Genomic DNA, 57,671 nt, shown 5'->3' with positions numbered 1-57,671 from the left:
GTGCTAAAACAGAATCAAACTCACCACTCTCATTCTCTAAAACTTCAATGCATTCCTCGTATATTTGTTCTGCCTCTTCCCACTCTCCAATATCTTTAAGTATTCCAGCCAATAAATTATTAATATGTTCTACTTTAATACTTTTCTTTCCATGATATCTTTCTGCTATAGATATACATTGCGTTATTCTTTCCTTTGCCTCATCTAACTGAATGTGTACTCGTAATATTAACGCTACCTTATATAACAAATCAATAATTACTTCCTCATCTATCTTATATTCCTCTATATTTTGTACAATTGAATATGCATGTGGCACTAACACTACAACATTTTCCCACTTTTTAGTTTCTTCCAATGTATTAGGTAATATCGAATTCATTAGAGCCACATCTATATAAATATATTTTTCTATTTCTTCAACTTCTTTTAATTCATCCTTAACCGATGCTTGTATTAAGCAATGTACAGATATATATTTATCACTAATGTTCAAAAGTGAATACATTTTTAATATCTTTATAGCTTTATTATATAATAAAATATCTATATTTTTCTCTAATCGTTCATTTAATAATATCAAATTATCTTTAATGAAATTAATAGGTATTCCATTTGAATCTAAAAAAGAAAGTAAATTAATTATTTCTATGCTTATTAATGAATCCTTCCTTATTTGGTCTAGACTAATTTTCCATACAATCTTCAATTCATTACTATATTCATCTGGAATATAATTTTCATCAAATAAATCAAGTTTATATGTATTATATAATTTTACATAATCATTTAATGAAATATCATTTACTTCCATATAAGCAGCAGCTTGTACTAATGCCAAAGGTAACTTTCCTAACAATATTGCTAAATTTCTACTGTTTTTTTCATCTTTTTGTTTAGTTATTTCTAACAAAAAATTAGTTGCCTCATCTTCAGTAAATTCCTCTAATATTATTGGTTCATTTTTAATCCAATTTAAATTTTTTGTAGTCACTACAATTTTTCCGTTATATGAAATAGGAATATATTTAATAATCTCTGCTGAATCATTGGCGTTATCAAATACAATAATCCACTTTTCATTATTATTTAGCCAATATATTACATTTCTAATTGTCTGCTGAATATCTTCTTCATTCACATTAATGTTCAAATCTTTTGCTAACATTAAATAATCATTTACAATATTTTCCCTTCTATCTGCTCTTATAAAATATATTAAATCATAATCTGATTTGTACTTCTCTAGATATTGGATTGTCAACTGTGTTTTCCCCACTCCTGACATTCCTTTAATTACTACCATATTTTGATTGTTAAATCTATTATTTATTTCTTCTATCTTATTTTTTCTACCATAGAAATTATCTGTTTTAGCAATAGGAACATAATGTAATTTAGTTAAGCCTCCTCTATCTCCGAAGTTGTATTTCTCAGTATCTACAACAGGAATCCTCTTTATATCTATATTATTTTTCTTTAAATAATCTTGTATCTTATATATACTTATTGCTTTTAGTGGTGATTTTCTAGGACTATTTTCTTCTTTTACTATTATTCCAACTATATACCCATTTATGATAAGGGGTGATCCTGAGCATCCTTCAAATGCCCCATTCCAATTTTGATCTAAATATTCCCCATCTAAATGAATATCATATTTTTTATTTTCAGTTTTCTCATTTTGGTAAACATTACCCCTTATTAATTCTTTTTCAAATATATTTCCTGTCCCCTGGAAAGCTTCAAAACAAGTGTAACTTCTCCACTTCATATCTTCAGATATCTTAAGTGCATTAATTTCTAAAAATCCACTCATATCAGTGGATACATTCAATTTTAAAATTGCTACATCACTTTCTTCATCACAATCAATTACAGTAGCTTCTTCACTCTTCATGCCTAATGTATCAAAAAATATTTTAATCTTAACGTTTTGTTCGTTATATTTTTTAATAACATGATATGCAGTTAAAAGTATATTTTTATTTATCAAAAACGCTGTCCCCAAATCTCCATCACAATCAATTCTCACAACTAATTTGCTTAGTTTAATATCAATATCCATTATTTCCCCCATCATATAACAATATCAGTTATATTACATTTTTTATTTGGAATATTACTTTCATTGGTGTAACAAATCTCATAATTATATTTTTCTTTCAACGATTTATTATTTATAAAATTTTTTATAGCTTTAGTATTATAATTTGATATTATCAACTTATGTACATCAGGATTACTAGAAATAATTCTTGCAATAGTTTTGTTCCCTGGATGATCAAATTTAAATCCATTTGTTGAAATTATAAACTTTTTACATTTAATCATATTCAGTAGTCTGACACTAGTATTACCATCACTACCATGATGTGATATTTTCACAGCATCAAAACAGATCTTTTCATTAGTATTGTTTCTATAACAATTTAATCCTTCTTCAATTATACTTGGATGAGAGTCAGCTAAAAATAAAATTTTTTTATCATAAAATTCTAGTATAAATGATATCGAACTACCATTAACTCTATCTTTATCTTCAATAAAATTTTCTTCACTGGCTAATTCTTCTATATCTTTTATTGATAATGAACAATCCTTCAACTCTGCTTTTCTAGTTACTTGGTTAGAATTTACCATTAGCAATTCGAATGCATCATCATATTCACTACTCTCTTTCAATTTATCCTTAATCCCCATCGCTAATAGTTGTTCCTTCCATACATCAATCAAATCATCTAATTTTCTTTGTGTTGGAGATAATATTATTATCTTAACCTCATTATTAATTATAATTTCACTTAATTTCCCAGAATCTGATTTCATGATTAAATTTTCATTCCATTTATATCCATGTTCTTTAATTAATTTACTTAATGTTAACCCCTGCTCACAACTAATATCATTTGATGAACTCACATATAATTCTTTGGGATATCTTTTAGAACATATTGATTTTAAAATAATTTTTTCTCTATCATTTAATTGTACTTTTTCAGCATCAATCTTAAAGTGTTTGACACTATTGAACCAAATCTCTTCAATATCAATTATATTGTTTTTTTTCCAGTTACCATTTTCCTTGAAAAACGGAATTCCGCCTGATATATGATCTGCATCTAAATGAGTAAAGACTAGCAAATTTATACACTCATTTTTATCTTTTAGATCTTTTAATCTATCTTTAGTGATATTATTATACGTACTTACGAATCCCATATCAATCATTATATTTGTTTTATTATTTCCTTTGCATGATACTAAAATACTTTCTCCATATGATGCTGGAAATAATTCTATATTTATTTCATTCATAGCGTACCCCCTTTAAACTAATATAATAATTTTTATTTAATCAATAATAATATTTCAACTCCCCATTATAGAAATAATCAATATCATAAATTTTATGGTTTATTCTCAAAATAAAAAAGACAAAGTATTTATTTCCAAATACCCTATCTTCATTATACTTTAAAACTTACAAAATTACTTTATTTTTACATAACAGCCTTAATAAAATTTATGAATAAACAAAATAAAACATAGAGTAATATAAAAATATTGTTCTTATTACTCTATGTCTTATATATTTTATACCATCAACTTTTAAACAAACTTTATTGCTTATCGCAAATACATACTTGTGACAATGCTAGTTATAATCATTATGACAATATTAATTATACTTTATGCCAATATTAATTATAACTCACAATATATTTTCTAATTCCTCGAAAATTATTCAACAGTTACAGATTTTGCAAGGTTTCTTGGCTTGTCTACATCACAGCCTTTTTGAACCGAAATGTAATATGCTAATAATTGTAATGGAATCACTGTAATAACAGGTAATAATATATCCTTGATCTTTGGAATATACATTGCTGAATTAACAGTTTGTTCAATTGCTTCATTTCCTTCAACTGCAAATCCAAGAACTTTAGCTCCTCTAGTTGTTACTTCTTTTATATTACTAACCATTTTTTCAAATAAATCACTTTGAGTAGCTAATGCAATAACAATTGTACCTTCTTCGATTAAAGCAATTGTTCCATGCTTTAATTCTCCACCTGCATAAGCTTCTGAGTGAATATATGAAATTTCTTTTACTTTTAAAGAACCTTCCATAGCCACTGCATAATCTAAACCTCTTCCTAAGAAGAACATGTCCTTATGAGCATAAGTTTTAGTTGCAAACTTTTGGATAACTTCTTTATGCTTTAACATTTCTTCAGCTAATTCTGGTAATTTAAGCATATCAGTTTTGATTGCTTCAATTTCTTCAGCTGGAGTAGTATTTAAGTTTTCAGCAAAGAATAATCCTATCATATACATTGTTAATAATTGAGTTGTATAAGCTTTAGTTGATGCAACTGCAACTTCTGGTCCAGCCCAAGTATAGATAACGTCATCAGCTTCTCTTGAAACTGAGCTTCCAACAACATTTGTAACTGCTATAACTCTAGCGCCTTGTGCTTTAGCTTCTCTTAATGCTGCTAAAGTATCTGCTGTTTCTCCTGATTGACTCATAACTATCATTAAAGTCTTATCATTTATTATAGGATTTCTATATCTGAATTCAGATGCAATATCTACTTCTACTGGTATTCTAGCAAGTTGTTCTATTGCGTATTTTCCTACAACTCCTGCATGATATGCAGTACCACATGCTACTATATAAATTCTATTTATATTTTCAATTTGTTCTTTTGTAATACTTATTTGGTCTAAAGTAATTGGACTACCTGGAACAACTCTAGCTGATAAAGTATCTTTAAATGCCTTTGGTTGTTCGTGTATTTCCTTGATCATAAAGTGTTCATATCCGCCTTTTTCTGCTGCATCAGCATTCCATGTTACATGGTGAACATCTTTATTAACTTTTTCTTTTTCTGCATCATATATTTCTATACCATCTTTAGTAATTACTAAAAATTCTTTATCGTTAAGATAGTATACATCTCTTGTATAATTTAATATTGCTGGAACGTCTGACGCAATAAAGAATTCTCCATCTCCTAAACCTGCAATTAATGGACTATCTTTTCTAACAGCGATAATTTTATCTGGCTCATCAATAGAAACAACACCTAAGGCATAGCTTCCTTCAAGTTTAGTAGTAGCCATCATTACTGCATCTAATAAATCACCTTTGTAGAAATAATCAATAAGGTTTGGAATAACTTCTGTATCTGTTTCTGATACAAATGTATATCCTTTTGTTTTTAACCATTCTCTTAAGTGTAAGTAGTTTTCAATGATACCATTGTGAACTATACTTATTGTATCTTTGTTATTGTTGTGAGGATGTGAATTTACATCTGATGGTTCACCGTGAGTTGCCCATCTAGTATGTCCTATTCCCATGTTTCCTGCTAAAGGTTCCTTCTCTAATTTTTCCTCTAAATTAGCAAGTCTTCCTTTACACTTACTTACAGTTAATTTTCCAGCTTCATCTAAGACAGCAATACCAGCTGAGTCATAACCTCTATACTCTAGTTTGCTTAATCCATTGATTAATACTGAAGACGCTTGTTTCTTTCCGATATAACCTACTATACCACACATAATTTTATTACCTGCCTTTCAACATTTATTTAATTGTTTAAGGCTTTTAGGTACCTCCAAGAGTCTGTTCCAAAAATCACTTCTTGGTTTTCTCTTGGTTTTCGGTAGTACCATACCGCAGGGCATCCGCCGAATTTTCGATACTCCCTGTCCTCGTCAACTTAAGTGAGACTCCAAATCTATGATTTGGCCCATCGAACTTACCCAGCGCAGTCGGGCAAGTGATAAGTGAGAATCTAAATCTTTGATTTAGTTCTTCGAACTTAGTTAATTAGCTTTAGCTAATTAACCCCCTTATAAAAGGTCTTCAGTCCAACTTATTCAGCAAAGCGTTTGTGAGTTGAGTTCCCTTTAAAAAGATTGTTGTTTAATAGATTTAATCTCTTCAACCTATCCACCTGAATCTTTTCCGCTAAAAACCCGTCCTACTTAATTCGCACTAAACTGAATATCACACCTAAGTTCTGGCGCTTTTCTTTAATTTTTAAAAGCCTACACTGTATTATATTATGGAATATTAATTTTGACAAATAATTTTTTATTAAATTTTTCTTAATATTATTTTTAATTCAATTTAAATAATAGATGTCCAAATACTCCTTTTATCATTAATTATTATAAAATTCTTCAAAAAATGCTATACGCCTCACAATCGTGAGGCGTATAGATTATTATTTTAATCCATTAATAAAGTCATCATATCTTCCACGATCTAAGAAATTTTTAACAGTGATTATAGTTGCATCACTTGATGCTGATTTTATTGCTCTTTCAACTAAGCTTTCTTGTGTAAATACTACATTTGCTGATTTTGGAATCTCATCAACTGGTGAATGTTCTACTGCGATATTAGTGATTCCTGCATCTTTTAATGCTTTTTTAAGTATAGATTCTCCCATTGCAGATGATCCCATACCTGCATCACATGCAAATACTATTAATCTTATATCTGATTTAGAAATTTCAGCTTTTGGAGCTGCTTGTCCTTTACTTTCAGCCTTCATTGATTTAACTTTTGATTGTGCTTCTTCTAAATCTTCTTCTGTTTCTGGGTTTCTCTTAATTATTACTGCTGCTACTAGGAAAGAAGCAACTGCTGATACTGCAACCCCTGCTAGTACTGGTAATAGACCACCTTTTGGAGCCATTGCCATAAGTGCAAATATACTTCCTGGTGAAGGTGAAGCTACTAAACCTGCATGTAAAGCTACAAATGTAAAGTCACCTGCTAATCCCCCTGCAATAACTGCTAATATTAATGCTGGTTTCATTAATACATATGGGAAATATATTTCATGTATCCCACCTAAGAAGTGGATTATTATTGCTCCAGGAGCTGATTGTTTTGCTGTACCTTTGCTGTATAACATAAATGCTAATAGTATTCCAAGTCCTGGACCTGGGTTTGGTTCAAGTAAGAAGAAAATTGATTTACCTGCTTCTTGTACTTGTTGTATTGCAAGTGGTGAGAATACACCATGGTTCATTGCATTGTTTAAAAATAAGATTTTAGCTGGTTCTACTATAAAAGCTATTAGTGGTAATGCTCCCATATTAGTGATTGCTTGTGCTGCACTACCAAGCCCTGTTGATATACCTGAAACTACTGGTTCAATAACTGAATAAGCTAGTAGTGATACTCCACCACCTATTATTCCTGATGAAAAGTTATTAACTAGCATTTCAAAACCTGTTGGAACTTTTCCATCAATTAACTTGTCAAACTTTTTGATTACATATCCACCAAGTGGCCCCATAATCATTGCACCAAGGAACATTGGAATTGAAGCTCCTACTATAACCCCTGCTGTTGCTATTGCACCAACAACTCCACCTCTTTTACCGTATACAATATTTCCACCTCTATAACCTATAAGCAGTGGCAAAAGGTACGTTATCATCGGTCCAACTAACTTTGCAAAATATTCATTTGGAAGCCATCCTGTAGGAATAAATAATGCTGTTATTAATCCCCAAGCTATAAATGCTCCGATATTTGGAATTACCATACTACTTAAAAAATTACCAAACTTTTGAATCTTTTCTTTGCCAGTTGATTTATTTCTTGTTTCTGCGATTTGCATATATGATTCCTCCTAATTAATTTGTTTTTAATATTCTCTACATTTATTATGATAAGGTATACAATACACTAATTCAATTTATACAAGTTCAATCTTAGGATACGTTTTCAATGTCAAAATTGAAGTAAAAAACTCCTTCAATTTTACCATAATTTTCGAATTTATTTTTAGTAATACTAAGGCTTAAGCCTTATAAACCTATAAATTTCTACAATCTCTTCACATGAGCAAAAAAGGCAGCTACTTAAAGTAACATTAACCTTACATTACCTAAGTGCCAGCCTTATTTTTCCCTAAACTACTTGTTATATTCCGCTTTTAAATCTTCATATTTCTTTACAATATCAGCTAATATAGCGTCATCTTCTGATATTCCAGTAATATCACTCACTGCTTTTTCAATTCCATTAGCCTTAATATTGTTTTGAATTCCTTGTGCTTTTTCGTCGTCTTCACAATCAAATAAGAATCCTGCTGCGATACCAGTTACAATATTACCTGCTTCAATATTTAGCTCATAGCAAAGCTTTAATGGTGTAACTAATCTATCATTAGCTGATAATTTTCTCACTGGATCACGGCCAACACGGCTTAATTCATCTTGAAGATATGCATTTTCAAATCTGCCTATTATTTTTTTAGAATACTTGTTTAATTCCTCAATATTTATTCCATGTTTAATGCTTAAGGCTTTTATTCCTTCATTATGGAAACCTATAGCTGTATTTCTTATAAATTCATCCTTTGTTACTGCTTCATGAATAAATTTGTATCCTTTAAGACACCCAATATATGCAATTGTTGCATGGGCACCATTTAATAAAAATAACTTTCTTTCAAGGTATGGCCCTAGCTTGTCTACATATTCTGCACCTTTTATTTCTGAGTTAATTTTTATCTTGTCTTTTTCTATATCCCATTCATAAAAATCTTCTACTGCAACATCAATTGGCAGCTCTTTTTCAATATTTACATTTGGTACAATTCTGTCAACTGCACTATTAGGAAACCCAACTTTTTCTTGCAAGTATTCAGTTAATTCTGCACTTGCCCCATCAAAAATAGCCTTTTTAAGAATATCAGTTGCAAATAGTGCATTTTCACATGCAATTATATCGAGTTCTTTTTTATTAACCTGTACTCTCGCTTCCAAAAGGTCTTTTAAAACCTTACCAGTACTAGTCAAGTTATTAGCACCTATAGATGTTGTTATTAAATCTGCTTCTGACACTGCCTTTTTTAGTGCTTCAATATCGTTTAAATGAATTGCACTAACATTTTTAACTTCTTCTTTACTTTCTGAATTACTTAAAGTAATAACTGTGTAATTTTTATACTTATTAATAGCATCCACTAAGAAATCAGAAATATCAACGAAAGTAACTTCATATCCTGATTTATATTGTAAATACCCAATAAAACCTCTACCTATATTACCAGCACCAAAATGAACTGCTTTCATATTACATTTCCCCCTCTTCAATAATTGCAATAATTTCTTCCTCAGACGTTGCCTTTCTAAGTCTTTCAACATTTTCTTCATATTGAACAGTTAATGCAATCTTAGATAATATCTCCATATGATCATCTCCAAGTCCTGCTATACCGATAACTATATATGCAGTATTCCCTTCACCAAAGTCTACGCCATTTGGATATTGGAATATAACTATACCTGATTTTTTAATTTGTTTTTTATATTCATTCATTCCATGAGGAATAGCTACTCCATTCCCCATAAATGTACTCACTTCATTTTCTCTTGCTTTCATACCTTCTATATAATTATCATTAACATAGCCATTTTTCACTAATAGCTTTCCTGCATTTTCTATAGCTTCAAATTTAGATACCGTATCTGCGTTTAGTACTATGTTTTGTTTTGTTAATATTTCCATGTTAAATATCCTCCTCTATGTTTACAATGTTTATTAAATAATCTCTAATGTCTTTTATATTTCCTAGTTTTAAAATATCAATAAACTCTTCACTTTCAATCAAAGCTACACTTACTTTACCTAACAATTGCAAAATGTAATGACTTTCTGAATTTCTTGCAAGCATTACTAAGAATGTATTTACCTCTTCATTGGAAAATCCTACACTTGCCATACGAAGTGGTTCTTGTAATCTATATACTCCTATTAGTGGAGTAGTTAATTCATCGCTCCTAGTGTGTATTAATGCCACATTTGTACCTGGCACCACTACGTTTCCTTTTTCCTCCCTTTGGAAAATAAGATCTCTTACTACCTTTTTATCTTTTACAAATCCTTTTTCTGAAATATCATCACAAATATAGTTAATTAACTCTGGAAAAGTACTAACCTCAGCTTTTTCCAATTGAAAATTCTTAACTATAGAATCTGCAATGCTATACTCATCACTTGAAATTTCATTTTCATTGTCCATACCTTGCATATCATTAAACTTATTTTGATTATTTACTTTTAAATTAAAGATAAAGTTACTCACCTTTTCAATATTTTCTTGTGTCATAAATGGAGAAACTTCAATAACATTATTGTTCTCCTTTGATGTCATAGGAATTGTGGATAATATCAAATCATACTTCTTTTCAGAAATTGCATCATTCAAATCGTATATTGATCCAATATTTATGCTTTCAATATCAGGGAAAAGTGATTTTATCTTATTGCTTAAAATCTTTGATGTACCTATACCACCTGAACATATAATAAGCACTTTCATTTTTCTTAAAATCAATTGTTGTCTTTGAATTGCAACATCAATGTGCATAGTTATATAACCCACTTCTTCTCTTGGAATTTTAAGATTATATCTAGAAAAAATTAATTTGCACTTATTATTAATTATCTTAAATAATTCTGAATAATGTTCTTCTATTTCATTTATTAAAGGATTTATAACTTTTAAACCAAGATTTAACATGTAAAAGCTTTGTTTAAAATGTCTAGCCAAATCTCCTATTAACTGCTCATCAATTGATAATTCCAAATTAACTTTTTTTGATACATCTGATACAAGTTCCATAACTGCATCTTCATAGTTTATCCCTGTCTCTCCATCCTTTGGATATAAATACTTATAATCACTTAAGTACAAATATAGATAAACCAACTCATCTTCTGGTAATACGATAGCTTTCTTTTTTAAAATCTCATTTAAAAGTAATATTCTTTGATAATCCTCCAAATTTGTAATGTCTTCTTTAACCTTTTGAGGCAATACTATACTTTCAGAATTCTCCTTCTTTTTAATTGATAATAATACCTGAATAAATAAGCTTAGGTATTTTACATCGTTTACTTTTAAATCTTCAAAATCGATTTCATTTAATACCTCTTTTGCCAATTCAACGATTTTTTTACCAAAAGTTATTTCAAAAAATGTTTTTACTCCAGCATCAAATTTTGTATTAGAAAAATAAGCTAATAAATCATCAAAAGATTTAAACTCAAATAATAGATCTACAAAAGCCATCCTTTTATTCCATTCAGAACCTTCAATAGATATACCATGACTTCTTTTCCTTAATAAACACAAATTTTTAGTAACAAGAATTTTTTCTATACTGTCTAAATCTAAACTGATACTTCCCATTACTACATTAAACTTATGACTTAAATAAGAAGCTTTAAGTGGCTCCTTGCTTACCAAAAGCTCACAAGCAATGATTATTTGTCTTTGCTCCTTTGTGAATAACCATTGTATTGGAACTGAATTTAATGATGTCTTTATTTCTTGTATATTTTCTTTTTTTCCTGAAATACTTAAATTCATTTCTTCATCATTAAATATTTTTACATTATATTTTTTTAAATCCGCATTAAGAGAAGAAATTTCTCTTAGTATTGTTCTAGCACTTATATTTAATTGCTTTTGAAGATTTTCTATATTTATAGAAGCTTCGTCCAATACCTTGTTTAGCAAAAACTGCTGTCTAGGCGTTAAGTCTTTCATATTAAATCACCTAACTATCTATTTATTTTTTAGTAATTACTATACTATAATCATATTTTATATTTTCTATCAATTCAATTTGAACAACTTCAAATTTAGGATACGTTTTCACTGTCAAATTTAAAATAACAAAAATTATTAATATAATTCATTGTTCTAGTTTCATTTATTTGTTTCTAGTTATTAAAAGTCTTAAGTTTTACTTACATAATTTATTCTTCCGTAATTTCCACTATTTTAAGCATTACTTATATTGACTTTTTTAGATTTTTTAATATATAATGTTATTAAATTTTATATTAGCGATGATTAGGAGTATTAGTAATATTCATATCTTAAGAGAGCTGTTGCTTGGTGAAAAACAGTGTTATGTTATTATGAACTTGCCTAGGAGCTTACTTGTTAAAAGCAAGTACGGGTAAATCCGTTAAAATATTAAGTGAGAAGAATTAATTTTATTTTTTCTTCTAATTAAGAGTGGTACCACGGAATATATGCTTTCGTCTCTTTATATAGAGATGGAAGCTTTTTTATTTGTAATTAAATATTTAGGAGGCTTAATAATGGCAAATTACGGAACTAAAATTGATGAAAAATGGCAAAAATACTGGGAAGAGAATGAAACTTACAAGTTTAATCCTGAAAGTTCAGATAAAAAACTTTATACTCTTGAAATGTTCTCTTATCCATCAGGTGCCCAATTACATGCTGGTCACTGGTTTAACTATGGACCAACTGATTCATGGGCAAGACTTAAGAGAATGCAAGGGTATAATGTATTCCAACCAATGGGCTTTGATGCTTTTGGATTACCAGCTGAAAACTATGCAATAAAAACTGGTATTCATCCACAAGATTCTACATTGAAAAATATAGAAACTATGGAAAAGCAATTAAAATCAATGGGTGCTATGTTTAACTGGGAAAATGAAGTAGTTACTTGTCTTCCTGATTACTATAAATGGACTCAATGGTTATTCTTAAAACTATATGAAAAAGGATTAGCTTACAGAAAAAATGCTCCTGTAAACTGGTGTCCATCTTGTAACACAGTTTTAGCTAACGAACAAGTTGTTGATGGTGCCTGTGAGAGATGTAGCACCGAAGTTAAAAAGAAAGACTTAACTCAATGGTTCTTTAAAATAACTGATTATGCTGATGAATTACTTGATCAATTAGATGATTTAGATTGGCCAGAAAAGACTAAATCAATGCAAAAACATTGGATTGGAAGATCTTACGGTGCACAAGTTACTTTCAAGGTTAAGGATTCAGATTTACAATTTGATGTATTTACTACAAGAGCTGATACTTTAAATGGTGTAACTTATGTTGTTTTAGCTCCTGAAAATAAATTAGTTGATCAATTAACATTACCAGAATATAAAGAAGCTGTTGAAAACTATAAAGAAGAAGCTGCAAAACAATCTGATATAGAAAGACAATCTTCTTCAAAAGAAAAATCAGGAGTATTCACTGGTTCTTATGCTATAAATCCTATTAACGGAAAGGTAGTTCCTATTTGGATTGCTGATTATGTATTAGCTACTTATGGTACTGGATGCGTTATGGCAGTTCCTGCTCATGATGAAAGAGACTTTGCTTTTGCAACAAGATTCAATTTACCAATTGAAAGAGTTATAACTGACAAAGAAAATACAAACCCAGAACTTCCTTACTGTGAATATGGCGTTCTTGTTAACTCAGGAAAATTTGATGGTCTAACAACTGAAGAAGGTAAAAAAGCTATAATTGCTGAATTAGAAAAAGATGCACTAGGAGAAATGAAGGTTAACTTCAGATTAAGAGACTGGTTAGTTTCAAGACAAAGATATTGGGGTGCTCCAATTCCAGTTATTTATTGTGACGACTGTGGAATAGTTCCAGTACCTGAAAAGGATCTTCCAGTTGAACTTCCTTATAATGTTGAATTTACTCCAGATGGTAAATCACCATTAGGTAAGTCTGAAGACTTTATCAACACAACTTGTCCTCATTGTGGAAAACCTGCAAAGAGAGAAGCTGATACTTTAGATACTTTCGTTTGTTCTTCTTGGTATTACTTAAGATATGCAGACAATAAAAATACTGATGCACCTTTTGATCCAGAAAAAATCAATAAGATTCTTCCTGTAGATAAATACGTTGGTGGACCAGAACATGCTTGTATGCATTTATTATATGCAAGATTCATCACAAAAGCTTTAAGAGACATGGGCTACTTAAACTTTGATGAACCATTCTCAAGTTTAACTCACCAAGGTTTAATCTTAGGACCAGATGGGCTTAAAATGAGTAAATCAAAAGGAAATACAATTTCTCCTGATGATTATATTAAAGAATATGGTGCTGATGTATTTAGAATGTATTTAATGTTTGGATTTGGATACACTGAAGGTGGAGCATGGAGTGATGACGGAATCAAATCTGTTGGTAAATTCGTAGACAGAATTGAAAGAACTTTAGAAGCTTGCAGAAATGTAATTAACTCAAATGAAAATACTAAAGCTTCTGTAGATTCATCAGAAAAAGAATTAAACTTCTGGAAGCATACTGCTATAAAAGGAGTTACAGAAGATGCAGATAAAATGCAATTTAACACTGCAATTGCAAGACTTATGGAACTTACAAATGCTATTAACAAATATCTTCAAGAAGAAACTAAAAATCCAGCCTTCTTAAAAGATACTATAGCTGATTTCGTAAAACTACTTGCACCATTTGCACCTCACTTTGCTGAAGAACAATGGAGCTTACTTGGAAATACTTCAACAGTATTTAATGAAAGATTGCCAGAATTTGATCCTTCTGCTTTAGTTAAAGATGAAGTTGAAATTGCTATTCAAATTAACGGTAAAATAAAAGCTAAAATCATGGTAGCTTCAAACTTAGATGAAGAAGGCATAAAAGCAGCTTCTTTAGAAAATGAAACTATTAAAGAAAATACTGACGGTAAAACTATAGTTAAAGTAATTGTAATCAAAGGAAGACTTGTTAATATAGTTGTAAAATAATAAAAGTTCCTCCATTAATGATATTTTTTCATTTAATGGAGGAATTTCTATTTTAATTATGTATTTATATTAAAGTTTCAACTTTATATATGTACTTTATATTTTACCTGAAATTTCATTTAATTCTTCAGATAATGAAGTTATTTCTTGTATAGCAGCACTAACTTCTTGAGTTGCTGCAGCTTGCTCTTGACTTGATACCAAAGAGCTTTGACTTTTTTGATTTGATTCTTCTACTTTACTTATTATGTCATGAGTGAGATTATTAATTTTAGAAATAGTATTTTTTGATTGTTCAGATAAATTTCTGATTTCATTAGCAACAACCCCAAAGCCTTTACCAAAATCCCCTGCTCTTGCTGCTTCTATAGATGCATTTAACCCAAGCATTTTAGTTTGATTAGCTATTTGATGTATAAAATTACTAACCTCATTAATTTGTTCTGATAATAATGTTATTTCTTTAATATTATCACTTAGCTTTTGCTCATTCACATGTATTTCTGATGCTGATGCTGCTAATTCTTCAACTGTAGCTGCCATATTTGAAAGACTGTTTTTTAATCTAATGGACATATTCCTAAGGCTTAGTTCAGTTTCCTTAGGTCTAGTTACCATTACAACTCCATCTGCTTCCTTTGTCTTTTCATTAAAATAAGGATATACTAATACTCTAAGAGGTTTCCCATAATCATAAGTATCAATATCTACAACCTTACTTTTCCCAGTTCTTATACATTCATTAACATTTGGGTCTTCTACTATGCTGAAACCTGGCTGAACTTCAGGTATATCAAATTTTTCAGTTGCGAATTTTTCAGTTATTTTTTCCTTATCTGTTATTGTTAAATAAGCTCCGTCTGGAAACAGTTCATCTACAATTGGAGCAAAGTGTTTAAATGCATTATTTAAATCATGCATTATTGGATTTAACATATAAAATACACCAACACTCTCATTATCATCATTAATAATAGGAATAGCTGTTATTTTTAATCTGATTCCATATACTTCTTCAGAGTATTCTTCAGTTACAGTCTTTTTTTCATGATTAGCTTTTAATATTACATTATTCGTATCTACTTTTTTACCTGTTTCAAAGGCTTTAATATTAAACGAACTTGAAGAAATCTGCCAAGTTATATTTTCTCCTTCTAGAATCCCAAATATCCCTTTACTCATTTCATTGGCAATTTGCAATTCTGCCAGATTCTTTATAGTGTTTAACATATTGATATGAATCATTATCTTTTCCTCCCAATAAACAAAAAAATTGTGAAAATATAATTAGAAAAATATATTGTACTAAAAATAGATTGCAATATATTAGTTTATTTTTATATTATTCATTCAATAACAAGAAAGATGTTAATTATAAGAATCTTTAACATCTTTCTTTATTATTTCTATTTTAATCACATTACTCGTATTGTATGATAGCCTTCATGTACAGCAGTAAGAATCTTTCTTGGGGCTTCTGCATCTCCTATAACAGTTAAATCTTGAACCTTTCCTTCTAATTCATTTTCTAATTCATTATTTGGAGAATAACCAGCTGCAATAATAACTGTATCACATTCAAGTATATTATCTTGTCCATCTTTTGTATAATTAATTCCATTTGGAGTTATTTTTGTTACCTTTGCATTGCCTACAATTCCAATATTTCTTTCCTTAATCATTGTTCTCAAGGCTTGATCATTATTTAAGCAATGATCTGCAATTGCTAAAATGTCTCCAAGCATTTCAACTATTGTTACTTCTTCGGCAGTCTCTTTCATATATGCTGCTGTTTCACAGCCTACAAGTCCACCACCAATAACAACAACTTTTTTACCTGGCTTTTTAATTCCTAATAAATAATCACTTGAAGGTGCTGCTGTTTCTATTCCTTCAATTGGAGGCATAAATGCTCTTGAACCAGTAGCGAGTACCACCTTGTCATACTTACCAGCCGCAACAGCATCTGCTGTTGCTTCTTTATTCAAGACAACCTTAACTCCTAATTTTAATACTTGACGTTCCATGTATGTAATTAATCTTAACACATCATGTTTAAAGGTAGGTAAACCTGCTGCCCATAGATTACCACCTAATTTAGATGATTTTTCCCATAACTCTACTTCAAAGCCACGTTTAGCAGCAGTAATAGCAGCTGACATTCCACCAGGGCCACCACCAATAACCAATACAGATTTTTTTGCTTCATTCTTTTCTGAAAGATTGTAATCATCTTCTGCATAGCATAGTGGATTTACAGCACAATAATAATGCTTTCCTGAAAAACCTGCAAGCAAGCATTCATTACATCCAATACAAGGCGCAATATCCATTGTGTTTCCTGCTTTAACTTTATTAGCCCAAGCTGGATCTGCTAGCATTTGATGTCCTAGTACAATATAATCTGTCTTTCCTTCTGTAACAGCTTTTTCAGCTTTTTCAGGATCAAACATTTTTCCTTGTCCAAGAACTGGTAACCCTACTGTTTTCTTAACGGCTTCAACAACATCCATTTGATGTTCTTCTTTTTCATATACTGTAGAGATTGCTTTATGCCAAGCTTCATAGCAGCCAACATCAACATGAAGAGCATCTACATTTGCAGCCTCAAGTATTTTAGCCATTTCTAATCCTTCTTCTAATTCACGTCCGCCTTCAACACGATGAACAGGTGTAAATTTTACAAGTATAGGAAATTTCGGACCAACATTTTTACGAATTGCCTCAATACATTCTAAAGTAAATCTCATACGATTTCTTAACTCTCCACCATATTCATCTGTACGAGTATTCCACTGTCTTGAATGGAATTGATCCAATAAATATCCACCATATGCGTGTAATTCTACTGCATCTGCCCCAGCCATTTTAGCAAGACTAGCTGAAAAACCTAATTTTTCTACAATGTCATGAATCTCTTCTTTTGAAAATGGCTTACATTTTAAATTTGGAAACCAAAAAGCACTACATTCACTTGCTGAATAAGGTGGAGTAAATGGATCTGTAAACTGTTGACGTCCAAGGCCTGGTGAAATTTGAACACATACCTTACTTCCATAATGATGACAACGCTCTATTAACATATTCAAACGCTCAACATGATGAAAATTGCTTAGTTCAGTACAAGGACGTGGTTCATATTTAGTTGTAACAACGTTTGCACCGGTGATAATAAGACCTGTTCCACCTTTAGCACGTTCTTCAAAGTAACGAATTCCTTCTGTACAATACGATCCATCTGCCTCTCCTGTAGTTCCCATAGGTCCCATAACAATACGATTTTTAAGTTTCATACTACCAATTTGTGTTTTCTCAAATAATTTTAACATAAAAATACACCTTCCCCTTACCTTGGTTCTATATTATATTACCACAGTAATATAATATCAATTTGGTAAACAATAGTCAATATGGATTTATTTTATAAAATATGCTATCATATATTTGATTTTGTTTAATCCTTAAGCCAAGCAAAAAATAATAAGTCATTATTGTATATAGTATTTTATTTAGGCTTATTTACAAATTTGGAGGCAATTATGAAAAATAAAACTACTAAAAATTTTATAATAGAAACAGCCAATAAATTATTCCTTGAAAAAGGTTATCAAAACGTTACAGTTTTAGATATCTGCGAAGCTTGTGATATTTCTAAAACTACTTTTTATTATCATCTAAAATCAAAAGAAGATATTATTTTGCATTTTTATGATTCATTAACACATAACATAAGCCAACATCTTATTTCTATCTTTTCTATGGATAATTACTGGGAGCAGTTAATGGTATGCTTTGAATCTCTTGTAGCTGAAGCTTATAAATATGGAACTGATTTTTTCAGCCAAATGATGATTAGCAACTTAAAAGAAGACTTTGGCAGTTATGATCTTAGAGAAGAATTAACTAATATTGCAGTATTAATAATAAAAAAAGGTCAGGAAGCTAATCAGATAAGAAATAAAAGTGATGCTGAAGATTTATATAAAGCCTCTGCTTATGTATTTCTAGGACATGAAGTAACCTGGTGTATTAAAAAAGGTAATTTTGATTGGAAAACAGAAATTCGCAAATCATTAGAAAATATTTATGATGTATCGCCCGAATTCAGAAAAAAATAAGAAGCTAACGTTAAAATTTCTTTTAACGTTAGCTTCTTATTTTTCGAATCTAATCATCTGCATTTAATATCTCTTTAAATTCCATTAATATTCTCTTAACCAAATCTTCATCTAATGGCTTATATTGATCAATATAACCTGATGAATCCAAAGATTCATATGCCTTTTTGCTCATAGCAATCCAGTTTTCTGGAACATACACCCATACTATATCTTCATATTTACAGCTTAATAAAAAATGCTCTATTCCACAAAACGCATACTCTTCAATTTCATGTAACTTCATAAAAAACTTATAATCTTCAACTACATTTGAATTTAATTTATATTTATATATATCTACATAAAAAAAATCAAATTTATCAGGCTTTGCTTTGAAAGCATCTTGATTTAATATTTTTATCTTTTCATTTGGCTTAAAATTTTGATTATATAATTTAATTACTTCTTCACTTATTTCATATACTATTACTTCCTGAACATCGCACCTTTTAGCAATTTCCTGAACCACATATCCTATTCCAAGTCCTACTATACCAACTTTTCCATATGCACAATGAATCGCACCATAAGCACTTTCTATTTCTTTTGGAGTAAGCTGCATTAGCTTATTGTCATCTTTGTATAATTCAATGACATCTATGTTATAATCTTCTTTATTTTCATACATATATCCATGTAAATTTTGCTTTTTTATGATATTTTTTGTTATTGTATAATTACCACAAGTTCCCGAACCAATTAGCTTATTATACCGTTTCATCTCTTGGAACACAAAATTTTTATTATATGGTTTCATAGTAATTCCCCTTCTAGAAATATTTAAATCAAAAGTTTTATTGTACAATTTACATTTATATATTTAATAAACCATACTATAATAGCATATTATTTACAATAATATAACCACTAATATTAACTTTTTATTTTGACATATATATGCTATACTTACGTTAATGATTGAAATATCATTAATATTTTTTTAAAGTAGGTGTTTATATGAAAAATGTTACTATAAGTCAAGAGGCTTATGATGAATTTAAATCTTTCTTAGAAGAAAATAAAATCACTGATTTTAATATTAGAATAAATTTTGCAGGTTTCGCATGCAGCGGTCCTATTTTTAATATATCTGTTTCTGAAGCAACTGATGCTGATGAAGTTGAAAAAATCAATGATATTACATTTATGTATGAAAAAAGCTTAACAGATCAATTTGGTGGTTTCATTATACTTTCTTCTGAAGAAAATGAAGGTAATGGATTAAGCTTGAAACCAGTTATCCAACCTGAAAGTGGATGCGGTGGTTCTTGTGCTGGATGTCACTAAACCTTAAGTGAAAATCCAAATTTTATATTTGGATATTTGAACTTACTCAGCGACCAAAGGGAGTCGAGTTTCCTTAATCAAATAGTGTAGAATAAATGCTAGAATATCTATCATTTATTCTACATTTTTTATTTCCTCATTTTGTGCTTCTATTTTCCATTGCACATTGATATAATCATTACTTATTTCATATATATTTTGTAACATATCTACCCAATAATGCTCTTTTATAACTAGCTTTTCTTTTTCTTCACCTTTTATTCCCTTTAACTTCTCTTCATTAAATTTATTAAAACTTTCATATATTCTTGACGAAATCTCATACATATATTTAAAAGATTCTAAATCTTCCCCTTCTAATTGCAATTTATTTCTTTCATTTTTCATTTCCCTATTTAAAGTAGATAGCATATATTCTTTTATTTTTCCATGTATATCATTTTCTACTATCTTATTTGTTTTTATATTTTTAGAAAATATAAATTTAGAATTTTGCGTGTATTGCCCGTATTGCTGCCATAATTCCATTATTTCACTAGACATTCCATCATAGTTTTTATAAAGCTTTAACATCTCTTCATTCTTTATACTTCCAGCTTCAATACTCTTTGCTAATATATCCATATTTTTTTCATTTCTCTGTTTGAAATCTTCTATATTAAGATAGGCTTGTTGGTCTACCTTATATTTATAATCATTTAATTTTATTATGGAATATATATTTACTATTACACTTACTATAAGAACTACGGAGATTATCATAACATAATCTATGTTTTTAAATCCTTTTACCAAGAAGTATCCCTCCTGCCTTACAATTCATTTTAACATATAAGCTTATATTTGCATATTTAAAGTTAATTTTAATTAATTATACTTTTCTAATTAAAGTAACATATTCTGATAAAATAGTTATTATTTGATGTAGTTTATTTAATAAACTACATTAACTTACCTAGCCCAATCATGTATAGCTTCATTAATCATTTTTAATCCTATATTTCCTTCTACAATTTCTCTTTCTTCGGTATTTATTCTTTTTATCTCACCATAAGAATTTTTTAAAGACAAATCTTCATTTCCTGAAATTACCCATATTGTGTTCTTATTTATAGGTTTAACCTTTAATTCTTTTTCACCAACACCATCTGTAAAATAAATCAATACTGACTTTCTTAAATTATTATCTGCAATATATTGAAATACTGGTGAAAATTCTGTTGCCCCGTTATCTTTAACTCTTTTTCTTATATCTTTTTCACCTGTAAGTTTATATATACTCCGTATTTCATTGTCACATTCAATAATTGTTACTTTACTTTTTGATATTGATGCTATAGACAATATCTCTATAAGTATTTTATGTATATCCTCTTCCTTCATGCTTGCACTTATATCAATAGCTACAATAAGTTCTGTTTCATTTTTAGGAAGTCTTCCTCTTAAATCTAGCCTATCTGGCTGTCTTCTATCTTTTCTTGTTATTGTCTTTTTATATCCTGCTTTTACAGCTGGCAGAATATTTCTAAGTACCTCTTGCCAAGATATTTCTGGCTTTTTCTCATAAGCTAAAATTATATTTTCTAATCCCTTTGGAGTATCTTTGCTATATGCACTTAATGCTGTCTTTTTAGTTAAGCTTTTAATATCCTCTTCACTTAACTCTATTTCATCCCATAGCTCATGCGCTTTTGTAATGTCTAATTCATATTTTATATCATCGTCCTTGGTGATTTTATTTTCTTTAATCCTTGATTTAATTGATTTATATATTTTTTCTGCATACTCTTCAATACTTTTGTTTTCTTCAAGAAATATTTTATACTCCATATTTACGCCTGCAAGTTTCTTGCTAAAACCAGGAAGATCTTTTATGTATTGATTAACTGAAATATCAAGAGCAACACTTATGGCTTCTTTATTAACTTTATTTTTAAGCTTTTTTTCCCTTTCAAAATGTGAATTCATTATATGATATATTTCATGTTTAAACAGTGCACCCATTTCTTTTCTAGTGCAGTTTAAAAAGAAAAATGGATTAAAATACATATTAAAGCCTTCACGTTTAGGAATAGTAGCAATTGGCACTGTCAAACTAAGATCTATACCACGTTTTACTCTAAGCATAAATTGTCCAAAAAATATATCCTGAGTTTGCAGTAAATATAATATTACATCTTGAACTAGTTCAAAAAAGCGATTTTTATAATCACCATTAGAAATTAATTTTTCTTCTAATGAATACGCCTCTTTTAAAAGCTGCTGTCTTCTTTCTTCAAAATCCATATATGCTGCTCCTTTCTTTATTTTTAACTACTTTAAATTATACACTAATTTGGCTTTATCATTAATTACAACTTAAATATATTGAAGAATGCTTCTAAAAATTCGTCTTTGTCTAACAATTTTTCATATATTCCATCTTTAGAATCTCTTTTTACTTCTTTCATTATTCCAAGTCTTAGATCCCTAGGATACAAATCTAATAAATTAGAAAACAACTCCAAATTTCTATCTTCAGGCTTATTTTCTATATATCTAAATGAATTTTTAGCCAATATGTATAATCTCGAATGACTTTCTTTTTTGACCTTTTCCTTCAATTCAAAATCTAAAATCTCATTAGCAAAAATGTCTTCAACACTTATTAATGGCTTTTTTAAGTTTATTAAGAAACTTCCAAAATCATTCGCAATATTTATTCCTACATTCCCTTTTACAGCATTTAAAAATATGTCAAAGGAATACTTTTCTTTATTTTTTAAATATACATCATAAGCTTTAGAAATTCTTTCCCAGCTTCTTGGTGTAGGTTTAATTGTTTCATCTGAATTAGGCATATGTAGATATTCTGGAAAAGTAGATAAAAATTCTATAATATGTTCATTTATATTTCCATCTTGACTCATTCCCCACTTAATCCATTCCTTAATATCCGAATCAAGCTTTACCCATACAAATCTATCTTCTTGGGCTGGATCCATATCTACTACATCATATCTACTATTATAAAAACCATCATTCTTATTTGATGGATTCATAGCTGCAATAACCTTAACCCTTTCATCTAATATATAACCGTTAATTTCTCTGTTTAAAATCAAATTCATAAGCTCTTGAGCTACTGCATGATCACATCTATTTAATTCATCTATAAATAAGATTACATTTCTATTTTCATCTTCTTTTAATGCTTTTTTAATTTCAATAAGCTTATTGTGAGTTGCATAGACAGTTGCTCCATTTTCAACTACAGGCAGCCCACCTATTTCTCCTTCTTTTAATAAATTAGCATCTATTGTAACTAAATAATCCCCATTGCTTTTAGCTATATATTTAACTAATGAAGTCTTTCCAATTCCACTTTCTCCTATAATTAAAGGTACATCATTTGATGCAACAATTAAATCTACAGTCTTTAAACATTCTGAATAATTCAAACTTTTCACCTCTAAATCTATTATTTAATTAATAATGAATAATTTAAGTGCATAATCATTCACCGCTTATGATAGTTTATAATCTACAAGCAGTTTTTTAGCCTTTTTACTTCCATATTGATTAACGAAATTAATCTTATCCATTTCTAAAATTTCTAATTCTAAAAAATCTTCAATATACTTTTTATCAATATTTTCCTCTTTAATCTTTTCTCCAACTATTTCAACTACTAGTTCTACATCTATACTCTCAAAAATATACTTAACTACATTTATGTTTTCTCCAATAAATGCTTTTACTTCATCTAGATCATAATTAGAAATATAATTTATTGCCTCACCATTTGCTTTTATAGCTTCTACTTTTACTTTCAAAGTTGGATTTTTTATAAACTTAATGGCTGCATAATAATTTCTAATAGCCGTAAGTTGAACTTCCTCTGATGGATTTTCTATATACTTAATTGCATCATAATCCTTTGCTACTGCTAAAAGTTGAAGTTTTTCACTTGGATTTTTTACAAATTGTATAGCCCATCCTTTTGTCTTTACAGCTTCTTCAACTATTTCTTCACTTGGATTCTTTATTAACTCTAAAGAATTCCACAAACTTCTAACACACATAACTCCAATTTCAGCATCAACCTTATCAATATATTTAACACTTAAAGGAGTGCTTTTAATTGCTTGCTTAATTACTTCTTTACTTGGATTTTTAATAAATCTAATATTGTTTCCATTATTTTTTACTATAAACAATTCTAATTCTTCATCCCTATCAGAAATCTCTTGAATAAATTCAGGATTATTTTTCAATCTTGTTAGCATTTCATCTCTATTCATATATTATCTCCTTTGCAACAAATCAATAATTAGTTATTGATTATTCATTAACTAATATGCATAAAGCTATGTTTGATATCTTTATCAAACATAGCCCCTCTTAATCTCTATATTTTTCAACTTCTCTTTTTACAGAAAATAACAAACTATTTAATTCCCACACTTCTCCTTCTTCTATTAGTTTGTTTAAGGTTTTTTGATACCTAGCTGCTTCAGTTTCTTTTCCTAAAGAAATTAACGTCAATAATAAATTCATTATATTAGAAATCAAACTAGACTTAACCTCAAACAACTTTTGAGCATCTTTAATTTCATCTTTAATTTGAAGCATTTCTTCATCTAATCTAAAAGCCGCATCAGCTGATCTCTTAAGCTTTTCCTGTAATTCGTCAGGAATATGCTGCTTATACTTATAATTTAACGAATGTTCTATTGTAGCCCAGAAATTCATAGCTAACGTTCTTATTTGAAATTCAGCTAAAATTTCAACCAAACCCTCTGCCATATTTACAGGGTACTTAATTATCATATGATAACTTCTATATCCACTTTCTTTAACATTTCTCACGTAGTCTTTTTCATAAAGAATCTGCATATCCTTACGGCTTCTAAGAATTTCTACAACAGTATCTATATCATCAACAAACTGGCACATTATTCTTATGCCTGCAATATCCTCAAGCTCATACCTGATTCTATCTATAGGAATTTCAAATTTATTAGCCTTCTCCAGCATACTTGATACTTCTTTTACTCTTCCTGTCACAAATTCTATAGGTGAATACTCACTCTTTTTTCTATATTCTTTTCTAATTGATTTTAATTTAACCTTTAGCTCTTCTACAGCTTGCTCATAAGGCATTAAAAAAATCTTCCAGTCATTTATTGCCATAATACCACCCTTTAACAAAGCATAATCCCCAAAATGTAGGTAGAATCTTTAATATAATCACTGCTTTTATAAACTCATCATAATTTCTAAGCTTCATACCTTTTCATTATAACAAAAACTTTAAATTATGTGTATTTAATTTTATTATATTGGTTATTTATTGTATCAATTACATTACAATTACTAAAAATTAAATTTATTCATTAAGTTGAAAATTTTTTCATAACCTATTTATGTACACATTTAATATGGTATAATTAGTTCATAATATTAATTTTTTGTTAATGTACTTTAATGAGGTGACTAAATTATGAACGATACCGACGTACTAAATCATCTATTTGACAAACAGATAATTTGTCCTGTTTGCAATTCACATTTTAAGGCTAAGACTGTAAAATCTAAGTCACCAAGAGTTATTTCAAAGGATTCAGATTTTTTTATAAGATATTCTGGAGTAAATCCATACTTTTATGATGTTATTTTATGTAATTCTTGTGGTTATGCTGCTATGAGATCCGATTTTGATAATATTAAAACATATAAAAAAGAACTTGTTTTAAGCAATGTAACACCAAAGTGGAAACCAAGAGAATATCCTGATATTCTAGATGAAAATTTAGCAATAGAACGTTATAAATTAGCTTTATTAAATGCTCTGCTTCTTAATCTTGCAGATAGCACAAAGGGCATGCTTTCATTAAAAATCGCTTGGATGTATAGACTTTTAAATAACACAGACCAAGAAAAAGTATTTTTAGCTCAAGGTCTTGAAGGCTTTAATAATGCTTATATATATGAAGTTTTCCCTATTTATGGATTACAAAGGGATTCTTTAATGTATCTGCTAGGTGACTTAAATAGAAGATTAGGAAATTATCCAGAAGCATTACAATGGTTTTCAAAAACTATTGTTAGTGTTAACTCTTCATATAAAGTTAAGGAAATGGCTCGTACTGGTAGAGACTTAATCAAAACTGAAAGTCTTTAGAAATATATTTTTTATTTATAATAGGGGGAATATAGCATGGGAATTTTTAAAAACAATAAAAAAACAAAGGATGAGATGCCACAAATTTCTCAAATCGAAACAAATAACAATGTAGTTAAACACGATTTAAGTAGCAATAAGATTAACGAGTTAAAAAATACTTCTGCTAGTATAAATAGCTCTATAAAAGAGATTTCAGCATCAGCATCAAACTTAGTATCCTCAACCGAATCTCAAACAAAGGAACTTCGTAATGCCAAAAATATGTTATCTAATTTCAGTTCAAATATGGAAGACTTAGCAATCAACATCACTAATGTTCACATAAAGGTCTTAGATACAGATCATTTGGCCGATACAGGTTTAAGTACAATTGGACACTTGGATACATCACTTACTGAACTTCAAGATGCCTTCACAGTTTCAACTTCAACAGTAAATGCCTTAGTATCAAAGCTAGAATCAGTTAATAGCATAACTGATTCCATAAGTCAAATAGCAACTCAAACAAATCTTTTATCCTTGAATGCTGCTATAGAAGCTGCTAGAGCTGGTGAAGCTGGTAAAGGTTTTTCGGTTGTTGCTGGAGAAGTTAGAAAACTTGCTGAAAATTCAAAACTTGCTGTTCAAAGTATAACTAATATACTTGAAGAAATTAAAGTTGATATTTTAAAAGCATCTAACGCTATGAATTCTGGTAATTCAGCTTTAACTACTCAATATAACTCTTTAGAAGAAGCAAAAAGCAGCTTCTCTGACATAAAATCTTCTATCGAAGAAGCTACTGATGAAATCAACACATGTATAGTGCATTTAACTACCGCCTCTGAAGCAAAAGATAATGTTATCTCTTCTGTTGAAAACATTAGTAATTTATTCTTAGAACATGAAGCTCTATCTCAAGAAATTGCTTCTCATCTTCACGATCAGGAAATTGCTATTAAAAATATAGATAAAGCAATATCAGACTTGTAATTACATAAAATAATGCTATGCACAAACAAAAAGCTTAACTACTCAAAATCATTATAAATAAGCTCTCTAAGTTTAAATACTTAGAGAGCTTATTTATAATATTCTTTTAGGATTAAAATCAAGATAATCTGCTGAAGTTAGTATATATTCAACATTTTCAAAATAGCCATTCAACAATTTTCCTAGTAACACAGGCCCATGTAAATGTCCATATATGACCTTTTCTACTTTATATTCTTTTATTATCTTTGTAAATTCAGACTCTTCAAATTTTTCATTTGTAGGAGGATAATGAAGCATAACTATAAACTTTTCAAAACCTTGCTTCTTAGCCGCTTCTAAAGAAAGCCTTAACCTTATCTGCTCTCTATTATATATTTTTTCATCTTTTATAGTATATTTATCTCCCCCTGGGCATATCCACCCCCGAGTTCCACATATAGCGTAATCCTCATAAACATAAAAGTTATTTTGAAGAAACTTAGTATTTTCGTACAACTTATTTAACTTAGAAATACTTCCCCACCAATAATCATGATTGCCTTTACTAATTATCTTTTTTCCTGGTAGTTCAGCTATCCAATCTAGGTCATATTTACTGTCTTCTGCTTTTAAAGACCAAGAAATGTCTCCAGCTATAAGCACCATATCCTCTTCTTTTATTTTACTAAGCCAATTTTCTTTTATTTTATTGCAGTGATCCTTCCACTTATCCCCAAAAATATCCATTGGCTTTTCAACATTGAATCCTAAATGCAAATCTGAAATAGTATAAAGTGCCATTTATTTATCACCTTTCCATAGCGCATATGAAAGAAAATAACAGTAAAATTGAATTCTATGCCTTATAACTCAATTTATTTCTTGTTATTTTCCAGAATTACTTCATATTATCGCTTCTTATCTATATCTGTAATAAATGCTATTACATGTGCTACAGCTTCATATAGCTCTGTAGGAATTTCATTTCCAACATCTACATTACATAATAAATCAGTTAATTCTTTATTATATGCTATTGGTACATTATTTTCCTCAGCCTTTTCAATAATTTTATCTGCAATATGTCCCATTCCTGATGCTGTAACTATTGGAGCGTCGCTATTAAATTCATATTTTAATGCCACTGCCTTTTTTCTCTGATTCATCTTCTTGCACACTCCCCTTTTGACAGTTAACAATGTACAATTAACAGTTTTCGATGAAATTGCTCTGCAATTTCTAAAATATACTTAAAAATTTCAAAGAGACTTTTCCATTTAACTCTTAATTCTTAACTATAAACTAATCAAAGTTCTTATTTGTAGGAAAGTTCCGTATTGTAGGAAAGTTCCGTATTGTAGCATAGCTACTCTTTTATAAGTGTAACTCTTAACTAATTTAATTATACTTTAATATCAATTGTAGAAATAGTCAAATCATTAAAGAAATTTCTACAACTTACTAAATCAACTGGCTTTTCCCTGGCTGATACAGTTACATTAACTAATAGTCCTAAGGAAGACAAACCATTAACTAATTTAGATTTATTATTGTTTAAGACTGACATAAAATTATTCTCACATTTTAAGTTTACATCAATCCTATTCTCTTTCATAGTTAAATATCCATCAACATCTCCTAAATTTATTGTCTTTACACTAACAACCATTTTAGTATTAGTAGAATCTATCTTTTTACCATCTTTTCTATTATCCTTTATTATAAGTTGACATGGATATTCTGTATTTTCTGCTTTTATAGGCATATTTAAATAATAATATTCATTACTTATAGAGTTAAAAACCTTAAAATCATTTATATTCGATTTTATCAAATTCATTACCTTATCGCTTACATCTTTTAATTCTGTTTGATTTATTAAATTTTTAACTATATCTCTTACATTATCAATCTTATTTTTCATATCTACCTTTATTGCTTCTGCAGGTTCTAAATTTCCTTTTGCCAAAGTTTCAAAATTTAGTTTTCCAAATGTATCTTTTGCTACATTGGCTTCTTTTATAATATTCGAAGAAACTTCTTTAGGTTGAATATTATTTTTATCACTAACTATATTTTCCTGTGCAACAGGCTTTTCTGCTATTTTATTATTAAAGGCTTCTTTAAATGCTTTAAATTCCTGATCTGTAAGTTTAACTTCTTTACCATCTATGCTACTTAACAAACCTTCCAATTTTGTTTTATTGGTTGATTCTATAAGACGTTCAGCTTGAGTCTTTGCTGTATCTATATTTGTATTTGTCAAACTATTTCCCATTGTGTCTTTTATTAATTTAACAATTTCTTTATTCTCTAGCTTCTCATTCAATGAAGCTGAAAGATTTATTTTTTCATTTTTAACTTGATTATTTTCTTTTCCAGCATTTTTTTGAACAATATCTAGTTCGCTATCTTCACTTCTTGCCAAAGTTTTAAGTACATCTAAAACATTTATTTTCTTTGACAATGGATCATTTTCATTATAAGCTTTTGATGCAAATGCAGTAGTGTTATCTGTATAATTTTTCAATATATTGGCTTCCTTATTTACTAATTTACTATCCATTATACTTTCAAAGTTATTCTTAGACACATTATTTTCAATATCAAGCTCGTTTAATGAATTTCTTATTTTAAATAAAATTTGCTCTATTGACTCTCCACCCTTAAATAACTTATTAAAGCTAGATATATTTTCCTCTGAAAAATCTAAATTATTCTCTACAAATGCAAGTATATCTTCTTGAGTCATAGTTTTAAACTCATTAAAAAATTTTGTCAACATTTCTTTAACAGCTTGACCCTGATCACTATTAATTGGAATATCCTTACTTTGAAGATATGTTTGAATAAAAGAATCTATTTCTCTTGGATTAGCAGACATTTTTTCATTAAATTGAAATAGGCCTCTAATTTGATTAATATTATCTCTAGTTAAAGAAATATTATGTTTAACCATTTTCTTTAATATATCAATATCTTCTTTTGAAAGTCCTTCTTTTTCAATAACTTCTTGGAAGTTTTCATCTCCAATAGTTTCATCTTCTGTAGCCCCATCAACTAATTTTAAATTTAGCTTTCCATTTTGAAATCCTTCTACTTGGAATTTAACTAACTTAATATCATCTAAATTTACATTGCCCTCAAGTTCTGCAATAAATTGCCATCCATCAGCAAGCTTTATAGTAACATCTTTTCCATCACCTTTTTCAACGATTCTTCCTGTAAATCGCTCCCCTACTTCAAAAGTTAATTTGCTAGAAACTTTTTTTGTATTTACATTATATCCATTATTAATATTCCAAATTCCTGGCATAATATCTTCTCCCCTACAACGTACACTTCAATTTATTCTAATATACTTATCGTATAAATGAACCATAAATGAACTATAAATTAACTAAAAAGCACAATTAATTTCGTTTTATATTTAACTTTTTTTATATAATTGAAAGTTATTTCTATATATATTATTATTTGTTATAAAAAATCCTATAACCACTTAATTATATCTCGCTTCAAAATTTTGACCTTATCTATTTACTCATGAAAAAAGTACCACCTAAGTGGCACTCCATAATTATCTATATCCATTTTTCTTATCTATTGCTTCATCTTTAATTTCTGTTCTCATACTGCTGAGAGCTTCTTCTCTTCTTTGATTTTTTTCCTTTAAAGTCTCTTTCATTTTAGGATCATCTGTTTTTTCAATCATTTCATCTGCTAATTCACAATTTAAGATAGTTTTATCAATGTTATATTGAATTCTATCTACATTATCTGTCCTATCATCTGGTTTACTCTTCATTTTCATCTCTCCTCTGTTAATAATATTGTTAACCAGTTAATATATAAAAATATTATATTAACGCCATCATCTTATATTATGTTCAAAATTGAGATTTATTATGTGCAAGTACCTAATGTAAAATACCTACAAATAATTAATGGAACAGAAATAATTGCTTCACTAGAGCAATATAGTTAATAACAAACCATAATATCATTTTTAATTTTTTTATGATTTAAACATAAAAAAGCCGTAGTACAACGTACTACGACAATTATGGCAGGGGCAGTAGGATTTGAACCCACAACCAATGGTTTTGGAGACCACTACTCTACCGTTGAGCCATACCCCTAAGGACATTAATCATTATATAACAGATCTATAAATAAAGCAACAATTTTTTTCATTAAAAATGCATTTTTCTACATACTCTTTTCTTTATTATAAATATAGAGGATAAACCTATTGAGATTTATCCTCTATATTTAAACTAATAAATTATGCAAATTGTTATTAAACTGTATTATTCTTAATTAAGTTATAAATAATCACAGCTGCCTCTCCATTGCTTATGATATGGCTTCCATTAAAGTTTCCATTATTATCAGCCTTCATGATATTTAATCCATAACAAATTGCTGCATATCCTTTATAATTTTCTTCCACATTATCTTTAAAAGTATTAATGAATATTTGCGGATGAATTGCTACTTGCTCATGTCCTAAATACCTTACAATATATTTTGCTGCTTCTTGCTTTGAAACAAATGCTTGTGGAGACTTTTCTTCTTTCTTTATAACACCATTTTGAATTAACATATCGTAGAATTCATCATCATTATAGTTATTTTTCATTGGTGAATAAAGATATTTTAGAAAATTAACTTGCGTTATACTTGTATTTGGGTTAAATTTATCCCCTTCAATATAATAGCCATTTTCCAAAAGTTCTTTTACTATCTTTTCAGACCAATGTCCATTTATATCAGTATATTCTGGTAATTTATTTTCCTTATATGCTTGTCCAGTATGATCTAATCTCTTACCACTTACAGGATCAATAATATAATTTTCTTCTGAATTCTTAAAATTATAAACTAATGCTGTTTTTGCTTTATCTACCATAGCATATTGCATTCCAAAAGTTTTTAATTCCTTAAATTTGTTGAATGCAGCTTCTTTAGTCATTCCTTGGTTAATGCTTGGGAATGTAACATTATCATACCAATTGTTATTATATCCTATAACCTTTCCTTTAGTTTTATCAACTTGAACATATAATGAATTACCTGTAAATTCAATTCCATTTACTTGACGAACATAATTGAATGATGCAATATTGCCTTCATCTACTACTGAAATTTTATAAATTATATTTTCGGCTTCTTTATATTTTGTTTGAGCAAATTTGTTAGGAGTTATTTGAGTTAAAAATTTTTCAGCTATATTTTTTGCATTTTCTTTTGAAACAGCATTACCTGAAATATTGTCATATTCATAACAGTGTAAAGCTATTACCTCTCCAGAATTAGCATCTACTTCTCCATAAGCATTATCAAATGAAATATTCCAAACATATTTATTATTTATATAATTCTTATTTAATGTAGCATCTTTAAGCTTCTTATCAGAAGTTATTATATCAGAAGTACTTCTTAGAATACTTTCAGCCTTTTCCTTTGAAATAAAGTTTGAAGCATTTTTAACAGCCTCTGTTTCCTCTTTAGTTAATTCTTCATTCATCTTCGCCATAGTGTTTTGTGTAGCTGCTCCAACAGCAGACTCCTGTTTATCTTTATATACTCTATCATCACTATAAAGTTTTATTATTTCTCCTGTCTTTGCATCAATAGCTTGACTCTTATTGTCAAATATAGAGTATGCTGCGAATACATTCATTTTTTTTTGTTTATAATCATAGTATGAATAATATTTTAAGTTAATACCAAGCTTATCTATATATGCTTTTTCAGCATCTGCTTGAGTAATAGCTTTATCTAAACTAGGATATTCCATACCTTTTATTTCTGGATTGTTTTGATTAAAAGAAGTAACTTCTCCAGTATACTTATTTACGCCTATCCTCACAGTAACAAAGTTAACTGGAACTTCATTCACAAACTTTTGATAAACAAAATTATATTCTTGAGCTGAATAATTGTTAGAATCATCAGCAACCTGTTTCATTTGTGCTGCATATGCTGAAACTGTCTTATTCAAAAATTCATCTGCAGCAATTTTTGCAGTATCTTTTGAAACTTTAGCTAAACCTTTTTTATCAGTATCTCCATCATATTTGTTGTATTCATATAAGACACCATTTTCACCAATTGAAGCCGATACAGATCCGTGATTTCCTTCCTTCTCTGCCCAATTAAGACTCCAAATCCTCACCTTCCCCTCAATGGTATCACGTTCACTAGAATAATGTGTGAAGTCGCTATACTTATCTGGGACTTTTATAATATTTTTTGCGTTTAAAATTGCCTGTTCTAAACCTTTACTATCTTCCTCCGCTCCAAAGGCTGGTACAAATATAGTGAATAAAAATAAACAAGCCATTATTATCCTTGTAAAAAATCCTCTTTTCTTCATATTTACACACCTTCCTTTCACTATCTCCTTATCTATATTTTACATTATTAATATTAGAATGTCTTGAGATTATTAAATAATTTAAATCCCTTTTCAATATTAATACGATTCAATGAAAGCAAATTTTGCATTTTATATTTATTTATTTTTCTGATCAATTTCAACATTTAAAGCTTTGAACTCTTATTGAATAAATTATAATTTTTATAACAAATCAAAAAAGATTAATATTTGCTGAAAGCAAATATTAATCTTTTTTATTTAAATTTTTCCTTAACTCTATGTATTTTTCTAAGGATATATTTCCATAATCCTTTAAAGCTTTTATAAGCTCATCTTCATTTAGTATTCCTAAAAGCTCCATATCTTCATTAAGTATATAAAAACTATTGAATTTATTTTTATCAACTAAAGTTAATACATTCACTAATCCCTTTTTATAATACACAGAAATAGTCTTATTTTCTATGTAATTATGCTTTTTCAATTTTCTTCCCTTGCTAATCATATCTCCCATTATTATATACATAGTTTTTTCTCTTTCTAAAAAAGTAGTATATGTTATTAATACAACAGCAAGAAATAAACTTATATTCTCCTTATGTAAAAACAGGGTTATACAAAACATTATAAACAGTATTCCCGAAAAAATAAAACTTAAAATTTCTGTGATTTTCTTTGATTTTTTATATAAGAATTTCTTTGATAATAATATTTCACATATTCTTGAACCATCTAAAGGATATGCAGGAAGCAGATTAAAAATACCTAAACATAAATTAATCATTATGCTAGCTTGTATAAATTCAAAATCATAATAATTATATATTAAATACATGATCACAGTAATAAAAATGTTAAATAAAGGACCAGCCAAATATACTATTAATTTATTCTTTTCAGTTAGCTCATCAATATTATTTAATTCAGCGTTTAACCCAAATACATTAATATTTAAATTATTAAAACTACACCCAAACTTATTTGCAGTTAATATGTGTGCTACCTCGTGAAGCATTACCCATAAAAAACTTATTAAAGCATAACTTTTTAAATCAATAACCCATACTAATATTGATAACTCCAAAATCAATACTATATACCATTTCTTCATTTCTAACCCCTATAATATTGCTAGAACAAAGTATTTTTTCTATTTTTAATTATTTTTATCATCATTCTTTAAATTCTCCATAAAATTTGCTGCTTTAGCTTTTAAATTTTCTATTTTTAAATCATCTGCTGTAAACTCGCCTATTTTTATATCTTTTCCTTTTAATTTACCTATGTACATTTCATTAAAAGCATCTATAGTTCCATTATAATTAAAGTCCTGCTCTATAGTTCCCTTGCATTTAATATATAATTCTTTAACTTGAGTTGATGGAATATACTTTAGACCAACAAAAAATAATAATAAAATTGTAGCACCCGTTAATTCCGTAATTGCTCTTTTAATTAAGTTCTCTAAAATTTTATCCTTTGATTTCAAATTAGCACCATATCTTGAGCTAATAAAAGCATCAACTTTTTTATCCTTAATAGAAATCTTATTATTTTCACCCTTTACAGTTTTATTAATGTTCTTATAATAACTTTCATAAGCTGATCTATAACTGCTCATTACATACTCCCTTAAATTTATTATCATTAAATTATATTTAAAGTATACTTAAATTATGAGCATAAATTTGCAACAAAAAAAGTGGCTAAGCCACTTTCTTAAAATATTTCATATAGTTTATTATTTTAGAAATGAATCTTCTTCCTTCTCATTCCAACATTTATTACTAAGCCTACAGACATTACTGTAGTAAGAAGAGAGCTTCCTCCATAACTTATGAGCGGAAGAGTAATTCCTGTAATCGGCATTAATCCTATTGTCATTCCTATATTTTGAGATATTGCAAATAAGAAATAAGAAACCATACCAACACATATAACAGAACCAAATATATCTTTTGAAGTTCTTCCTATTGAAATCATCTTAAAAATTAAAAATCCATACATGACTAATAATAAAATTGCTCCTGCAAAGCCCCATTGATCAGCTATTGCAGCAAATATAAAATCTGTTCTAACCTCAGGAACATTTTGTGCTGAATAACTCGTAGTTCCATCGTTTTTCAAAGATGGCCTACTTCCTAAAAGTCCACCTGAACCAATTGCAATTTCAGATTGAGTTAAGTGATAAGTATTAGCATTATCTGCTTCTGGATTTAAGAAGCCTGCAAATCTTGCTTTTTGATATGGTTCTATAAGCCCTGAATTCCAAACTATTACAATTAAAAGAATTAAAGCAGTTAATCCACCACCAATGATCCTCAAATCTAATCCCATAACAAAAAATATTCCAAGAACTATAAAGAAACACACCATACTCATTCCCATATCTGGTTGAGTCACAATGAATAAGACTGGTACAACAGCATAGAAAGCTAATATAAAGAAGTTTTTAACATCATTTATTTTCCCCTCCATCTCCTCAAGGCATTTTCCTAACATTAAAATAATTCCTATTTTAGCAACTTCAGCTGGTTGAAGTTGAAACGATCCAAAACCAATCCATCCTCTTGCACCATTAACAACCATACCTATTCCAGGAATTTTCGCTGCTATTAAAAGCACAACTGAGCCCCAATAAAAAATTGGTACATAATCAAATATTATTTTGTAGTCAATTGCTATTAAAAAATACAACCCAATTAGAGCTAGCCCAAAAGCTATAAGCTGCTTTTTTACAAATAACATACCATTATCTAAACCTTTTGTACAAAGATATATGTTTAATGTGCCATATAAAATCAAAAGAATTAAAGAAATTAATGCAGTCTTATCAATTTCTTTAATTAATCTTGGATCCAATTTAAATTGTTTAAACACTCCTTCACCTCCAAATTAAATATCTATGTTATACACTAACTTATTATTCTTATTTTTAAATTAAAAATAAATTCAGCACAATTTTAATTTAAAATTATTATAGAAAAGCCGTTGCCTTTCCCTACTTAAATGTTAACTGTTAATTTATAATTGTTAACTGAATTAATTATACCTTATTATTACTACATTCTCCATAATAATTATGCTCATCTTGTTAATCATAATAATTTTGTAATAATTAAATAAAACTATCCATAAAGCTTCACAATATGCTTTAACGGACAGTTTTAATACTTAATTTTATTAAATTAACTTTTATCTATGGATATTCTTAATAGGAATATTAGCTATTAAAGCAGAAGTATTTTCTCCCTCTTCATCATCAGTCCTGTTTACAGAAATTTCAACATCTTCCACTTCTATATCTATGTACTTAGAAATTACTTCTAATATTTCTTCTCTTATTTTTTCTATAATATTAGGCGCTATTTCACCTCTGTCATGAATAAGGATTAATTTTAATCTATCTTTTGCAACTTCCTTAGGCGTTGGTTTATTATTCAAACTTTTAAAAAAACCCATTATTTCTCCCTCCATTAATTGCGCTTAAATAGCTTTTTTAATGCTCCAAAGAACCCTTGATTGTCATCTATTTGTAAATTCATTAAAGGAACTTCTTCACCTGTAATTCTTCTTGCAATATTTCTAAATGCTTGTCCAGCATATGCTCCCTCTTCTAATACAATAGGTTCTCCTTTATTCGTTGAAACAGTTACGTTTTTATCGTCTGGCACAACTCCTAACAATTCTATTGAAAGAGTTTCTATAATATCAGCTACATCAAGCATATCACCATTTTTAGTCATTTCATAATTCAATCTATTGATTATTACAGAATGATCTTCTAAGCCTTTTGCATCTAGTTTTCCAATTACTCTATCAGCGTCTCTAACAGATGTAATTTCAGGATTAACAACTATAATTGCTTTATCTGCTCCAACAACTGCATTTTCAAAACCTTGCTCAATACCTGCTGGAGAATCTATTAAAACATAATCAAATTCTTCTTTTAATTCATTTACAATTTTAAGCATATCTTGTGATCTTATATCATCTTTATCCTTTGTTTGAGCTGTAGGTAGAAGACAAAGGTTTGGCAATCTTTTATCCTTTATAAGACCTTGTTTTAATCTACATCTTCCTTCTATAACATCTATTATCGTATAAACTATTCTATTTTCCAATCCTAGTAATACATCTAAATTTCTAAGTCCTGTATCACCATCTATAACAACTACCTTTTTGCCAATTGAAGCTAAAGCAGTTCCTATATTAGCAGTAGTTGTTGTTTTACCAACACCGCCTTTACCTGAAGTTATTACAATAGATACTCCCATTTACAAATCCCTCCGACATTTTAATATATATATTTGTTTGGTAAATATGGTTCAACAATTATTGCCCCATCCTTAATCTTTGCTAGTTCTGGATATCTTGGCTTTTCAACATCATCTGGAGACATTGCTATTACATTTGCAATTGTTAAAATTTCTGGCTGTAATAAGAATGCAGCAATAACTGCTTTTGAATTTCCATTTGTTCCTGCACTTACCTTCCCTCTTATTCTGCCTAAAACAATTACATTTCCTGATGCATAAACTTCTGCACCACTATTTATATCTCCAATAATAACTATATTACCTTGGTACCTAATAGATTGTCCACCTCTAACTGTTTTCCTTATAAATTTTGTCTTTCCTTCTGTTACTCCGGAAAACACCTTTACTTCCTTTTGTGTTTCTTTATTTGCTTCTTTTTCTATATCTTCAAGCACAATATCTTTTAATTCTATTTCACTTAATAAAGTTTCCTTTAAAGCTTCCACTTCTTTTTTATTAATTGAATTTAAATCTATTGCTAAAATTAAAGTTGTCCCTTTATAGAAATGCTTTCCTTTAGAAAGTTTCTTTATCAACGCTTGAAGCATATCTTCAAAGCAGGCAAATTTATTCATATTAATAGTTGTATTTATTCCGTCTTTATTCCCTTTTATTAAAATACCATCATTGTTAAACATTCCCTACCTCCAATAACTTTGCAGGTTAAAACAGCTGTATTCTTCAAAATAGCAGCCTCCTTACGATTATATCATTATAACGGCATTTTTTGTATATATCTTTCAATAATTTTCGATTTTATTTTATTGAAAGCTATTAATATGAGCCTAATTATATAAATGCATAAATTCTTGAATCATATCAATTAACACTATATTAATAAATTAAAAGTCGAGAGCACTTACAGAGTGAATAAATAATAACTAAAGATAAAAAATATATAAATACTATAAATATCCCTAAGAAATTTTGTCCTCAACTCTTAATTCTTAATTGATTTAAACTCTTACTTCAACATAATCTGCTATTTCAATACTATCTTCTCCAACTTCACAATCAACTGCAATTATATTTACTCCTAACTTCTTTGCTCTTCTTAAAGCATCTCCAAATTCCTTATGGGTTTCATCATTAGGTTCAAAATATGAGACGCCCTTCATTTGTATTACAAATACAATGTAAGCTTCATAATCTTCTTTTATGCAATCGCAAAGCTCATTAATATGTTTAACGCCTCTTTCTGTCGGAGCATCTGGAAATCTTACCGCATTATTTTCTTCTAAGGTTACCCCTTTTACTTCAATAAAAATCTTCTTTTCTTTTGTTTCCACATAAAAGTCAAATCTAGATTTTTTATATGTTTTTTCAGGCTTTATCAACGTAACATCCTTAAATAAATTACCTTTTAGTAACCACTCATGAACTACTTTATTAGGAATTTGAGAATCTATATTTATTATTCTGTCACCTTTAATAACACCTATAAGAGAAAATTTTGTTTTTCTTTTTGGATTATCATTTTCCTGCAAAAATACAGTGACACCTGAAATTAACAATTCTTTACATCTCCCAGTATTTTTTACATGACAAATTTCTATTTTTCCATTAACTTCAACATGTGCAATAAATCTATTTGGTCTTTCTATAAATTTTCCTTTTATAATATTTTCATATTTCATTTATTTTTCCTCACAAATCAAGTTATTTAGGATTAATAACTTCTATAATTTTGCTTAATTTAATTTTATTTATACTTCACTTACTAATTTAATGTACCATAAAGAAAATAGCAATCATAGATTTTTATACTCAAATACCAATAAAAAAATATCTCTCTTAGTTTTATAATCAATTTCCAGATTATACACTAAGAGAGATACTTGCTTAAGTGCCACTCACCACTTTATATTTACTTTTTACCAATAGGACAATCTAAAACATATTTTTGGAAGGTCGGAGATTTAGCAGCATAATTTGGATCCTTTAATAATTGATCCTTAAAATATGCTTCATAAACAGCTCTAACTGCTGGTGCAATGCTACTTCCATGTCCTCCATCAAATACTACTGCAACTACAGCTATCTCTGGATCATCCGCTGGAGCATAACTTACGTAAGTCGCATAAGGAGATCTTCCTCTTTCCCTTTGATCTTCGGAAGCATCGGCTGTACCAGTTTTACCTGCTGTTGTTATTGGGAAGCCATCAAATGCAGCTTTTGCAGTACCATCTTCACCATTATTAACAGCCATCATACCTTTTTTAATTGCCTCTGAAGTGCTTTTTGAAAAAGATACTGTATTTAATACTTCAGGTTTAAATTCCTGAACTACATTTCCTTGATTATCTGTAATCTTATCAACTAAATGAAGTTTATATCTAGTTCCTCCATTAGCAAGGGTTGATATATATGATACTAATTGTAATGGAGTGAAAGTGTTCATCCCTTGACCAATTGCTGCATAGACTATTTGAGCTGGTGATTTTATTTGCCCTACTTGGTCATTGATTGTAAACTGTGCTATTGCTTCAGCAACAGCAGAAGCTTGAGCTTCTAAATTTACTTTTCTTCCAGATGCTTCTTCATCTGCAACTCTTTGTTTATAGATATCAGAGTTATCCATTATTGTTTTAACATCTTTTTTGATATCTTTTGCAAATTCATCATGGGTTGCTATTTTAGCAGACTTTACTCCAACTTTATTTAAACTATCTGCTACTTTATCTTTTATAGATTGCTTAGCATTCTTAACTACTTCTTTATCATTATCTGAAACCCTTATATCAAATTTTATAAAAGATTTACCATTATATTCACCTTTATCTTCTAAGGCTTCAACTAAATTATACTTGGAAAAGGCAATAATATTTTCTTTCCATGACTGAAAATTATATACTTGCCCAAACTTTTCACCTATTTCTATTCCAGTTGAAGCTTCTTGATTACTCTTTGGATCACGTCCTAATCCAAACTGCCAAGCATATTTAGCAAGAGCATCTGATGCCTCAGTATAATTGGAAGGTCCACCTGCATTCATATATAGCCTATATCCAGTTTCATAAAAATAATAGTTAATAGATTCTGCTATTGCTCTGGTTAAAGTTGTAGGTCCGGTTGCATTTTCCAATCCTCCTGGGTGAAATTCTGGACCAAAAATTTCTGGATGTTCTTTATATTGACCTTTATCATCTATTACTGTATCAGGATTATTAACTCCTGACTCAAGTCCAGCTAATGCTGTTAGAGGCTTAAAAGTTGACCCTGGTGGAATCTTTGCCATAGTAGCATAATTATACATTGGACTTGGATACAATTCATTACGATCTGACCTGCTATGACCATCTGAATTTAAAGGAAATAAATCATTTACCGTTTTATTTAATCCCATTCTTTGAATAAGTTCTTGCCCAAAAGTATTTAAATCCGGATTAAAATACTGACTATTTTGTTCATCTGTAAGTTGTCCTTGAACAGCAAATAAGTTTGGATTAAAGCTAGGATAGCTTACCAATGATAAAATTCTTCCTGTTTTAACCTCAACTGCAACCAATGCCCCTCTTGTTGCATTTAAATATCTGTACCTCGTAGTAGGATCTGGCGTATTTACTATATTCTTTATACCATCTGCAAAAGCTTGTTCTGATGCATATTGAATACCGCTATCTATTGTAAGATGAACATCCTTCCCCGGATAAGATTCAAGTTTAAATAATTCCTGAGTCTTCGCACCTTGTGAATTAACTTTTATAGTTGTTCCACCTTTTACTCCTTTTAGCTGTTCTTCAAAAGCTGATTCTATTCCACTTATACCAATTAAATCTGATGAAATATCATAGCCTTTAAGTTCATATTTTTCTTTTTGACTATCTGTAACTGATGATACATATCCTAAAACTGAAGCAGCTAAATTATTATTTGGATATTCTCTTATTGGTGTAAGACTAACATCTATTCCTGGTAAATCATATTTTTTTTGAAGCACTATAAGAGAAGTATCCCTTTTAATATTCTCTGCAATAGTTACTGCCCTATATCCTTTAAAACTCTGCATTTTTATAGCATCCTTTATAAGCATATATCTTCTAATATCATTTAATGAATATCCATTTGCCAAAATTAAATCTGTTAGCTCTTTACCTGTCATAGGTGTGTATATCTTAGTTTTTTCTTTTGACTTATAGTCTGAATCTATAAGCTCAATTAAATTATATGACTTAACTAAATCATAAAAAGCTTCTTCTGGTGTTACTTTTAAAAGAGCTTGGTCTAATTGAGTATTTTGAGCATCCGATAACTCTTCAACACCCTTAAACATAGTCTTTCTTAATATATCATTTATTCCTCTATCCTTTTTAAATCTTAATTCTTCTAAATCTTGGGTATCTTTTTGACCACTTTTATACTGAAAATATATCTTATTATTACTATCAATTTTTAAAGCCAAAGTATCCTGAATTTTTTCTCCATTTTCATCTAAAATTTTAAAAAGTTCTTTCATAGTTGAATATAGTTGTTTATCTGCATCATCAGTTTTTGTGTAAGTAATTGTATATGTTTGTTTATTAGTTGCTAGTACATTTCCTTTTTGGTCATAAATCTTACCTCTTGGCGCCTTCTCAGCTACAAACCTTGTTGATGTAACATCAGCTCTTTCTTTATACTCCTCATAGCTATATATCTGTAAATATAACAATCTAAAACTAATAATGCTAAATATTATGCACATAATAATGGATAAAACAGTATATCTAGAACGCTTTTTTTTCTTTTTTATTGTTGGTTTATTTACTATCATTTAAACCTCCATCTTCGTTTTGAATATTCATCATCATAAATATTCATAACTACTCTATAAGCAAAAAACATTATTACACTATTATAAACCGCCATAATAACACTTTTTGATAATTGTATTTTGACATTTACTATATAAAATATAATAAATACCCCCATAAATTTTATCAATGTAAGCATAAAAGCAGAAATTACAGGAATTAATCTCTTATTTTTAACTATTCCAGCTCCAATTTTAGCTGCAAGAAGACATAACAATAAATTCAGCAAAGAATTTACTCCAAAACCATTAAAAAAGAATATATCTTGAAGTATTCCGCTAACAACACCTGCAAATACAGCTTTTTCTTTTCCATTTATCATAGAATAAGCAATAGCTGCTACAAACAATAAACTTGGACAAGCACCATTTATTGAGAAAAAGGGCATTAAAGAGTTATCTAATATAAGTAAAACAATAGAAACTAAAACAATAATAAATTTCTCCATTTGTTTCCCTCTAATTATATTTAATTTCTCTCGTATCTTTTGGAGAGACAATAAATAATTCTTCTAATTTATTAAAATCTACATATGGCTTTACAATTGCATTCTTCATTACTTTTACCTTATCTTCTTCTACTTCAATTACTTCACCAATTCTAATTTCCTTTGGATAAAGCATCCCTACCCCAGAAGTCATTATTACATCGCCTTCTTTAACTTCTGAATCTATTGGAAGATCGTATACTTTAGCTAAGTTTCTATTTTTACTATCTTTGAATCCCTTTATGTATCCTGTAGCATCTCTTGTACTTTCAACCATAACACTTACTGCTATATTTTCATTAACCAATGGTTGTATTATGCTCCAATTACTTCCTACACTCGTTACCTGACCAACTAAACCTTGAGCTGCTATAACAATCATACCTTTTTGTACATTGTCGTTTTTACCTTTATTAACTACATAACCATCTAAAAAGCTTCCGCCACTATGTGATATAATATCACATGCAATATAATTGTAATTATTTCTTTCTTCTGTAAAGTTTAAAACTTGTCTTAATCTATCATTTTCTTCTTTTAAATCTGAATAAGAACTTAATTTACTTTCAAGCTCTTGGTTTTTCTTTATTAACTCTTTGTTTTGTGCTTTTACTTCTGAGAAGTTTAAGAAAAAATCAAGTGTTTCTTTTACTTTATTAGTCCCATTATAAACTATACTTTGCAAAGGATTTAGAGTACTACCGGCACCATTTTCAATAATACTTCTATTTTCTTTCTTGACTGTATAAACTATTAACCCCAAAAAGCCAACTGACAGTACTATAATAGTTACTGCCAGTTTATTCCTAAGAAGCTTCATTTATTAACCTCTTTGATCTCTACTTATTTTATCAAAGTCTTCTAGTGCCTTTCCTGCTCCAAGTACTACACAATCAAGAGGTGCCTCTGCAATATGTACAGGCATGTTTGTTTCTTTGTTTATTAATACATCTAACCCTCTTAAGTAAGCTCCACCACCAGCAAGCATTATTCCTTTTTCCATAATATCTGCTGAAAGCTCAGGTGGTGTTTTTTCTAATGTAGTTTTAATTGATTCTATAATAGCAAATACAGGTTCTTTTAATGCTTCTCTAACTTGAGTTTCTGTAATTTCAACTATTTTTGGAAGTCCTGAAATTAAATCTCTTCCCTTTATTTCCATTATCTTTTCTTCTTCACCAGTTGGATAAGCTGATCCAATTTCCATTTTTACTTGTTCAGCAGTTCTTTCTCCAATCATTAAATTAAATTCTTTCTTTATATAAGAAATTATTGATTGATCTAATTCATCTCCCGCTTTTCTAATAGATTTACTTGTTACTATACCACCTAAAGAAATAACAGCTACTTCTGTAGTACCACCTCCGATATCTACAATCATGCTACCTGTTGGTTCACTAACTGGAAGTCCTGCTCCAATCGCTGCTGCCATTGGTTCTTCCATCAATATAACATCTCTTGCGCCAGAAAGCTTTGTCGCTTCTTCTATAGCTCTCTTTTCAACTTCAGTTATTCCTGAAGGATAGCAAACAATTATTCTTGGATTTTTAAATGCATTTTTAGTTGATACTTTTTCTATTAAATTTTTTAACATTGTTTGTGCTATATCAAAGTCTGCAATTACACCATCTCTAAGTGGTCTTATTGCTACTATATTACCTGGAGTTCTACCGATCATAAGTTTAGCTTCTGATCCAACTGCTAATGTCTTCTTTGTGATAGTATTAACTGCAACAACTGATGGTTCTCTTAAAACAATCCCTTTACCTCTTACATATACAAGGGTATTTGCAGTTCCTAAATCTATCCCCATATCTTTACCTGATCCAAAAAATCCCATTTATTTTTTCCCCTTCCGCATTTTATATTAGCCCTCTTTCTTTAAGGCTAATAAATTTATTATTTCCTATTATAATATGGTCTACTAATTTAATTCCTATTATATTACCACATTCTTTAATTCTTAATGTAATATTTATGTCTTCTTTACTAGGCGTAGGATCGCCTGATGGATGATTATGGCATATAATTATGGATGCACTATTTCTATCTATTGCCTGCTTAAATATTTCTCTTGGATGAACAATTGAAGAATTTAAACTACCTTTGAAAACATCTTTAGTGCCAATAATTATATTTTTTGTACTTAGTAATACTACCTTCAAAACTTCCTGATTAAGCTCACTCATCTCTCCAATAAGGAGTTCTGCTAAGTCTTTAGGAGAATTAATTTTAATAGCTTTTTTCATTGCTTTTAAAGTTTTAAATCTTTTAAACAACTCCGATAAGGCTAAAATCTGAGAAGCCTTCCCTTCTTTTATACCTTTTATAGATGTTATATTATCAAAATTCGCACTAAAAATACCATCTAAGCCATCTAACTCTGATAGGAGTCTTTCGCTTAATTGAAGTACATTTTCACCTTGAATTCCTGTTCTGAGTATTATTGCTAATAATTCAGAATTACTTAAACTCTCAGCTCCATAAGCTAATAATTTTTCTTTAGGTCTTTCATTTTGTGGTATATCCTTAATCCTAAGGCTACTGTTCATGATTTTTTACCTCCACATATATGATTAACCGCATCTCCCTAAAAATTATTGTACTTCTTTTAACATGGCTTTCAATTTGTTCAGTGGAAGACCAACTACATTATAATAACAGCCTTTTATCTCTTCAACAAATATCCCACCCATACCTTGAATTCCATAAGCACCTGCCTTGTCTAAAGGTTCACCTGTCTTTATGTATTCCAGTATTTCCTCATCATTTATTTTAGAAAAAGTTACTTCTGTAGCTAAGCTTTCCTGTCTAACTATTCCTTTAGCAGTATTAATAACCACTATTCCTGAATAAACTAAGTGAGTTCTTCCTTGAAGTGATTTTATAATATTAAAAGCATCTTTTTCATCTTTTGGTTTTCCAAGAATTCTATTGTCTAAACTAACTATAGTATCTGCTGATATTATGATTGAATCCTCATTTAATTTCTTTTGAACATCTAACGCCTTTCCTAAAGCTACGTCTTTAACATATTTGTCTATGGAACCCTCAAAAGGAACCGCACTTTCGTCAAAATCACTGACTATTATATCAAACTCTTTGACTAATCGGCATAAAAGTTCCTGCCTTCTTTCTGAAGCAGACGCTAATACTGTTTTCATTTATTCACATCCTAAAATAAAGAATCTAATGAATATTATTGACAAATAATATTCATTGTAGACATGTTAATTTTTTAACTAAAAAATTATTAATTAAAAAAAGTATAGAAACAATAGATTATCATTTCTATACCATATAGTTTATCATTTAAGATGTTCTTAAACAAGTCTGTTATATTAACTTATAGCTTTTTTTATATAAATGTAATTTTGTTGTAATAATTCTTTATTATTTCTTTAGACATATTTCATATTTAAACATATTTAAAAATTTTAATGCATTTAAGCAATATTCTATTTTTTAATTAACTTGTATAGTTCTTCAAAATTCTTATTATTACCACTCTTATCTATTTCTTCTGGTAATGCTTTTACATAATTATTTATATCTTCAAGCTTTTTAGATTTGACTCCTCCATCATTTATTACCGTATCTGCCCACGTTTTAAATTCTGATGTATTTATGCTTTTGACTTCTTTTTCCTCAAGCTTATTTGAGATTGTTAGCAGTCCATCTATAATTTCTGTTATTTTTTGTGTCTCTAACTTATCACCCTGAATATTTAAACTAACTTTAGCTATATCTATATTATTAGCTTTAAATTCTTGAATTTTCTTAATCCCATCCTCTTCTTTATATATTCCAGCTAATACTCTGTATTTACCTTCATCCTCGACTATGAATGGTTCACAATATTTTGAGATTGAATTTAATAATTCTTTTGCATTTTCTTCTTTAGCATAATATCCACATTGAAGTGCCATAAACTTCTCATCTTGATTTGCATTGTCCGCTTTGCTTGAAGGCTTTAAACTATCTTCTATTTGTTTTTCCTGAAAAGCAAAATTACTCATATATAATCCGCCTCCAATGGATATTAAGGTAATAATTGAAACAGTAAATAGAAACCTTAATTTACTGAATTTTTTATATTCATATCTTGTGTATCTCATATTATACCCCCTTTTTATAATATTATTCCATAACTCCCATACTTATGAATTATGTTAATTTAAATATTATAATTCTATGAATAATTTTAAGGAAGGAGTTAAATTTTCCACACAAAAGTTTGAACGTTAAAGGCAACATTTCACCTCTAAATAGAGTAAATATTAAATCATTACAAATTGAAAAAAGCAAGTAATTTATAACTTCTAAAATCACTTGCTTTTAATATATTAATTTTTACTATATAATTTTCTAATTAACAACTCTTCTAGCCGTTGCATATTTTTGTGAGTAGTATCCATCTGACAAAGAACTTACCATTACAGGCTTTCCTGTTCTTGGTGCATGAATAAATTCACCATTTCCAATATAAATACCAACGTGACTTGTTGAACCTTCTGTATTAAAGAATACTAAATCTCCAGGTTTTAAATCATTTCTGTTTACTTTAGTTCCTTCACCTACTTGAGTATATGTAGTACGCGATAGATTTATTCCAAAATGACTAAATACATATTGAGTTAATCCAGAGCAGTCAAATGCATTTGGTCCTGCCGCTCCATAAACATATGGTTTTCCCAAAAATTTATATGCGTAATTAACAACTTGAATTCCTTTACTAACAGTACCTCTTGAAGGTGTATCTGAACTTCCACTATCTGATGTAACTTGCCCATCTGATGGTGCTTTAATTACTTTAGTTGTCTTTAGTTCGCTAGTCTTAAGTGTAATTCCTTTATTAGGTGTCAATGTAGTATCAGCTTTAGCATTTTGAGTATTAATAAGGCATGCTCCTGTGAAAATCAAAGCGCCAACTATGCATTTTATTAGCATACTTGTTTTATTTCTCATATTCTATTTCCTCTCCATAACCTAATTGTAATTATTACAGAAAACATTTTCATTTCTGTGTAAACCATTGTGTAAATTTTCAACACTTTCTTAGTATATTAATAAGTTGGATATAGGTCAAATTATTGGAACTTTTTATTTTTCATTCTATTTAAAATATCTTTTTTATTCTCAATATCCCTCTTTTTTTCACCCTCTTACTCTTATTTTGCATTTTTATGACTTTTATTTCCCACAATATATTACTCTAAATCCTTATTATATACTAATTTTCCTCTATGCATAAAATATAAAAATGACAAATAATTTTATTAAAATACTGTTTAACATAAAAAGAAAACCTGAGCAGCATGAATTTACGCTCAGGTTTCTCGTCTATGCCTGTAATAATATAAACTTATTTATTCCAGTTCTAAATGAACAAAGTTGTTCACCTCTAAAATAGACAACTTTGCACTATTAACTATTAACTGACTTAAGTACTTCTAATAAATATTCATAACATCTGCGTACTGAAGAAATACTCATATGTTCATTTGGAGTGTGTATATCTATTATATCAGGGCCAAAGCTTATCATATCTAAATCCCCTAGTTTTTCTTCAAGTATTCCGCACTCAACTCCAGCATGAATTGCAACTATTTCTGGTTCTCTTCCATCGTACATTCTAGAATATACTTCCTTGCATATATCTCTTACTTTGGAATCAGCTCTATATGGCCATGCTGGATATCCTGCATTGGCTGTATATGATCCACCTAAAATTTCTGTTATGCATTTAATTCTTTCTACAATTTCTTCTCTTAGAGAAAATACAGAACTTCTTACTGCGCTGTCAAATTCTACTTCATTTTCAGTAGTTGTTACCACTCCAAGATTAGTTGAACTTTCTGTTAATCCTTCTATATCTGCACTCATTGTATTAACTCCATTTGGATACATATATAATAAGTTAATCACTTTTGATGTAGTTTCAGCAGAAAATACCTTTTCCACATTTTTTTCTAATGCTGCAAGAGTAATATTTAAATCTGGATCTTTCTTTCTAAATTCATTTTTTATCTCTTCACTTACTTTTGTTTTTAACTCCATCAACTTGCTTTCATCTTTAGAGTCAATTACCAAAACAGCTTCTGCTTCTCTTGGGATAGCATTATTTTTTGAACCTCCATCTAATGAAGCTAAATTAAATTCTATTTCTTTAGAAATTTCCTTTAATAATCTTCCCATTAATTTATTTGAATTTCCTTTCTCCAAATGAATATCTGTACCAGAGTGTCCGCCCTTTAACCCTTTTATAGAAAGCATAAATTCCTTAGTATCAGCTTTCTTATTATTCCATTGAATTGGAAGACTTGATTTTGTTCTAATTCCCCCTGCACAGCTTACTAAAAGTTTTCCTTCTTCTTCTGAATCAACATTTAAAACAATTTTACCACTAAGATGCTCTGGATGAATTGCAAGCGCCCCGCTCATACCTGCTTCTTCATCTGAAGTTATTAAAACTTCAATCGGAGGATGTTCTAAAGTCTTATCCTCTAGTATTGCCATTGCATAAGCAACTGCTATTCCATCATCTCCCCCAAGAGTAGTTTTATCTGCATATATATAATCTCCATCAACAATTAGCTTGATAGGATCCTTAGTAAAATCATGAACTTTATCCCCGTTCTTTTCACACACCATATCCATATGGCCTTGAATTATAACCACAGGAGCATTTTCATGTCCCTTTGAAGCAGGCTTTTTAATAATTACATTTAAAGCTTCATCTTGGATAGTTTCTAAACCCAAACTTTTTCCAAACTTGATTAAATAATCACTTATTTCTTTTTCATTTCCTGAGCCTCTTGGAATTTTACTTATTTCTTGGAAATGATAAAAAACTCTTTCCTCTGTAATTTTCTCTAAATTTTTCATACTTTACTCTTCCTTTCGTCAAATATGTGATAAAATATCATTATACATATCTTTTTTCTTAGTTTATCATAAAATACTAATTAATTATTTAAATTTTTGTTATTTTATGATTTATATTTTACACACTATAAGTATAATGTATAAAATTTTAATGTGAGGTGTCTATATGCAAAAAACGAAAATGATTTTTACTATTGGTCCAGCAAGTGACAATGAGGAAACTTTAAGAAAGTTCATTGAAATTGGAATGAGCGCAGCAAGATTAAACTTTTCTCATGGTACACACGAATCACATGCAGAAAAAATTGAATTAATCCAACGTATACGTAAGGAAATGAATTCTGCAACAGCAATTGTCCTAGACATAAAAGGGCCAAAAATCAGAACACATAACTTTGTTAACGATGGAGTAACTCTTCATGAAGGAGATAATTTTGATTTCATTTGTGGAGAAGAAATTCTTGGTGATGAAAAGAGATGTTCTATTTCATATGATGTTCTTTATCAAGACATAAAAGTTGGTGGAAAAATTCTTGTTGATGATGGTTTATTAAAATTTAAAGTTACTGGTGTTGATGGAAAAACTATTCATACAACAGTAGTAGTTGGTGGTGAAATTAAGAATCATAAAGGTGTTAATGTACCTAATGTAGTAATTAAATTACCATCTATCACAGAAAAAGATATTGAAGATATTAAATTCGGATGTAAAATGGGTGTTGACTTTATAGCTGCTTCTTTCATCAGAAAAGCTAGTGATGTTTTAGATGTAAAGAAAGTATTAAAAGAAAATCACGGTGAACATATAAAAGTAATCGCTAAGATAGAAAACCAAGAAGGTGTAGATAATATGGATTCTATAATCCAAGTAACTGACGCTGTAATGGTTGCCAGAGGCGATATGGGTGTTGAGATTCCAATTCAAAGAGTTCCAATAATCCAAAAACAAATCATCAAAAAATGTAATGAAGCTGGTAAAGTTGTAATAACTGCAACTCAAATGCTTGATTCAATGATCAGAAATTCACTTCCAACTAGAGCAGAAGCAAGTGATATCTGCAACGCTATCTTTGACGGTACTGATGCAATAATGCTAAGTGGTGAAAGTGCTTCTGGTTTATTCCCTATAGAAGCTGCAAAAACAATGTCAAAAATAGCTCAAGAAGCCGAAGAATATTTAGATTATGATCATTTAACTTCAAAACTTAGAGATCCATCTCTTAATGATTATGCATCTGCAATAAGCTATTCAGCTTGTAGAACTGCAAACATGTTACATGCAAAAGCTATTGTTGCTGCTACAAAGAGTGGTGCAACTGCTAGAATACTTTCTAGATATAGAGTTAAAGCTCCAATTATAGCTATAACTCCTTATGATCAAGTAAGAAGAGGATTAAACTTAAACTTCGGTATATGCCCTATAAAATGTGAAATGTTCAACACAACAGATCAAATCTTAGAAGAAGCTAAAAACACGCTTCATAAATTAGGTTTAACTCAACCTGGAGATGACATAATAGTTGCTGCTGGAATGCCAACAACTCATACTGGCGGAACTAATATGTTAAAGATAGAAAAAATTTAATTCAATAAATAGTTCTGAATTGTAAGTTCAGAGTTTAGGTTCAATTTCCTTTGGAAATTGTATAATACAAAAAAGAATGTAGCTGGATTTGTTTAATCAAACCCAGCTACATTCTTTTTTGCATTATTTGATGATATATTATAAAAAAGCACTGTCAATTAAATTCATTTGATTGACAGTGCCTTAATTCTTATTTATTTCCAAGTCCGTAGGACTTTGTTCCTCAACTCATAACTCTTAACTTTAAATTGTTAATCAAACTTAAATCCTTTTAATAAATCACCTAAAGATGTTCCTGCTTCCTCATCCTCGTTATCAACGTAATTAAGGTATTCTCTATCTGGCTCCACAGTATCTTTAATGCTTAAAGCAATTTTCTTTTGTTCTCTATCAAAATTTAATACCTTTACTTTTACCTTTTGATTTAGTTCTAATACATCTGCTGGCTTTGTTATATGTTCATCAGTAATTTCTGATATATGTACTAACCCTTCTATTCCATCAAATAATTCAACAAAAGCTCCAAAAGAAGTAAGTCTAACCACTTTTCCTTCTATTATATCGCCTTCTTTAATATTTCCGCCATGAACTGTCCATGGTTCTTTAGCTACATCCTTTAATATTAAAGATAATCTTTCTTTTTCTTTATCTACACTTCCTATGAATACTTCTACTTTATCGCCTTCTTTAACCACATCTTCTGCTCTATTTACTCTTTCCCAAGATAAGTCTGAAAGATGAATTAATCCTTCTACTCCACCAATGTCAACAAAAGCTCCAAATTTAACAAGCTTTTTTACAACCCCTTGTCTTTTTTCACCTTCTTTTAAAGTATCCCATATAGCTTTTTTATTTTTATTGTACTCCTCTTCTTCAAGTACTCTTCTTGAACCTACAACTTTATTATTGTTAAAATCTAATTCTGTAATTTTAATTTCAAGTTCTTTTCCAATTAAAGTGCTTAGCTCTATTCTTTCTCTACTTGCAAGAGAACCTGGAATAAATACTCTTATATTACCATAATAAGCAATTACTCCGCCTTTAGTTTCTTCTTTAACTTTAACTATAATATTTTTTTGTTCCTTAAAGGCTTTTTTTACATCTTCTTTTTCTTTAATTGCTAAAACCCTTACTAATGAAAGTTCAACATAACCTTCTCCATCATTTGGAGATAAAACATAAACATCTATCTCATCATCTTTTTTAACTACTTCTCTAGGATCTCTTCCATCTGATGATAATTCTTCCTTAGATATTAACCCATCAAAAGCATAGTTTATATTAACAGAAACTTCTTTATCATTTACCTCAATAACTCTGCCTTTTAATATTTCTCCCCTGTTTAACTTCTTTACATCATAATCTTTTAAAAAATCGCCCATGCTGCCTTGTAATTCTTCATTAGACATCAAAAATCACTCCTTAAATTATAAATAAATTCTACCTATAATATTAATCTAATAAAAACGTTTATACAAGTACATTAATGTACTATAATATACTTATAAGGAAATTTATTTCAAGTAATTATATATTAACTATAAACAATGCAAATAAAGCAGTATTGAATAACTCTTAAAGGATTAGATAAAACTATTAAACGTTAGTTTTTCAAACCTTTAATTGTGATATTTTATTCTAATCGTCGTTTTTGATGTTTTTTAAGCTTTTTTAAACATTGTTTATAGATCTTCTTTTATATATAATAAATACATAATCTTTTAAGGGGTGATCACTATTCATGGGATTAAGAAAAAATATGTTTTAACCATATTTTTAACATTTATTTTTACATTTTCAAATTTACCCTTAGATGCTTTATTCAGTACAGGTATAATTACCTCTGATACTACTACTGTGGCCTATGCAAAATCCAGTGGAGGTGGAAGCAGATCTAGTTCTAGTAGTAAATCAAGTGGGAGTTCAAGTTCAAAGAGTGGATTTAGTTCTGGTTCTGTAAGTGGTTCAAAGAGTAAACCTTCTAGCAGTACCTCTTCAGAGTCCAGCAGTAGCTCCAAAAGTGCTGAAGGCTTTAAATCAGGTGATTTTTCAAGTGGTAGCAACAGTTCGAAGACAACCCCTAATTCGAGTTCTTCTTCAGAATCAAGTTCAAGTTCTGATTCTAGTTCAACTTCTGATTCTGGCTCAACTCAAAAAAGTGCTGGTGCTTCAGCAGGATTTAAAAGCGGTTCATATTCCACAACGGACAAGAATAAATCACAAGACTCCTCGAGTACCACAAATAACAATTCGGGAAGCAATACAAATGATAATAAAAGCAGTAATACACAAAACTATAATACGGGCTCAAGCCGTAGTTCCTTCTTCCCATTCTTCTTTGGAGGCTGGGGTGGTGGCTTCTACAGACCATTTTACTTTGGTTCCGCTTCTAGCTCAATAATTAATGCTTTAGTTTTGTTAGTAATATTTGCGATAGCAATATTCTTAATAAAAATATATTTAAATAAAAAGAGAAAATAAAAATTTTTGGAGGTATTAACATGGGAATTTTTACAAGAATGTCAAATATGATTAAAGGAAAAGTAAATGCTACATTAGATGAAATGGAGAATCCAGTAGAGCTATTAGATCAAAAATTAAGAGATATGGACGAGCAATTTAATAAAGCTAAATTAAGTTCAGCTCAAATTTTAGGTAATGTTCATGAAATTGAAAAGAAATTAACTCTTGCAAAAAAAGAATCTGAAGATTATGACCAAAAAGTAAAATTAGCTTTAAGTAAAGGAAATGAAGATCTAGCTAAAAGAGCTTTGGCTAAAAAGGTTGAAACTGATAAAAAGGTAACATCCCTTCAAGCAAGTTATGATAATGCAAAAACTCAAGCAGATACAATCAAAGCAAACCTTCGTGCTTTAGAAGAAGAAATTACAAAGACTAGAAACTACAGAGATGAAGCTGCTGCAAGATTTGCAAATGCTGAAGCTTCTCAAAAAGTAAATGAAGTTCTTGCAAATGTACAAACTAAGAGTAACTCAATTCAAATTGATAGTATTGAAAGAAAAATTCAAAGAAAAGAATCACTTGCTCAAGGTTTAGGTGAATTAAGAAACGTCGATAATTTTGAAAGTGAATTCGAAAAATTAGACGAAGTTGATTTAGATCTTGAATTAGCAAAATATAAATCTAATAACTAGGTGAAAATATGGATAATGGTATGGACTTTATTAATGCAGAAACAAGACACTGGGGAAAAATTTATACTGATGTAGCTTATGCCATAAGCGAAATCTCCCCTTTTGTCTCAGAAAGAGATTTAAATATAAGAAAATATGTTGTAAAAGCACCTATTCTTCAAGAGTATGTTAAGTTGTTGGATTCAGCTGAAACAGAATCAAAAAAGAAATCTCTATTTTCAATGTTTAAATCAAATCCAGCTATTGAATTACTTCAAGATTATAAGGCAAAACACAGAGAAAGCTTCAAACAATTAGAAAAATGTTCTCATTGCACTTGTTTAAACTGTGCCTTTGAATGTAATTTTAAAAAATGCTCAAGCTGTAGAAGCGGCTCTATGCTTTACTTTTGTGATAAAGCAAAAGTAAATGTTAGAAAATTTGATGATTTTACATTAGATCTTACTAACAATGATACTGGAAGAGCTTCAAAATATAAGGTTTTAGCTGTTGTAGAGGATTGTAAATTAGATAAATTATATATCTTATTACAAAATTCAAGTGATTCTAACGATAAATTAGTACTTTATTATTATCCTGGAATCAAAGAAGACTCATATGGTGAAATAACTGATCCAGAAGAATTTGATTTTGTGGTTGAAACTTATCAGTGTGCAGAGTAATATTTATCTAAATAAATAACTAAGCAGAGGTCGTTTAAAGTAAATTTAAATAACCTCTGCTTATTATTTTAACCTTCGTCGTACATTGAAAATTGCTGTATTTCTAAATCTTTTCTCTTTTCCATTTCATTAAAACAATAATTTATTATATCACTTCTTTTTATTATCCCTATAAATGTCCCATCATCATCAGTTACTGGTACAAAGTTTTGGCTTACTGCCAATGATATCAGGCTTTCTATATTTGAAGTTATAGATACTGGCTTATGGATTCTTCTTCTCTCTATTTCTTTAACCTTTATAGATTCAGTGTTTTTGAAATTTAAATTATCTGTATTTTTTAATTTCCATAGCAAATCCCCTTCAGTTAAAGTTCCTACATACTTTCCTTCTTTATTTATTACAGGTATTGCAGTATAACCGTAACGTTCCATCTTCTCCATAACTTGTCTCATAGTTGCATCTTGCTGAGCGCAAACAACCTCGCTTTTAGGTGTAAGAAAAAAGGCTATATTCATAAATAAAATCCTTTCATTAATTGTATTCATTTGATTTTTACTTATAGGTCTATTTTATCATATATATACTCAAAATTCTTTAGCGAAATTATTACTTATTCGTGAATATTTATAAAAAAGCGCCTTTATTCATCGGAATTTTCCAACTTATATATATAATTTAAATATATTTCATTTTTTATAATAGTATTGATTTCATTATACGCTTCTTCACCTTTTAAAGTCTTTTTAACCAAAACTTCACATAAAACATTATTTTTACATTTTGGGCATATACCAACCCCAGCAAATCTCCAATTTAGAAGTTTTATAGAAGTTTCCATTTTTATTTTTTTACCACACTTAGGACATTCTAATTTTAATTGCTCTTCATCAACTTTAATATTTTCAAGGTTTGAAACATGTATTGCTGGCATATTATATATATCTTCAACGAGATAATTTTTAATAACTCTTGAATTATATACTCTTCTAAATACTTCAACTGTATATTTGGCATCATTTAATGCATCATGAAGCTTTGTTTCATCTACTTTAATTTTCAGTTCATCTAAAGCTGCCTTAAGACCCAAAGCTTTCTTATGAGCTAACATTTTGGTAGTATACTCTTGAATATCTAAATATTCCTTAAGCCAGTTTAAATCCGTATAATTATAATGATGGGCATTTATTATTAATTCCACAACATCATCCTTAGCCCATGAGCAAAGGACATCTCCTTCTTCGAACATATCTTTAAGCTTTCCTATAGCTTCTTCAAAAGTTACTCCTTTTTCATTTAATATCTCTGCGTCTATCTTTGTAATTTCAGTGACAACTGGATTAATAACTGGAAATATGCTAGGTTTAATATATTCCCTTATCTCACTAACAGGTTTCATATATTTATCTACCTTTACAGCCCCTATTTCGATGATTTCATTTTCCAGGTCCATTGACTCAAAATCTCCATACTTTTCAAAAAAATCCTTGTGATAATTAGTTATATTTTTTAAATTATTAAACTCCAGATCTATAATAATGTACCCCATATTTATTCCTTTCTGCTGTTAAAATCACTTTAGTTTATGAATTGTTTAATTACTGACGAATATTAAATAATTCATAATTCATTTTTCGCCATTTTGACATTATTAAATTTAATTAGCACAACACGTTAAGCTAATAAATATAATTAGATAATTCTATATTTCTATCCCTGCAAGCTTCATTAAGTGAATTGCATTTTGGGTTTCACTTTTTCCTTTTCTCAATATATAATCAAACTTAATTTTATCATTTTCATAGAATTCTCTAAAGTTATAATTTATTATATTTTTATTTTCTTCTTCTAAATCACATAATTCTAAGTCATGTGTTGAAACAAGTCCAACTCCTCCATTTTGAAGAAGCTGCTTAATTAGTACTATTGCTCCAGTGTGTCTATCCTTAGAATTAGTTCCTTTAAATATTTCATCCAAAAGAAAAAATATTTTTTCCCCTCTTTTACAAGCTTCTATTAATATTTTTATTCTCAAAATCTCAGCATAAAATGAAGAGATACTTTCCTCCAAATTATCTTTCGTTCTCATGCAAGTGTATATATTCATGATTCCACAGGAAAACCTTTCTGCACAAACAGGAGCTCCAATGTAACTTAAAAGCAAGTTCACTCCAATTGTTCTTAAAAATGTACTTTTTCCAGACATA

General features: G+C 29.1%; 49 protein-coding genes, 1 tRNA gene and 1 other annotated feature (2 of these 51 cut by a window edge). Of the genes, 9 read left to right on the top strand and 41 right to left on the bottom strand.

Going from position 1 to position 57,671, the window contains the following annotated elements; genetic code table 11:
* The 7 genes from fxsT to GXK56_RS09900 form a co-directional block, all read right to left on the bottom strand.
* Positions 1–2,068: the 5' portion of an FxSxx-COOH system tetratricopeptide repeat protein gene (fxsT, locus tag GXK56_RS09930; RefSeq protein WP_160687300.1), read on the bottom strand. Its footprint begins 1,268 nt before the window's first position; only the first 2,068 of its 3,336 coding nucleotides appear in the window; its start codon is at positions 2,066–2,068; its stop codon lies beyond the left edge, outside the window.
* A gap of 11 nt (positions 2,069–2,079) precedes the next feature.
* The gene (locus GXK56_RS09925; protein WP_160687299.1) at positions 2,080–3,318 is read right to left on the bottom strand and encodes an MBL fold metallo-hydrolase; all 1,239 of its coding nucleotides are present in this window, start codon (positions 3,316–3,318) and stop codon (positions 2,080–2,082) included.
* A 426-nt stretch (positions 3,319–3,744) separates the two neighbouring features.
* Positions 3,745–5,574 carry a glutamine--fructose-6-phosphate transaminase (isomerizing) gene (gene glmS, locus GXK56_RS09920; RefSeq protein WP_160687298.1) on the bottom strand — a complete coding sequence of 610 codons (1,830 nt, stop codon included), beginning with the start codon at positions 5,572–5,574 and terminating at the stop codon, positions 3,745–3,747.
* A 671-nt stretch (positions 5,575–6,245) separates the two neighbouring features.
* The gene (locus GXK56_RS09915) at positions 6,246–7,658 is read right to left on the bottom strand and encodes a PTS mannitol transporter subunit IICB (RefSeq protein ID WP_160687297.1); all 1,413 of its coding nucleotides are present in this window, start codon (positions 7,656–7,658) and stop codon (positions 6,246–6,248) included.
* Positions 7,659–7,956: 298 nt separating this feature from the next.
* Entirely contained in the window at positions 7,957–9,120 is a 1,164-nt protein-coding gene (locus tag GXK56_RS09910; RefSeq protein ID WP_160687296.1) for a mannitol-1-phosphate 5-dehydrogenase, read from the bottom strand.
* Position 9,121: 1 nt separating this feature from the next.
* A complete protein-coding gene (locus tag GXK56_RS09905) occupies positions 9,122–9,556 on the bottom strand; it encodes a PTS sugar transporter subunit IIA (RefSeq protein ID WP_160687295.1) in 435 nt (144 codons plus the stop codon).
* A 1-nt stretch (position 9,557) separates the two neighbouring features.
* Complete coding sequence (locus GXK56_RS09900) at positions 9,558–11,603, bottom strand: BglG family transcription antiterminator (protein WP_160687294.1); 2,046 nt, start codon at positions 11,601–11,603, stop codon at positions 9,558–9,560.
* Positions 11,604–11,899: 296 nt separating this feature from the next.
* Positions 11,900–12,114: a binding site (T-box leader), on the top strand.
* 52 nt (positions 12,115–12,166) lie between these two features.
* Here GXK56_RS09900 and leuS point away from each other — a divergent pair.
* The gene (leuS, locus tag GXK56_RS09895) at positions 12,167–14,617 is read left to right on the top strand and encodes a leucine--tRNA ligase (RefSeq protein ID WP_160687293.1); all 2,451 of its coding nucleotides are present in this window, start codon (positions 12,167–12,169) and stop codon (positions 14,615–14,617) included.
* A gap of 96 nt (positions 14,618–14,713) precedes the next feature.
* Here leuS and GXK56_RS09890 read toward each other — a convergent pair whose 3' ends face one another.
* Together GXK56_RS09890 and GXK56_RS09885 are read right to left on the bottom strand one after the other, a co-directional pair.
* Positions 14,714–15,862, bottom strand: a complete 1,149-nt coding sequence (locus GXK56_RS09890) for a methyl-accepting chemotaxis protein (protein ID WP_160687292.1) — start codon at positions 15,860–15,862, stop codon at positions 14,714–14,716.
* A 170-nt stretch (positions 15,863–16,032) separates the two neighbouring features.
* Positions 16,033–17,946: an NAD(P)/FAD-dependent oxidoreductase gene (locus GXK56_RS09885; RefSeq protein ID WP_160687291.1), complete on the bottom strand. Its 1,914-nt coding sequence runs from the start codon at positions 17,944–17,946 to the stop codon at positions 16,033–16,035.
* 210 nt (positions 17,947–18,156) lie between these two features.
* Here GXK56_RS09885 and GXK56_RS09880 point away from each other — a divergent pair, with 210 nt between their 5' ends.
* A complete protein-coding gene (locus GXK56_RS09880; protein ID WP_160687290.1) occupies positions 18,157–18,735 on the top strand; it encodes a TetR/AcrR family transcriptional regulator in 579 nt (192 codons plus the stop codon).
* Between the two features lie 49 nt (positions 18,736–18,784).
* Here GXK56_RS09880 and GXK56_RS09875 read toward each other — a convergent pair whose 3' ends face one another.
* The gene (locus tag GXK56_RS09875; protein ID WP_160687289.1) at positions 18,785–19,534 is read right to left on the bottom strand and encodes a class I SAM-dependent methyltransferase; all 750 of its coding nucleotides are present in this window, start codon (positions 19,532–19,534) and stop codon (positions 18,785–18,787) included.
* A gap of 200 nt (positions 19,535–19,734) precedes the next feature.
* On the opposite strand from GXK56_RS09875, the gene GXK56_RS09870 reads away from it, so the two are divergent.
* Positions 19,735–20,064, top strand: a complete 330-nt coding sequence (locus tag GXK56_RS09870) for a HesB-like protein (RefSeq protein ID WP_160687288.1) — start codon at positions 19,735–19,737, stop codon at positions 20,062–20,064.
* A gap of 114 nt (positions 20,065–20,178) precedes the next feature.
* On the opposite strand, the gene GXK56_RS09865 is transcribed toward GXK56_RS09870, so the two are convergent.
* The 5 genes from GXK56_RS09865 to GXK56_RS09845 form a co-directional block, all read right to left on the bottom strand.
* Entirely contained in the window at positions 20,179–20,859 is a 681-nt protein-coding gene (locus tag GXK56_RS09865) for a hypothetical protein (RefSeq protein WP_160687287.1), read from the bottom strand.
* A gap of 156 nt (positions 20,860–21,015) precedes the next feature.
* The gene (locus GXK56_RS09860; RefSeq protein ID WP_160687286.1) at positions 21,016–22,350 is read right to left on the bottom strand and encodes a VWA-like domain-containing protein; all 1,335 of its coding nucleotides are present in this window, start codon (positions 22,348–22,350) and stop codon (positions 21,016–21,018) included.
* A 65-nt stretch (positions 22,351–22,415) separates the two neighbouring features.
* Positions 22,416–23,504 (bottom strand): AAA family ATPase, encoded by a 1,089-nt coding sequence (locus tag GXK56_RS09855; protein WP_160687285.1) that lies wholly within the window; start codon positions 23,502–23,504, stop codon positions 22,416–22,418.
* A gap of 66 nt (positions 23,505–23,570) precedes the next feature.
* Entirely contained in the window at positions 23,571–24,347 is a 777-nt protein-coding gene (locus GXK56_RS09850) for a hypothetical protein (protein WP_160687284.1), read from the bottom strand.
* A 100-nt stretch (positions 24,348–24,447) separates the two neighbouring features.
* A complete protein-coding gene (locus tag GXK56_RS09845) occupies positions 24,448–25,239 on the bottom strand; it encodes a GTP pyrophosphokinase family protein (protein WP_160687283.1) in 792 nt (263 codons plus the stop codon).
* 310 nt (positions 25,240–25,549) lie between these two features.
* Between GXK56_RS09845 and GXK56_RS09840 the strand changes: the two genes are divergently transcribed.
* Positions 25,550–26,230, top strand: a complete 681-nt coding sequence (locus GXK56_RS09840) for a DUF2225 domain-containing protein (RefSeq protein ID WP_160687282.1) — start codon at positions 25,550–25,552, stop codon at positions 26,228–26,230.
* Positions 26,231–26,266: 36 nt separating this feature from the next.
* A complete protein-coding gene (locus tag GXK56_RS09835; protein WP_160687281.1) occupies positions 26,267–27,205 on the top strand; it encodes a methyl-accepting chemotaxis protein in 939 nt (312 codons plus the stop codon).
* Between the two features lie 93 nt (positions 27,206–27,298).
* Here GXK56_RS09835 and GXK56_RS09830 read toward each other — a convergent pair whose 3' ends face one another.
* The 22 genes from GXK56_RS09830 to GXK56_RS09725 form a co-directional block, all read right to left on the bottom strand.
* Positions 27,299–27,988: a metallophosphoesterase gene (locus GXK56_RS09830; RefSeq protein WP_160687280.1), complete on the bottom strand. Its 690-nt coding sequence runs from the start codon at positions 27,986–27,988 to the stop codon at positions 27,299–27,301.
* A gap of 107 nt (positions 27,989–28,095) precedes the next feature.
* Positions 28,096–28,353 carry an EscU/YscU/HrcU family type III secretion system export apparatus switch protein gene (locus GXK56_RS09825; RefSeq protein WP_160687279.1) on the bottom strand — a complete coding sequence of 86 codons (258 nt, stop codon included), beginning with the start codon at positions 28,351–28,353 and terminating at the stop codon, positions 28,096–28,098.
* A gap of 236 nt (positions 28,354–28,589) precedes the next feature.
* Positions 28,590–30,503 (bottom strand): flagellar hook-length control protein FliK, encoded by a 1,914-nt coding sequence (locus GXK56_RS09820; RefSeq protein WP_160687278.1) that lies wholly within the window; start codon positions 30,501–30,503, stop codon positions 28,590–28,592.
* 264 nt (positions 30,504–30,767) lie between these two features.
* Positions 30,768–30,995: a small acid-soluble spore protein Tlp gene (gene tlp / locus GXK56_RS09815; protein WP_160687277.1), complete on the bottom strand. Its 228-nt coding sequence runs from the start codon at positions 30,993–30,995 to the stop codon at positions 30,768–30,770.
* Between the two features lie 259 nt (positions 30,996–31,254).
* Positions 31,255–31,329: transfer RNA gene (locus GXK56_RS09810), tRNA-Trp, on the bottom strand.
* A gap of 161 nt (positions 31,330–31,490) precedes the next feature.
* Complete coding sequence (locus GXK56_RS09805) at positions 31,491–33,572, bottom strand: YcdB/YcdC domain-containing protein (RefSeq protein ID WP_160687276.1); 2,082 nt, start codon at positions 33,570–33,572, stop codon at positions 31,491–31,493.
* A 247-nt stretch (positions 33,573–33,819) separates the two neighbouring features.
* Complete coding sequence (locus GXK56_RS09800; RefSeq protein WP_160687275.1) at positions 33,820–34,686, bottom strand: site-2 protease family protein; 867 nt, start codon at positions 34,684–34,686, stop codon at positions 33,820–33,822.
* Between the two features lie 45 nt (positions 34,687–34,731).
* A complete protein-coding gene (locus tag GXK56_RS09795) occupies positions 34,732–35,196 on the bottom strand; it encodes a hypothetical protein (RefSeq protein WP_160687274.1) in 465 nt (154 codons plus the stop codon).
* Positions 35,197–35,321: 125 nt separating this feature from the next.
* Entirely contained in the window at positions 35,322–36,455 is a 1,134-nt protein-coding gene (locus GXK56_RS09790) for an FtsW/RodA/SpoVE family cell cycle protein (RefSeq protein WP_160687273.1), read from the bottom strand.
* A 315-nt stretch (positions 36,456–36,770) separates the two neighbouring features.
* Positions 36,771–37,037 (bottom strand): cell division topological specificity factor MinE, encoded by a 267-nt coding sequence (gene minE, locus GXK56_RS09785; RefSeq protein WP_160687272.1) that lies wholly within the window; start codon positions 37,035–37,037, stop codon positions 36,771–36,773.
* A 14-nt stretch (positions 37,038–37,051) separates the two neighbouring features.
* Positions 37,052–37,852, bottom strand: a complete 801-nt coding sequence (gene minD, locus GXK56_RS09780; RefSeq protein ID WP_160687271.1) for a septum site-determining protein MinD — start codon at positions 37,850–37,852, stop codon at positions 37,052–37,054.
* A 20-nt stretch (positions 37,853–37,872) separates the two neighbouring features.
* Positions 37,873–38,532: a septum site-determining protein MinC gene (gene minC / locus GXK56_RS09775; RefSeq protein WP_160687270.1), complete on the bottom strand. Its 660-nt coding sequence runs from the start codon at positions 38,530–38,532 to the stop codon at positions 37,873–37,875.
* A 318-nt stretch (positions 38,533–38,850) separates the two neighbouring features.
* The gene (gene sfsA, locus GXK56_RS09770) at positions 38,851–39,531 is read right to left on the bottom strand and encodes a DNA/RNA nuclease SfsA (RefSeq protein WP_160687269.1); all 681 of its coding nucleotides are present in this window, start codon (positions 39,529–39,531) and stop codon (positions 38,851–38,853) included.
* A gap of 230 nt (positions 39,532–39,761) precedes the next feature.
* Positions 39,762–42,647 carry a penicillin-binding transpeptidase domain-containing protein gene (locus GXK56_RS09765; RefSeq protein ID WP_160687268.1) on the bottom strand — a complete coding sequence of 962 codons (2,886 nt, stop codon included), beginning with the start codon at positions 42,645–42,647 and terminating at the stop codon, positions 39,762–39,764.
* Positions 42,644–43,135: a rod shape-determining protein MreD gene (mreD, locus tag GXK56_RS09760; protein WP_160687267.1), complete on the bottom strand. Its 492-nt coding sequence runs from the start codon at positions 43,133–43,135 to the stop codon at positions 42,644–42,646. The genes GXK56_RS09765 and mreD overlap by 4 nt, the downstream gene beginning before the upstream one ends.
* Before the next feature lie 10 nt (positions 43,136–43,145).
* A complete protein-coding gene (mreC, locus tag GXK56_RS09755; protein ID WP_160687266.1) occupies positions 43,146–43,994 on the bottom strand; it encodes a rod shape-determining protein MreC in 849 nt (282 codons plus the stop codon).
* A 3-nt stretch (positions 43,995–43,997) separates the two neighbouring features.
* The gene (locus GXK56_RS09750) at positions 43,998–45,014 is read right to left on the bottom strand and encodes a rod shape-determining protein (RefSeq protein WP_160687265.1); all 1,017 of its coding nucleotides are present in this window, start codon (positions 45,012–45,014) and stop codon (positions 43,998–44,000) included.
* Between the two features lie 22 nt (positions 45,015–45,036).
* Entirely contained in the window at positions 45,037–45,726 is a 690-nt protein-coding gene (gene radC, locus GXK56_RS09745; RefSeq protein ID WP_160687264.1) for a DNA repair protein RadC, read from the bottom strand.
* Between the two features lie 45 nt (positions 45,727–45,771).
* Positions 45,772–46,338, bottom strand: a complete 567-nt coding sequence (locus GXK56_RS09740; protein ID WP_160687263.1) for a Maf-like protein — start codon at positions 46,336–46,338, stop codon at positions 45,772–45,774.
* A gap of 294 nt (positions 46,339–46,632) precedes the next feature.
* Positions 46,633–47,292 carry an SPOR domain-containing protein gene (locus GXK56_RS09735; protein WP_160687262.1) on the bottom strand — a complete coding sequence of 220 codons (660 nt, stop codon included), beginning with the start codon at positions 47,290–47,292 and terminating at the stop codon, positions 46,633–46,635.
* 250 nt (positions 47,293–47,542) lie between these two features.
* The gene (locus tag GXK56_RS09730; protein WP_160687261.1) at positions 47,543–48,142 is read right to left on the bottom strand and encodes a C40 family peptidase; all 600 of its coding nucleotides are present in this window, start codon (positions 48,140–48,142) and stop codon (positions 47,543–47,545) included.
* Positions 48,143–48,601: 459 nt separating this feature from the next.
* Positions 48,602–50,062, bottom strand: coding sequence for an aminoacyl-histidine dipeptidase (locus GXK56_RS09725; RefSeq protein WP_160687260.1), 1,461 nt, complete (start codon positions 50,060–50,062; stop codon positions 48,602–48,604).
* A gap of 166 nt (positions 50,063–50,228) precedes the next feature.
* On the opposite strand from GXK56_RS09725, the gene pyk reads away from it, so the two are divergent.
* The gene (pyk, locus tag GXK56_RS09720; RefSeq protein WP_160687259.1) at positions 50,229–51,647 is read left to right on the top strand and encodes a pyruvate kinase; all 1,419 of its coding nucleotides are present in this window, start codon (positions 50,229–50,231) and stop codon (positions 51,645–51,647) included.
* 251 nt (positions 51,648–51,898) lie between these two features.
* Here the strand turns inward: pyk and rpsA are convergent, their stop codons facing one another.
* Positions 51,899–53,056: a 30S ribosomal protein S1 gene (gene rpsA / locus GXK56_RS09715; protein WP_160687258.1), complete on the bottom strand. Its 1,158-nt coding sequence runs from the start codon at positions 53,054–53,056 to the stop codon at positions 51,899–51,901.
* A gap of 448 nt (positions 53,057–53,504) precedes the next feature.
* Here rpsA and GXK56_RS09710 point away from each other — a divergent pair, with 448 nt between their 5' ends.
* From GXK56_RS09710 to GXK56_RS09700, 3 genes are read left to right on the top strand one after another with little or no spacing between them, the layout of a single operon-like run.
* Positions 53,505–54,128 carry a hypothetical protein gene (locus GXK56_RS09710; RefSeq protein WP_243156074.1) on the top strand — a complete coding sequence of 208 codons (624 nt, stop codon included), beginning with the start codon at positions 53,505–53,507 and terminating at the stop codon, positions 54,126–54,128.
* A 20-nt stretch (positions 54,129–54,148) separates the two neighbouring features.
* Positions 54,149–54,802, top strand: a complete 654-nt coding sequence (locus GXK56_RS09705) for a PspA/IM30 family protein (RefSeq protein WP_160687256.1) — start codon at positions 54,149–54,151, stop codon at positions 54,800–54,802.
* A gap of 8 nt (positions 54,803–54,810) precedes the next feature.
* A complete protein-coding gene (locus GXK56_RS09700; RefSeq protein ID WP_160687255.1) occupies positions 54,811–55,464 on the top strand; it encodes a DUF1292 domain-containing protein in 654 nt (217 codons plus the stop codon).
* 68 nt (positions 55,465–55,532) lie between these two features.
* Here the strand turns inward: GXK56_RS09700 and GXK56_RS09695 are convergent, their stop codons facing one another.
* From GXK56_RS09695 to GXK56_RS09685, 3 genes are all read right to left on the bottom strand, one after another.
* Positions 55,533–55,982: a CBS domain-containing protein gene (locus GXK56_RS09695; protein ID WP_160687309.1), complete on the bottom strand. Its 450-nt coding sequence runs from the start codon at positions 55,980–55,982 to the stop codon at positions 55,533–55,535.
* A 125-nt stretch (positions 55,983–56,107) separates the two neighbouring features.
* Entirely contained in the window at positions 56,108–57,013 is a 906-nt protein-coding gene (locus GXK56_RS09690; protein WP_160687254.1) for a 3'-5' exonuclease, read from the bottom strand.
* 153 nt (positions 57,014–57,166) lie between these two features.
* Positions 57,167–57,671 carry the 3' end of a MutS family DNA mismatch repair protein gene (locus tag GXK56_RS09685; RefSeq protein WP_160687253.1) on the bottom strand. The gene runs 1,286 nt beyond the window's last position, so the window shows 505 of its 1,791 coding nt (coding positions 1,287–1,791); the start codon falls outside the window, past its right edge — the gene reads right to left on this strand; the stop codon is at positions 57,167–57,169.

Origin of the sequence: Clostridium sp. C2-6-12 (assembly GCF_009928485.1) — a bacterium.
In the GTDB taxonomy this organism is placed as follows: Bacteria; Bacillota; Clostridia; order Clostridiales; family Clostridiaceae; genus Clostridium.
Note: the sequence above shows the minus strand (reverse complement) of the source record. Positions and strands in the feature narration are given on the sequence as shown.

Bases quoted from the DNA above. Each gene is read 5' to 3' on its own strand.
- GXK56_RS09800 (WP_160687275.1), bottom strand. From the start codon at position 34,686: ATGAAGAAATGGTATATAGTATTGATTTTGGAGTTATCAATATTAGTA.
- GXK56_RS09840 (WP_160687282.1), top strand. From the start codon at position 25,550: ATGAACGATACCGACGTACTAAATCATCTATTTGACAAACAGATAATT.
- GXK56_RS09845 (WP_160687283.1), bottom strand. From the start codon at position 25,239: ATGGCAATAAATGACTGGAAGATTTTTTTAATGCCTTATGAGCAAGCT.
- GXK56_RS09905 (WP_160687295.1), bottom strand. From the start codon at position 9,556: ATGGAAATATTAACAAAACAAAACATAGTACTAAACGCAGATACGGTA.
- GXK56_RS09700 (WP_160687255.1), top strand. From the start codon at position 54,811: ATGGATAATGGTATGGACTTTATTAATGCAGAAACAAGACACTGGGGA.
- rpsA (WP_160687258.1), bottom strand. From the start codon at position 53,056: ATGTCTAATGAAGAATTACAAGGCAGCATGGGCGATTTTTTAAAAGAT.
- GXK56_RS09705 (WP_160687256.1), top strand. From the start codon at position 54,149: ATGGGAATTTTTACAAGAATGTCAAATATGATTAAAGGAAAAGTAAAT.
- GXK56_RS09725 (WP_160687260.1), bottom strand. From the start codon at position 50,062: ATGAAAAATTTAGAGAAAATTACAGAGGAAAGAGTTTTTTATCATTTC.
- GXK56_RS09880 (WP_160687290.1), top strand. From the start codon at position 18,157: ATGAAAAATAAAACTACTAAAAATTTTATAATAGAAACAGCCAATAAA.
- GXK56_RS09765 (WP_160687268.1), bottom strand. From the start codon at position 42,647: ATGATAGTAAATAAACCAACAATAAAAAAGAAAAAAAAGCGTTCTAGA.
- radC (WP_160687264.1), bottom strand. From the start codon at position 45,726: ATGAACAGTAGCCTTAGGATTAAGGATATACCACAAAATGAAAGACCT.
- GXK56_RS09850 (WP_160687284.1), bottom strand. From the start codon at position 24,347: ATGAATAGAGATGAAATGCTAACAAGATTGAAAAATAATCCTGAATTT.
- GXK56_RS09825 (WP_160687279.1), bottom strand. From the start codon at position 28,353: ATGAATCAGAGAAAAAAGGCAGTGGCATTAAAATATGAATTTAATAGC.
- mreC (WP_160687266.1), bottom strand. From the start codon at position 43,994: ATGAAGCTTCTTAGGAATAAACTGGCAGTAACTATTATAGTACTGTCA.
- GXK56_RS09805 (WP_160687276.1), bottom strand. From the start codon at position 33,572: ATGAAGAAAAGAGGATTTTTTACAAGGATAATAATGGCTTGTTTATTT.
- sfsA (WP_160687269.1), bottom strand. From the start codon at position 39,531: ATGAAATATGAAAATATTATAAAAGGAAAATTTATAGAAAGACCAAAT.
- GXK56_RS09690 (WP_160687254.1), bottom strand. From the start codon at position 57,013: ATGGGGTACATTATTATAGATCTGGAGTTTAATAATTTAAAAAATATA.
- GXK56_RS09870 (WP_160687288.1), top strand. From the start codon at position 19,735: ATGAAAAATGTTACTATAAGTCAAGAGGCTTATGATGAATTTAAATCT.
- minC (WP_160687270.1), bottom strand. From the start codon at position 38,532: ATGTTTAACAATGATGGTATTTTAATAAAAGGGAATAAAGACGGAATA.
- leuS (WP_160687293.1), top strand. From the start codon at position 12,167: ATGGCAAATTACGGAACTAAAATTGATGAAAAATGGCAAAAATACTGG.
- pyk (WP_160687259.1), top strand. From the start codon at position 50,229: ATGCAAAAAACGAAAATGATTTTTACTATTGGTCCAGCAAGTGACAAT.
- GXK56_RS09820 (WP_160687278.1), bottom strand. From the start codon at position 30,503: ATGCCAGGAATTTGGAATATTAATAATGGATATAATGTAAATACAAAA.
- GXK56_RS09830 (WP_160687280.1), bottom strand. From the start codon at position 27,988: ATGGCACTTTATACTATTTCAGATTTGCATTTAGGATTCAATGTTGAA.
- GXK56_RS09695 (WP_160687309.1), bottom strand. From the start codon at position 55,982: ATGAATATAGCCTTTTTTCTTACACCTAAAAGCGAGGTTGTTTGCGCT.
- GXK56_RS09885 (WP_160687291.1), bottom strand. From the start codon at position 17,946: ATGTTAAAATTATTTGAGAAAACACAAATTGGTAGTATGAAACTTAAA.
- GXK56_RS09750 (WP_160687265.1), bottom strand. From the start codon at position 45,014: ATGGGATTTTTTGGATCAGGTAAAGATATGGGGATAGATTTAGGAACT.
- GXK56_RS09925 (WP_160687299.1), bottom strand. From the start codon at position 3,318: ATGAATGAAATAAATATAGAATTATTTCCAGCATCATATGGAGAAAGT.
- GXK56_RS09915 (WP_160687297.1), bottom strand. From the start codon at position 7,658: ATGCAAATCGCAGAAACAAGAAATAAATCAACTGGCAAAGAAAAGATT.
- GXK56_RS09900 (WP_160687294.1), bottom strand. From the start codon at position 11,603: ATGAAAGACTTAACGCCTAGACAGCAGTTTTTGCTAAACAAGGTATTG.
- GXK56_RS09910 (WP_160687296.1), bottom strand. From the start codon at position 9,120: ATGAAAGCAGTTCATTTTGGTGCTGGTAATATAGGTAGAGGTTTTATT.
- GXK56_RS09860 (WP_160687286.1), bottom strand. From the start codon at position 22,350: ATGGATTTTGAAGAAAGAAGACAGCAGCTTTTAAAAGAGGCGTATTCA.
- GXK56_RS09835 (WP_160687281.1), top strand. From the start codon at position 26,267: ATGGGAATTTTTAAAAACAATAAAAAAACAAAGGATGAGATGCCACAA.
- minD (WP_160687271.1), bottom strand. From the start codon at position 37,852: ATGGGAGTATCTATTGTAATAACTTCAGGTAAAGGCGGTGTTGGTAAA.
- mreD (WP_160687267.1), bottom strand. From the start codon at position 43,135: ATGGAGAAATTTATTATTGTTTTAGTTTCTATTGTTTTACTTATATTA.
- GXK56_RS09735 (WP_160687262.1), bottom strand. From the start codon at position 47,292: ATGAGATACACAAGATATGAATATAAAAAATTCAGTAAATTAAGGTTT.
- GXK56_RS09890 (WP_160687292.1), bottom strand. From the start codon at position 15,862: ATGATTCATATCAATATGTTAAACACTATAAAGAATCTGGCAGAATTG.
- GXK56_RS09875 (WP_160687289.1), bottom strand. From the start codon at position 19,534: ATGAAACCATATAATAAAAATTTTGTGTTCCAAGAGATGAAACGGTAT.
- minE (WP_160687272.1), bottom strand. From the start codon at position 37,037: ATGGGTTTTTTTAAAAGTTTGAATAATAAACCAACGCCTAAGGAAGTT.
- tlp (WP_160687277.1), bottom strand. From the start codon at position 30,995: ATGAAGAGTAAACCAGATGATAGGACAGATAATGTAGATAGAATTCAA.
- GXK56_RS09740 (WP_160687263.1), bottom strand. From the start codon at position 46,338: ATGAAAACAGTATTAGCGTCTGCTTCAGAAAGAAGGCAGGAACTTTTA.
- glmS (WP_160687298.1), bottom strand. From the start codon at position 5,574: ATGTGTGGTATAGTAGGTTATATCGGAAAGAAACAAGCGTCTTCAGTA.
- GXK56_RS09730 (WP_160687261.1), bottom strand. From the start codon at position 48,142: ATGAGAAATAAAACAAGTATGCTAATAAAATGCATAGTTGGCGCTTTG.
- GXK56_RS09795 (WP_160687274.1), bottom strand. From the start codon at position 35,196: ATGAGCAGTTATAGATCAGCTTATGAAAGTTATTATAAGAACATTAAT.